Here is a 57,003-nt window from a genome sequence, read left to right as displayed (position 1 = left end):
CATCGAACTGACCCAGCGGCCCCGGTTCACGGTGGACCGCAACCTGCGGCTGGGGCTCGGCTGGCACCTGAGCAGGCTGCCCGGCGGCTCCACCATGACCTGGCACAACGGCGGCACCGGCGGGTTCAGCACCTGCGCCGCGTTCAGCCGGGAGAGCGGCGTGGCGGTGGTCATGATGGTGAACACCTTCAGCGAGGAGACCCCGACCGCCGCCCGCCCGGTCGACGCCCTCACCTTCCGACTGCTCGGCGAGCTCGGCGCGGCATGAGTACGACGAAGGGCGCCCGGTGGTTGACGGGCGCCCTTCGGGGTCGTGGGGGTCGTGGGGGGCGACCACGCCGGGTCGCCCGCCGGGGGTGTCGACGATGCCGTCATCTTTTCAGCGGACACGGGAGGCCGCGGCGGTCGTGACTCGGGTCGCACCTCACCAAGGCCAGGGAAAGGTATGAGGGCCGTTCGAGGTAGAAGCCCAGGGACACGTCGCTGCCTGCTGCCAGCCGATCGGCGGTGGAGGTGACGAGTCGGGTGAGGTGACGGACATCGCGCTGGGCCGGGGAGGCGAACCGTGGCGCGTACTCCGTCAACCGGTCGCTGAGCCAGGCGGCCCCTGCCCTCGGGTCTTGCCAGGTGCCACGGACCAGCGAGCGTGGTTTGACGAGCCAGTACGCCGTTTCCAGTGGCGGCAGATCCGATGTGGGGAACTCCGCGGCGACCTCGCGGTATCGCTGGAGCAGTTCCGGCCTGCTGCCTGCTGGGGGCGGTTCGGGGTGGGGCGGGCGGCGCAGTGCCTCCTGGTCGAAGCGGGCCTTCGGGCCGGTCCAGAGGTATCCGTGGTGGTGCACGGGTTGTCCCTGTTCGGGTTCGGTGTCGATGCGTGTGAGTCGGCCGGTCCTGGTCCTGGGCATGGCTGCCCGGACCAGGACCGGCTGTGGGAGGGGGTGGGGGGATGGCTCAGACGGACAGGCCGAAGCGCGCCGGGTCGATGCCGGCCACGGCCAGTTCCTCCGTGGTGAAGCGGAGCGGTTGTACGTCCGGGCGCTTGCTGTCGCCGAGGGCCCAGGCGCCGTCGCCGATCTTGGCCAGCGTTACGCACGACTCGCCGTCCGGGTGAGTGTTGCCGCCGCACGCCTTCACGAACGGGGTGTCGGAGAGGTCGAGGGAGTACAGGTCGTTTTCGTTCGGCATCGCTGCACCTTCCTGTTTCCTGTGGGGAGTCGGGCAACGGCGGTTGCTCTACAGCCTTCCGTGCACCCCGGAGGAGTGATCCCGGATCTCGGTGGCGTGGCGCGCGGCCCGCACGAGGTCACCGGCTTGCTTGCAAGCGAGGAGCTGCCGCCAGTTCGCGGCACATACCTTGCAATCGGGGGCCGGTGCGCAGTCCAAGAGCCATGCGTCGAAGCAGTTGGGCAGCTGTGCCGAAGGTTTGGACGGGTTCCGTACGGCGGTGGCCGACGGATGAGCTGTGCCCTGCCTCATGTTGGCGCTCCTCAGTGGTGCCGGCCATGCCTCGGGAGGCTGCGATGCCTCGCCGCGGGGTTGCTGTAGGTCAGGACGTTAAGGGTCTGGTGGTGACCATCACCAGTGATGTTCATGGATGTTCACACCTCTTTGCTGAGCCTGTTCGTGGCCGATTTTTCTCTTGATCCGGCGCCTTGCTGCGTTGACAATTGTGAACATCTGCGAACGTCCAGCATGCCGGAGGCAGCAATGGCATTACGATTCATCGGGATCGATCCGAACACTGAAACAGAGGAGAGTCCCACCGTTTGGATCGACGAGACCAGGAACGAAGTGGTCATCCAGGGATGGAAGCCGGACAGCGAACTCGAAGCGCAATGCGCCGCGTTCGAGGTGCCCGGCCACGCGGTGGGAATCCCGGACCATGAGGCAGTGGTTCGTGTCCCGGCCCGCATGGTGCCGATCTTGAGGGAGGCGTGCAATGCCGCAGAACGTGCCGAGCTTCACTGAACTCCTGGACGGTGCACAGCACTCGGCTGTCCATCTGGAGATGCGAGACGCATACGGAGTCGCCGGTGAGGCCGACAATTTCGGTCACTGGCAGCGGACGGGAGAACGGGACAACGACCCGGAGTCCCCGCACTGGGGCCCTTGGACAAGCCTCATCCGCCGAACGGTCGCTCGTGGCGTGGTCGTGCGCCGCGCCCGTATCGTGTCGGAGCCGGTCAGTGACTACATCCGCTACGAGCATGCGGGCACGCAGGTCAACATCGGTGCCGGCGAACAGGTGCGGTGGCTGCCGAGGCGGCAGGCATCCGACATCGCACTGCCCGGCAACGACTTCTGGCTCCTGGACGAACGGCTCATCCGCTGGAACCACTTCACCGGGGACGGCGCGTCCGGTGGAGGCGAGATCAGCGAGGATCCGGCCGCGGCGAAACTGTGCGCCGAGGCGTTCGAGGCGGTGTGGGCGCGAGCGACCCCACACGAGGACTACAGGATCAGCTAGCGCGCAAGGCGTACGGTCAGGTCGTGCCCAATTCCCCATCCTCCTCAGCGCAGGCCGCGCGTGAACGCGTCGCGCGGCGGTTGCGGGATCTGCGCGCGGATGCGGGTATCACCGGGAGTGAGCTGGCCGAGCGCTGCGGCTGGACCCACCCGAAGACCTCCCGTCTGGAAAACGCACGTACACCGCCCACTCCCGACGACATACGCCGCTGGTGCGCCGCGTGCGGTGCTGCGGACCAGGCCGCGGACATCATCGCCGAGTCCAGGGACGCCGAGTCGCAGTACAGCGAATGGCGGCGCAAGGCCCGCGGCGGCCTGAAGCGCCTTCAGAACAGCGTCGCGGAACTCCACCGTTCTACGGAACTGTTCCGCGTCTACTCACCCGCCCTGGTCCCCGGCTTTCTCCAGACCGAGGGGTATGCGCGCGCCGTGCTCTCTGCCAATGCCCGGTTGCTCGGCATCCCCGACGACTCCGCAGAGGCAGCGGTGGCACGCGTCGAGCGCTCGCGAATCATCCACGAACCGGGGCACCGTTTCGTCCTGCTGATCGAAGAGAGCGTTCTGCGGTACCGGTTGGGCGACGACGACGCGATGGCGGCGCAGCTCGGCTATCTGCTCACGGCTGGGGCCTTGCCGTCGGTGTCGCTGGGCATCATCCCCATTTCAACCCGTGAACGGGTCATGGGGCCAAAGGAGTTGTTCCACATATACGACGACACACTCGTCTCGGTGGAACTGATGTCGGCCCGTGTCCGCGTCACCCAGCCCTCCGAGATCGCGCTCTACCTAAAAGCATTCGAACAACTCCGGAGCATGGCTGTGTACGGAGCGGACGCCCGATCCCTGATCGTGAAGGCCATCGACGCGCTGGGCTGAGGAAGAGGGAAACCGTGATGAACGAGGGAAGCCAGCAGGTACGCCCCTGGCAGGAACGACTGGAAGCCGGGCATCGGCCTGTCCAGGAGGAGTGGGACTCCCTGGTCCGCGCCTCACAGAGCTTGCGAGCCTGGGAGCCCGACATCGTCCCCGGCCTGTTCCAGACGGCCGACTACGCGCGCTGCGTCTTCGAAAGTCTCGCAGAACTGAGGAACACCACCAGGGACACGGACGACGCGGTACGTGCGCGGATGAAGCGGCAGGAGTGGCTGCACCTGCCCGGCAAAGAGTTGCACCAGCTGATCTGGGAAGGGGCGCTGTGCGCCCGACTCGGTTCACCGGAGGTCATGGCGGGGCAACTGTACCGGATCCTTGCGGTGTTGGACCTCGACAGTGTCCGCCTCGGAGTGGTGCCGTTCGATGCCGTGCTCCGGTTGCCGGTCGGCAATGCCTTCACGATGGTGGAAGACCGTCTCGTCGTGATTGAGGACTGGTACGCCGAGCACTGGCTCGACGACGCGGATGCGATCGCTCTGCACCGACGGGTCTGGGAGATGCACGCCGCGTCTGCCGTGTACGGCTCGGAAGCCAGGCGCATCGTGGCCCGGGTACGACGAGACCTCGACGCCTGAGCGCAGCACGTACGGGCGTACCGGATCGTCCCCCGTGTGCCAGAGCGGAGTCTGGGGGCGGCGGGGCGGGCGCCGCCAGCAGGCTTCCTCGGGCGGGAAGGGAAGGTAGCGGCCGGCCGTGCGGTTGCGTCTGGACCAACGGCGCCAACGGGCGTCGTACGGGTTCGGGAGCCGCCATACCTACGGGTCCGGTGCGGGTGGTTCCGGTGGGAGGACCCAATCATCCAGCTCGGGGCGGCCGTTGGAGCGCGGCCGGGTGAGCAGGCGGGCGACGTAGTCATAAAAAGCCGGAACACTGCCGGCCCTCTCCGGCTCCTGGGTGAGCATGAACCGGGCCCACACGCACTTCGCGTACGGCTCCTGCCGGTACCGTTCCTAAGGACTGAGCGGGAGTGAGTCCTGTTGCCAGGACGCATGCTCAGCCGCGTGCCCCGAACGGTGCTGGGCACACTGGTCCCCCGCTTTCGCTCCGTATCCAGCGCCAGCGGATCGTGTCCGTGGTCCGGGAATACGGGGGCGGGCTCCCTCACGCCCCAGGGCCACCGGCCCGGCCTGGACGGTCCGATGCCCCACACGATCACTCCGGTCGTGTGGGGGCGGTGCCGTCCGTCGCCGGATCGGATGCCCCAGGGCGCGCCTTCCGATCGCCACCGCTGCCGCGTGGTGGCGAGTTGTCTTCCTGTTCTTGCCGGTGAGGGGTTTCTGCCAATGCTGGGCACCCCACCGGGAGGTGTAGGCCGGGTCGACGGCGACGACCGGGATGCCGAGTTCGGCGGCCATCGACGTCAGCCGGGCCCGCAGCCTGGCCACGGGCATGCCGGAGATCAGCTGGCGGAAGCGTTTGCGGCGCCCGTGCTTCTCCCGGGTCTTCTCCGCGGTGAAGTCCAGGTCCTCGACGGCGATGGCCAGGTTGTGGCGCTGGGCGAAGTGCAGCAGCCGGATCAGGGCGTGGCGGACCTGGGCGTCCCGGTGCTGGGCGGTGCCGGACAGGTCGTAGTCGAACCGGTGTGGGGCGCCGACCGGGTTGCCGTGGACGTCGAGCCGCCAGGCGGCCAGATGGTCGGCATTGGTGTCGACGCCGACGAGTCCGTCGGCCCGTGCCTGGGCCAGGGGCACGGTCTTGACCGGCGGGATCTGCCAGGAGGCGGTCAGGTACCAGCGGCCGCGCTGGACGTCCTCGTGGATGCGATAGGCCACAGCACGGTTCGCGGTGGTGCGGTCCGCCCACTCCTGGCCCCGGTGGTGGAAGACAACCCGGGCAGCGAGCACGTACCGACCGTGCTTGCTGTTGGCCAAGTGGGCGAGCGGCGCGGGCAGTTTGATGCTCGCCTCGCCCTCTGGCGTGACCCGGATCGTCTCGTTGCCGAACCGCTTCCCGGCCTCGCCGTCAGCCTGGAGGAACCGGCGCTCCGTTTCCCACCGACGGCGCCAGACCTCCTCGCTCGGCCTGGCCTGGTCGAGGTTGTGCCGGGTGTTCAGTAGCCGCTTGCCGCCCCGTACGACCCGCACCCGCCCGGCCTCGCGGTCCGCCTGCTCAGCCTGAAGACGGTCGGCCAGCACGTGCAGGCGGCGGGACTTGGCGTGCCACTCCTGCCGGGTGCGGTACCCGCCCGGCGCCCGTCTGGTCCCTGGCTCACCCACCGGCAGCGACAACCGGTGCGCGATCGTGCGCACACCGGCCTCAAGGCCCTTCACGTGCGCCGCCTGGGCGCGCCGGGCCAGCCCCCACTGATCGTGCGTGGCCTTCGTGATCGACCCGGCCCACCTCGAGGACGAATCCCCCGTCAGGGCCCGCTTACGCACCGCCCACGCGTCCGCATCGTGCAGGAGTCCGGCAGCACACCGGGCCCTGAGATCCCGCCCGGCCAGTGTGCCGAGATGGTCGCCGACCAGCCTGAGCACCTTCTCGTCCCGGGGCGTGAGGTGCTTGAGCCGGGCACGGACCGCGACGCCGGACGGACCGAGGGCGACAAACGGTGCTGCCACCTCACGCAGCCCGCCCATCCCCTCTCACCCCCAACCCAGTGCCGAAGATCCCCGTCACCACACCCAACGAGCATCTCCCAAATGGGTCACGCATTCGGGTCAAGAACTTCCGTTCCCCTGAATTCGTGCGCACCGCGGCCGCACTGCTCACTCACTCGTGCACACTCCAACGCGCTCAAACACGGTCGGTCATCAGCAGTTCCCAACCCCCAGGAGTCGGCCAGCCCCGCCACGAGCGTGAGTCCGCGTCCGCTCTCTTCGTCGGGGCCGGAGGCGTGGGGTTGGGGGAGTCTGTTCCGGTCGGGGTCGGCCACTTCCAGGACCAGCTCCGGGCCCAGGTGGGTGAGCGTGACCTTTACCTCGGCGTAGGAGACCCGGCAGTGGGTCACGGCGTTGGTGACGAGTTCGTTCGCCAACAAGGTGACGTCGTCGGCCAGTTCGTCCGTGACGCCCCAGTCCGCGAGGGCCTTGCGGATGTGTTGACGGGCGGTTGGTACGTGTCGCCTGTGCTTGGGGATGCGGAAGGTTTCGGTTGCGGGCATGGGGGTGCTGTACCTCCCTGAAGGAAGACACATCGTGACCGAGGTCGTAAGCCCCTTCTGGAAGTCGTCGTACTCGGGACAGGAGAACGCCTGCGTCGAGGTCGCCGAAACAGCCCCCGGCGGCCGAGCCGTCCGCGACAGCAAGCAGCAGGACGGCCCCCTCCTCACCGTCTCCCGCGACGGCTGGCAGGCCTTCATTCGGCAGTTCGGATAGTCGGGCAGGCGGCACGCGCCAGCAATTGCTTGTACCGTACAGGCGTAAGCTCGCCCCCATGGTTGAGCACCGCATGATCGACGTGAACGGCATCCGGCTGCACATCGCGGAGGAGGGCGAGGGCCCGCTCGTCGTGCTGCTGCACGGCTTTCCCGAGTCCTGGCATTCCTGGCGCCACCAGTTCGGCCCGCTGGCCGCCGCCGGGTTCCGGGTGGTCGCTCCCGATCAGCGGGGGTACGGCCTCAGTGATCACCCGGAGAGCGTGGACGCGTACAGCATCCTCCACCTCGTCGGGGACGTGATCGGGCTGATCCACGCCCTGGGTGAGGAGGAGGCGTTCGTCGTCGGACACGACTGGGGCGCACCGGTGGCCTGGCACACCGCGCTGCTGCGGCCCGACGTGGTGCGTGGCGTGGCGGGGCTGAGTGTGCCGCCGCCGTTCCGCGGGGAACGTCCGCCGCTCGCTGCCATGCAGGAGCAGTTCGGCGGGCGGTTCTACTGGAACTACTTCGAGCGGCCCGGGGTCGCCGACGCCGAGTTCGCCCTGGACACACGCACCGCCCTGCGCAAGCTGTTCTACTCCGCCTCCGGTGACGCCCCCGGCGCCGGACGCCCGGAGCAGGCCCTGGTGGCCGACCCGGAGCAGGGTTGGCTCGCCGGCATGACCGACCCCGAGGTGCTGCCGGACTGGCTCACCGAGGAGGACCTGGATGAGCTCACGGAGAGCTACGCCAAGGGGTTCACCGGCGCCCTGAACTGGTACCGCAACCTCGACCGCAACTGGGAGCTGACCGCCGCCTGGCATGGCGCGGTCGTAAGCGCGCCCGCGCTGTACATGTACGGCGACCGTGACCTGGTGCCGGCCTTTCCGGGTACGCCGGAACTCATCGCGAAGCTCCCGGAGTTGATGCCCAACCTGCGCGCCGAGCCGATCCTCCTGCCGGGCTGCGGCCACTGGACCCAGCAGGAGCGGCCCGAGGAAGTGAACGCCGCGCTGATCGAGTTCCTGGCGGGGCTGCGGGGGTGACCGGTGTAGGGCCGAGTGTGACCGCTTGGCTTGTTCTTTATGCTCCGGCTTCGAACGAGGCCCCGAAGATGATCGCCCGGACAGGCAATCGTCGGACGTGAAGAACAAGCTCAGTGAGTCGTGAGTGCCTCGTCAGTCAGGCCCAGGTGCCGTCGGAAGGCGTCGCGCCCCTGGTCCGTGAGCCGCACGACGCGGGAGCCTTCGGCCGGCACGAGCCAGGACTCCTGAACCGCGTGGTGGAATACGGCCGCGGCGACCGCGCCCGCCAGATGCAAGCGCCGCTCCGTCCAGTCCAGGCACGTGCGTACGTGTGGTGCCGTTTCCTGGGTGATGCCCGTGTCCGTGAGCCATGCGGCACCCGAGGGAGTAAGGACCGGGCCGGACTCCCAGTCCAGAAATCCCTGTTCGGTCATCGCGTCGGTGATCGCCACGGACAAGGAGCCGCCGAGATGGTCGTAGCAGATGCGGGCGAAGGCCACGGCACGGTGCTGGCGGGCGGCAACGAGTGAGCGGACCGGGACGAGCTGCTGCGGTGCCCGGGCGGCAAGGGCTTCGATCATCTCGGCGATGGCGGGGTCCGCCAGGCGCACATAGCGGTGCCGGCCCTTGCGCTCCTCGGCCAGCAGGCCGCCGGTCACCAGCCGGTTCAGGTGGCTGGTCGCTGTGGACCGTGCAATCCCCGCGAGCTGTGCCAGTTCCGTCGCTGTCCATGCGCGGCCGTCGAGCAGCGCGAGGCAGAAGGCGGCACGGGTGCGGTCGGCCAGCAGCGCCCCCAGGGCGGCGAGGTCCGGTTCCTTGGCGTAGATATCGGGGCTGAGCACAGCACCATTGTCGTCAGCCGATGCTTCGACGCTCATCGAAACGTCCTGCCCCTAGCGTCTTGAGGCATGACGACTGACGCCCACCGAGTGGTCCGGCCGAGCATCCTCTACTTCGGCACGCCCGTGGTCCTGCTGACCACCGAGAACGATGACGGCACGTTCAACCTTGCCCCGATCTCCTCCGCCTGGGCACTGGGACAGCACATCGTCCTGGGCCTGGGCAGTGAGAGCCAGACCGCGAGCAACCTCGCGGCGCGCTCCGAGCTGGTGATCAACGTTGCCTCGCCAGAGCTGTGGGAGCAGGTGGAGCGTTTGGCACCGCTCACCGGGGCCAACCCGGTGCCCGAGAGCAAGCGGGCGGTGTACCGATACGAGCCCGACAAGTTCGCCGCGTCCGGGCTCACCCCGGCCGATTCCCACATCGTGAAGCCGCCGCGGGTCGCCGAGTGCGCGATGCAGTTGGAGGCGCGGGCCCGTGCACTGACGCCGGGCGGAGCGGGTCTTTTCCTCAGCGTCGAGTGCGATGTGCTGCGCGTCCACGCCGACGAGCGCATCGTCGTGCCGGGCACGCACCACATCGACCCCGCTCTCTGGAGCCCGCTCATCTACAACTTCCGCCACTATCACGGTCTGGCACCGGAGGTCGGGTACGGCTTCCGCTCGGAAACGGTAAACACGACGACCCGTGCTGCATGACAGCCCCTCGGCGTCGGAACCGCATCCACCCCCAACCGGCCACCCGCTCCGCGTGGATCGACCGTGACGGCGAACTCCCCCTCACCGAAGGCACGTTGATCCGGCTCCAGGTCGACCACCTGCCTGGCGGCGGAGATCCGCGCCCCCGAGGCGGCGGACCGGTGGACGTGGCTGATCATCACCGCCCACACCCACCTCCGGCTCGCCAGGACGCTCGCCGAGGACCTTCGTCGCCCCTGGAAGAAGCCCGCCGAGCCGACCCGGCTTACCCCGGCCCGCGTCCGCCGGGGGGTGTCGGAACCTCCGCGCGCACTTGCCCTGCCCGGCCCGTGCGCCGAAACCCAACCGGCCCGGCCCCCGGCACCGGCACCGGCACCGGCACCGGCACCGGCACCGGACAAGCGTACGTATGACGAGGGGCGCCCGGCGAGTGCCGGGCGCCCCTCAACGGCGTACGTGTGTGATCAGAGCTTCTCGATCACGTAGTCGATGCACTTCGTCAGCGCCTCGATGTCAGCCGGGTCGATCGCCGGGAACATCGCCACGCGCAGCTGGTTGCGGCCGAGCTTGCGGTAGGGCTCGGTGTCGACGATGCCGTTGGCGCGGAGGGTCTTGGCGACGGCGGCGGCGTCGATCTCGTCCGAGAAGTCGATCGTGCCGATGACCTGGGAGCGCTTGGCCGGGTCCGTGACGAACGGGCTGGCGTACTTGATGTCCTCGGCCCAGCCGTACAGCGTGCGGGCGGAGGTGGCCGTGCGGCGGACTGCCCAGTCGAGGCCGCCCTGGCCGTTGATCCACTCCAGCTGCTGGTTCAGCAGGAAGAGGGTGGCGAGGGCCGGGGTGTTGTACGTCTGGTTCTTGCGGGAGTTGTCGATCGCCGTCGGGAGCGAGAAGAACTCCGGGACGTGGCGGCCGGACGCGTGGACGCGCTCGGCGCGCTCGATGGCGGCCGGGGAGAAGACGCCGATCCACAGGCCGCCGTCGGAGGCGAAGGACTTCTGCGGGGCGAAGTAGTACACGTCGGTCTCGGAGACGTCGACCGGGAGGCCGCCGGCGCCCGACGTCGCGTCTACCAGGACCAGGGAGCCCTCGTCCGCGCCGGCCACGCGCTTGATCGGCATGGCGACACCGGTCGAGGTCTCGTTGTGCGTGAAGGCGTAGACGTCGACGCCCGCCTCGGCCTCCGGCTGCGGGTGCGTGCCGGGGTCGGAGGCGATGACGGTGGGCTCGGCCAGCCAGGGGGCCAGCTTGGCGGCCTTCGCGAACTTCGAGCTGAACTCGCCGAAGTTCAGGTGCTGCGACTTGTTCTCGATCAGGCCGTGCGTCGCGACGTCCCAGAAGGCCGTCGAGCCTCCGTTGCCGAGGATGACCTCGTAGCCCTCGGGGAGTTGGAACAGCTCGCGGATGCCCTCACGCACCTGGCCGACCAGGTTCTTGACCGGGGCCTGGCGGTGGGAGGTGCCGAGGAGGGAGGCGCCGGTCGCGGCCAGCGCGTCCAGCGCTTCCGTCCGCACCTTGGAGGGGCCCGCGCCGAAACGTCCGTCGGCGGGCTTGATGTCAGCGGGAATCTGGATCTCAGCCACGGGGCGAGCGTAGCTGTTTCGGGAAACCTGGGTGAAACCTCGTCCGTCGGGTGAGACGGCGTTTCGGCTGGCGTCGGAGCCGGGGGCCGCCGCCCCCAGACCCCCGCTTCGGCCCTGAAGGGGCCTTGTCCTCAAACGCCGGACGGGCTGAGTTCGCCCTACGTCGGCTGGTTTGCTGGAGGGATGAAGGATCTCGAAGCCGCGCTGCGTACCGCCGTCCAGGGTGAGGTCCGGTTCGACGTCGCCGCCCGGGCGCTGGTCACCATGGACGCCTCCAACTACCGGCGTGTCCCACTGGGTGTGGTCGCACCACATGATGCCGAGGACGTGGCGGCCGTACTGGAGGTGTGCCGCGACCACATGGTGCCCGTCGTGGCCCGTGGTGGAGGCACATCCATCGCCGGTCAGGCCACCGGCACGGGCGTCGTCCTGGACTTCACCCGGCACATGAACAAGGTCGTGTCGCTGGACCCCGAGACCCGTACCGCCGTCGTCCAGCCCGGCCTCGTCCTCGACCGCCTCCAGGACGCCGCCGCCCCGCATGGTCTCCGCTTCGGCCCCGACCCCTCCACCCACAGCCGCTGCACGCTCGGCGGAATGATCGGCAACAACTCGTGCGGCTCGCACTCGGTGGCGTGGGGGACGACCGCGGACAGTGTGCGGGAGCTGGACGTGATCACCGCGCGGGGGGAGCGGCTGCGGCTCGGGCAGGAGTGGGCCGGTGCGCCGGACGGGCTGCGGGAGCTGGTGGAGGGGGAGCTCGCCCGGCTGCGGACCGGCTTTCCCGAGCTGCCCCGCCGTATCTCCGGATACGCGCTCGACGCCCTGCTGCCCGAGAACGGCGCCGATGTCGCCCGTTCCTTCTGCGGGAGCGAGGGCACCCTCGGGATCCTGACCGAGGCGGTCGTACGGCTGGTTCAGGCGCCACGCGCGCGTGCGCTCGCCGTGCTGGCGTACCCCGAGGAGAGCGCGGCGGCGGAGGCGGCCGCCGGGCTGCTGCCGTACGGGCCGCTCACGGTGGAGGGCATGGCGGCCGACCTGGTGCCCTCGCCGACCGCGCTGCCGGCGGGCGGCGCCTGGCTGTTCGTCGAGACGGGCGGGGAGTCCGAGAAGGAGGCACGCGCGCGTGCGGAGGCGATCGTGCGGGCCGCCGATGTCGTCGACGCCCTGGTCGTCACCGACCCGGCCGGGCAGCGGGCGCTGTGGCGCATCCGGGAGGACGCGAGCGGCACGGCCACCCGGATGCCCGACGGGAGCGAGGCCTGGCCCGGCTGGGAGGACTGCGCCGTGCCGCCGGAGCGCCTCGGGGGGTATCTGCGGGACTTCCGCGCGCTGCTGACCGCCCACGGGCTGCGCGGCACGCCGTACGGGCACTTCGGCGACGGCTGCATCCACGTCCGCATCGACTTCGACCTGCTCACATCGGCGGGCATCGGCCGCTTCCGGCGCTTCTCGGAGGAGCTCGCCGAGGTCGTCGTGGCACACGGCGGCTCGCTGTCCGGGGAACACGGGGACGGGCAGGCGCGGGCCGAGCTGCTCCCGAAGATGTACGGGGAGGAGCTGGTCGCACTCTTCGAGCGGGCGAAGGGGGTGTGGGACCCCGACGATCTGCTCAACCCGGGCATGCTGGTGCGCCCGGCTCCGCTCGACTCCCACCTCCGCTTCTCCGTCCTGCCCCGCGAGCCGGTCGACGTCGCCTTCGGATACCCGGCCGACGGCGGCGACTTCTCGGCGGCCGTACGGCGCTGCGTCGGGGTCGCCAAGTGCCGTACGACCTCGGCGAGCGGCTCCGGCGTCATGTGCCCGTCCTTCCGGGCCACCGGCGAGGAGGAGCACTCCACGCGCGGGCGTGCCCGGCTGCTGCACGAGATGCTCGCCGGGGAACTGGTGACCGACGGGTGGCGTTCGCCGGAGGTGAGAGACGCGCTGGATCTGTGCCTTGCCTGCAAGGGGTGCCGGTCCGACTGCCCGGTCGAGGTCGACATGGCCACGTACAAGGCGGAGTTCCTGCACCACCACTACGAGGGGCGGCGCCGCCCGGCCGCGCACCACAGCATGGGGCGGCTGCCGGAGTGGCTGCGGCTCGTGGCACGCACGCGTACCGCCTCGCCGGTCAACGCCCTCGCCGCCGTACCGCCCTTGGCGTGGGCGGCGAAACGGCTCGGCGGGATCGCGCCGGAGCGGGAGATTCCGCGGCTGGCGACGCGGACGTTCAGCCGGTGGTGGGAGCGACGGCGCGCGAAGCCGGTCGAGGGCCTGCGTGCGGGCGGTGAGCTGGTCATTCTGTGGCCGGACACCTTCACCGAGCACCTCTCGCCGTCCGTGGGGCAGGCGGCCGTACGTGTGCTTGAGGCGGCCGGGCTGCGGGTGGCACTGCCGCCCACAGTGCGTATGAAGGCTCCCTCGGGGGACGAGGGAGCCGATGGGGGAGTGGCGGTGGCCATGGACCCGGTTTCGCTGCTCCGGGGCCGGGGGCGGGTCTGCTGCGGGCTGACGTACGTCTCCACGGGGCAGCTCGACCGTGCCCGCGCGGTGCTGCGCCGCACGCTCGACCTGATGGAGCCGGTGCTGGCGACGGCCGCCCCGGTCGTCGTCCTGGAGCCGAGCTGCGCGGCGGCCCTCCGCTCGGACCTGCCGGAGCTGCTGCACGACGATCCACGGGCCCGCCGCCTGGCCGACCGTGTCCTGACCTTCGCGGAGGCCTTGGCGCGGCTCGCTCCCGACTGGGCGCCGCCCCGCGTGGACCGGCCGGCGGTCGGGCAGACGCACTGCCATCAGCATGCGGTGCTCGGCGACACAGCGGACCGCCGACTGCGCGCGGCCGCGGGGCTGAACGGGGAGCTGAGCGGGGGCTGCTGCGGCCTCGCGGGCAACTTCGGGTTCGAGAAGGGGCACTTCGAGGTGTCGGTGGCCTGTGCGGAGGAGCAGTTGCTGCCGGGGGTGCGGGCGGCGGTGGAGGGGGCCGTGGTGCTGGCCGACGGGTTCTCGTGCCGGACGCAGTTGGAGCAGCTGGCGGGGGTGCGGGGGCGGCATCTTGCGGAGGTGCTGGCGGAAGCACTGGGGGAAGGGCTGGGGGAAGGGCTGGGGGAAGAACTGGGGGAGCAGTGACGCACGAGCCGTGGCGGGTGGCCGTTCTCTCCGACACCCACGGGGTGCTGCCCGTCCTGGAGGCGGTGCTCGCCGAGCCGGAGGTGGCCGATGCCGAGTGCGTCGTGCTCACCGGGGACAGCACGGCCGGTCCTCTGCCCGCCGAGGTGCTCGACCTGCTGCGCGAGCAGGATGGGCGCGTGGGGGCGTTCGGGCGCCGGGACGGGCGGGAGACGGGGTCGTGAGCGGACCGGATCAGCCGTTCGGCCGAGCCCTGCCCGGTGCGCTGGGCCGGAGGCATCACCCAGCCCGCGAACCCGCGTCGACTGTGCTGGACTGGCCTCAGCCGTCCTGAGCCGCGCGCCACTAGGAGCCCTGACCGTGCCCCTGCCCCTCCGCGTCCAGACCATCACCCGCGCCGAACACCTGGCGTTCGTCGCGGCCCGTCCGTCCGCCAGCCATATGCAGGTGCCTTCCTGGGGCGAGGTGAAGCCCGACTGGCGGGCGGAGAGCCTGGGGTGGTTCGACGAGGAGCAGGGCGGGCGGCTGGTCGGGGCCGGGCTCGTGCTCCAGCGGCCGCTGCCGAAGCTGAAGAGGTACCTGGCGTATCTGCCGGAGGGGCCGCTGATCGACTGGTACGCGCCCGACCTCGCCGAGCGGTGGCTCGCGCCGATGCTCGCGTATCTCAAGGGCAGGGGAGCCTTCTCGGTGAAGATGGGCCCGCCCGTCGTCGTACGCCGCTGGAGCGCGGAGGCGGTGAAGGCCGCCATCGCCGATCCGGCCGCCCGGCGGCTGCGCGACGCCGAGCCGACGTCCTGCGATCAGCGTGCCCTCGACATCGCCGAAGCGTTGCGGGGCGCCGGCTGGCGGCAGGCCGAGCCGGGGGGCGAGGAGGGCTTCGCCGCGGGACAGCCGCGGTATGTCTGCCAAGTGCCCTTCGCCGGGCGGTCGTTGGGCGACCTCCAGCGCGGCCTCAACCAGCAGTGGCGGCGCAACATCAAGAAGGCCGACAAGGCGGGCGTGAAGGTGGTGCGGGGCGGGCCTGAGGATCTGCCCGTCTTCTACGACCTCTACGCCGAGACCGCCGAGCGGGACCGTTTCATCCCGCGCCCGCTGCCCTACTTCCAGCGCATGTGGGCCGCGCTCACCGCCGAACACCCCGACCGCATGCGGCTCTACCTCGCCCACCACGACGGCGAGACCCTCGCCGCCGCCACGATGCTGATGGTCGGCACACATGTGTGGTACTCCTACGGCGCCTCCACCAGCCGCAGGCGCGAGGTCCAGCCCAACAACGCCATGCAGTGGCGCATGATGACCGACGCCCACGCACTCGGCGCCGCCGTCTACGACTTCCGCGGCATCACCGACACGCTGGAGGAGTCCAACCATCTGCTGGGCCTGCTGCGGTTCAAGGTGGGGGCGGGGGGTGAGGCGGTGGAGTACCTGGGGGAGTGGGACTTCCCGCTGAACCGGCTGCTGCACAAGGCGCTGGATCTGTACATGGCGCGTCGGTAGTCCGGCTGGGCAAGGGCTGTTCGAGGTCTGCCCGTCCAAACTCTGGGACAGTCGTGTAATGGGTTCACACACCTGACGGGGTCTACTACCCTGGACCAGGTAGTACAGCACGATGAACGCAGTGCTGAACGGCGAACGCATGGAAACCCGCCCGCCCCGCCCTCCCCGTCCACCCGAGTCGAGCCCTGGAACGCCCGTGAGCATCCCCGACGCCGCTGCCACACCCGCACCGACCCGCGCCCGGGCCGTCTCCGAGCCGACGGCCGGCGGCCCGCGCCGCTGGGGTTCCCTCGGTCCAGTGGGTCTCGTGCTCGCCGGAGGGATCTCGGTGCAGTTCGGCGGCGCGCTCGCGGTCAGCCTGATGCCGCGGGCCGGTGCGCTCGGCGTGGTGGCGCTGCGGCTGCTGGTGGCGGCCGTCGTCCTGCTGCTGGTCTGCCGTCCCCGGCTGCGCGGCCACTCCCGTACCGACTGGGGCACGGTGATCGTCTTCGGTGTCACCATGGCGGCGATGAACGGCCTCTTCTACCAGTCGGTCGCCCGCATCCCGCTGGGTGCCGCGGTCACCCTGGAGGTGCTGGGCCCGCTCGCCCTCTCCGTCCTGTCGTCCCGCCGCGCGGTCAACTTCATCTGGGCCGGACTCGCCCTCGCCGGGGTCTTCCTCTTGGGCGGCGGAGGCTTCGACAGTCTGGACCCCCTGGGTGTCGCTTTTGCCCTGGGCGCCGGCGCCATGTGGGCGGCCTACATAATCTTCAGCGCCCGTACGGGTCGACGCTTCCCGCAGGCCGACGGGCTGGCGCTCGCCATGGCGGTGGGGGCCGTACTGTTCCTGCCCCTGGGCATCGCCGAATCGGGCACGAAGCTGCTCGATCCGGTGACCGTCGGACTGGGCGCGGCCGTCGCCGTCCTCTCCTCGGTCCTCCCCTACACCCTCGAACTCCTCGCCCTGCGCCGCCTGCCCGCAGCCACCTTCGCCATCCTGATGAGCCTCGAACCGGCCATCGCCGCAACGGCAGGCTTCCTCATCCTCGACCAGGCCCTCTCCGCCCCCCAGGCCCTGGCCATCGCCCTGGTCATCGCGGCGAGCATGGGGGCGGTGCGGACACAGGTGGGGCGCGGGAAGACGAAGCCCGTCGCCAACGGCTAGGGGGTGTTTCGAAAGTCCTGTGCGGCGCCCGCGGTGTCCGGTGCGTGCTCTCGGCGCGCCGGACGAAAGCCCTCGTACTGGACGTACTTGGGGTTTCGGCCGGTGTGGCGAGAGTGCGTGCCGGGCGCCGTGGGTGCTGTGCGGGACTCTCGAAACACCCCCTAGCGCCCGGCGGGCGACGTTCGGGCTCCAGTGCATCAGCCGAGCTCTAACGCATCAGCAGCCCCTGGACGGAAAGCCCATGGTTGACGCGCAGCCGGTGCAGCTCCCACAGGCCCACCGCGGTCACCGAGGCCGGGGCGCCGAGCACGAGCAGGATCCGGACCGGTACCGGGACGCCCGCGTAGGCGCCCGTGAACAGGTCGACCAGGGCCATCTCCCACACCATCGTCATGGCCAGCAGCGGCGGCAGCGTCTCGTGGATGTCGGCGGTGCGGAAGACATGGGTGAGCGCCAGGCCCACGCCCCAGAGGATGAAGGGCAGCACCCAGACGAAGACGACCGCGAGGACGACGACCGTGACGACGGTCATCGCCGGACCGGTCGCGAAACGGCCCTCGGCGAAGCCGGTGAGCACGATCACCGGGAACACGAACACCGCTGCCATGAGCGCCACGATCGCGCCGAAACACTTGGCTGAACGGCGCAGCAGCTCGCGCCGGGCGGCCTCCGGCACCAGGGCGAGCAGGATGCCGACGGCGACCGGGAACGTCACGGACAGCATCAGGACGCTGATCCAGGACTGGTCGGTGCGGTCGTCGACGACGTCCCCGATGGAGTCCGCGATCTTGTAGGTGACCGACATCCACGCCACCGAGGCCAGACCCACCAAGGTACGGATCTTCTGCATGCGGGCCACCGCGTGGTCCTGGACGATGCCCGGCCTGGACGGCTTGAACACCCTGCGCGCGGTGTGGATGGGCCCGATCCGCCGCCACAGCCGCATGAAGGGCCCGGGCGGCGCGGGCACCGGCGGGCCCGGGTGCGGCGGGTGCGGGTACGGCGGGCCCGGGTACGGGTGTGGCGGGTTGGGGTGTGGCACGTAGGGGTGCGGGCCGGGGGGCGGTTGGCCCCCGAACGGCGGGGCGGGCTGGGGCGGGTACGGACCCGGATGCGGCGGAAACTGCTGCTGCCGGTGTGGGTCGTAGGGCGGCTGCCCGCCCGGGTTCCAGTTGCTCATCCCTGTGTTTCCCCCGATGGGTGAGAGGCGCGTCGCGGATGCGACAGGCGCGGCGGCCGAGTGTATTGATCGCACGCCCCACCCACACCCACAACTTCCCTGAGGGCACCCTCCTCAATTAATGCAAGCATGCTTGCTTGTTTTCCTTGCCGCTGCCATGCTCCTCACCACGCCGTGCCAGAGGGGAGCGCACCGTGTCCGATCCGACGCCCGTGTTCGACGATCTGCGCGAGGAGAGTGAGGAACTCGACCGGCTGGTCGCCGAGTTGGACGCCGATCAGTGGGGGCGCGCGACTCCGGCGCCCGGCTGGACCGTCGCCCACCAGATCGCACACCTCGCCTGGACGGACCATTCGGCGCTGCTGGCGGTGACCGACGTGGACGCCTTCCACACGCTGGTGGAGAAGGCGCTGGTGACGCCGGGGTCGTTCGTCGATGAGGGGGCGGAGGAGGGGGCCGGTCTTCCCTCCGCCGAGCTGCTGGCGCGGTGGCGTGAAGGGCGGGCCGCGCTCGACACGGCGTTGCGCGAGGCGCCCCATGGGGTCCGCTTCCCTTGGTACGGCCCGCCCATGTCCGCCGTCTCCATGGCCACGGCCCGACTTATGGAGACCTGGGCGCATGGTCTGGACGTGGCCGATGCTCTGGGTGTGGTCCGCACACCCACCGATCGGCTGAGGCATGTGGTGTGGATCGGGGTACGGACGAGGGACTTCGCCTTCGGTGTGCACGGACTCCCCGTGCCGCTCGACGACTTCCGGGTCGAACTCGTCTCGCCCTCCGGTGAAGTGTGGACATACGGCCCCGAGGACGCCCCGCAGCGCGTGACCGGCCCGGCGCTGGACTTCTGTCTCCTGGTCACCCAGCGCGCCCACCGCTCCGATCTCGCCCTGCGCGCCGAAGGCCCCGACGCGGACCGCTGGTTCGACATCGCCCAGGTCTTCGCGGGACCGCCCGGCGAGGGCCGTACGCCGAAGAGGGCCGCACAGTGACGACCGCTCCGCGTCCGCTGCGCATAGGCAACGCCTCCGGCTTCTACGGCGACCGCTTCGACGCCATGCGCGAGATGCTCACCGGCGGCGAACTGGACGTCCTCACCGGCGACTACCTCGCCGAGCTGACCATGCTGATCCTCGGCCGGGACCGGCTGAAGGACCCGGACGCCGGATACGCCCGCACCTTTCTGCACCAGCTGGAGGAGTGCCTCGGGCTCGCCCACGAGCGGGGCGTCAGGATCGTCGCCAACGCCGGCGGGCTCAACCCGGCGGGACTCGCCGAGGCCGTGCGCAAGCTCGCGGACCGGCTCGGCATCCCCGTGCGCGTCGCCCATGTGGAGGGCGACGACCTCAAGGACCGGTATCCCGACAGCCTCGCCGCCCACGCCTACCTCGGCGGCTTCGGCATCGCGGCCTGTCTGCGCGAGGGCGCCGACGTGGTGGTGACCGGGCGGGTGACCGACGCGGCCCTGGTGACGGGGCCCGCGGCCGCGCACTACGGGTGGGGGCCCGGGGAGTACAACCGGCTCGCGGGTGCCGTCGTCGCCGGGCATGTGCTGGAGTGCGGGGCCCAGGCGACGGGCGGCAACTACGCGTTCTTCGACGAGGCCGGCACCACCCGCCCCGGCTTCCCGCTCGCCGAGCTCCACGAGGACGGCACCTGCGTCATCACCAAGCATCCCGGCACCGGCGGTCTGGTCGACGTCGGCACGGTGACGGCCCAGCTGCTGTACGAGACGGCGGGTGCCCGGTACGCGGGACCGGATGTCACCGCCCGGCTGGACACCGTACGACTCACCCAGGACGGCCCCGACCGGGTGCGGATCGACTGCGTACGGGGCGAGGCCCCGCCCCCGACCCTGAAGGCCGGCGTGAACCGCCTCGGTGGCTTCCGCAACGAGGTCGTCTTCGTCCTGACCGGGCTGGAGATCGAGGCCAAGGCCGCTCTCGTGCGGCGGCAGATGAGCGACACCTTCATCAAGTCACGGCCCGCCGAGGTGCGTTGGGACCTGGTGCGCACGGACCGGCCCGACGCCCCATCGGAGGAGACCGCGAGCGCGCTGCTCAGGCTGGTCGTACGGGACCCGGCCCAGGAGAAGGTCGGACGGGTGCTGAGCGGGGCGGCGGTGGAGCTGGCCCTCGCCAGCTATCCCGGCTTCCATGTGCTCGCGCCACCCGAAAAGGGCTCGCCCTATGGGGTCTTCGAGGGTGTGTACGTCCCCCATGGTTCCGTCGACCATATGGCCGTCCTCCATGACGGTCGACGACTCCCTGTGAAACCGGCCCACGACACCGCCGTACTCCACGACGTTCCGGAGCCGCCGCTGCCGGAGCCGCTGCCGGCCGGACCCACGCGACGCGCTCCCCTCGGTCTTGTCGCGGGGGCCCGCAGCGGGGACAAGGGCGGGAACGCCAACGTCGGTGTCTGGGTGCGGACGGACGACGCCTGGCGCTGGCTGGCGCACGAGCTCACCGTCGACCGGTTCCGGCAGCTGATCCCCGAGAGCCGGGAGCTCAAGGTCAGCCGGCACGTCCTGCCCAACCTCCGCGCCCTCAACTTCGTCGTCGAGGGCATCCTCGGCGAGGGCGTCGCCGCCCAGCACCGCTTCGACCCGCAGGCCAAGGCACTCGGCGAATGGCTGCGCAGCCGCCACCTCGACATCCCGGAGGTCCTCCTGTGACCGTCCTCGCCTCCTCCCTGGACCCGAAGAGCCCCGAACACGCGGCCAACCGCGAGGCCATGCTCACCAAGCTCGCCGAACTCGACGCCGAGCACGCCAAGGCCGTCGCGGGCGGCGGGGAGAAGTACGTCGCACGCCACCGGCGGCGCGGCAAGCTCCTCGCCCGTGAGCGCGTCGAGCTGCTCCTCGACCCCGACACGCCCTTCCTGGAGCTGTCGCCGCTGGCCGCCTGGGGCAGCGACCACACGGTCGGCGCCTCCCTCGTCACCGGCATCGGGGTCGTCGAGGGGGTGGAGTGCCTGATCACCGCCAACGACCCCACCGTGCGCGGGGGAGCGAGCAACCCGTGGTCGCTGAAGAAGGCCCTGCGGGCCAACGACATCGCCCTCGCCAACCGGCTGCCCGTCATCAACCTCGTCGAGTCGGGCGGTGCCGACCTGCCCTCCCAGAAGGAGATCTTCATCCCCGGAGGCGCCGTCTTCCGGGACCTGACACGGCTGTCGGCGGCCGGTATCCCCACCGTCGCGGTCGTGTTCGGCAACTCGACGGCCGGCGGAGCGTACGTCCCCGGCATGTCCGACCACGTGATCATGGTCAAGGAGCGTGCCAAGGTGTTCCTCGGCGGTCCGCCCCTGGTGAAGATGGCCACCGGCGAGGAGAGCGACGACGAGTCGCTGGGCGGCGCGGAGATGCACGCGCGCGTGTCGGGTCTCGCCGACTACTTCGCCGTCGACGAACCGGACGCCCTGCGCCAGGCACGCCGCGTGGTCGCCCGCCTCAACCACCGCAAGGCGTACGCCGATCCGGGCCCGGCCGCCCCGCCCGAGTACGACGAGGACGAACTCCTCGGTATCGTCCCCGGCGATCTGCGCACCCCCTTCGACCCGCGCGAGGTCGTCGCCCGCATCGTCGACGCCTCCGACTTCGACGAGTTCAAGCCGATGTACGGAACAAGCCTGGTGACGGGCTGGGCGGCCCTGCACGGCTATCCGGTCGGCGTGCTGGCGAACGCCCAAGGGGTTCTGTTCAGCGAGGAGTCCCAGAAGGCGGCCCAGTTCATCCAGCTCGCCAACCAGCGCGACATCCCCCTGCTGTTCCTGCACAACACCACCGGGTACATGGTCGGCAGCCGGTACGAGCAGGGCGGCATCATCAAGCACGGCGCGATGATGATCAACGCGGTCGGCAACAGCCGCGTGCCCCATCTCTCCGTCCTCATGGGAGCGTCGTACGGCGCCGGCCACTACGGCATGTGCGGGCGCGCCTACGACCCCCGCTTCCTCTTCGCCTGGCCCAGCGCCAAGTCGGCCGTCATGGGCCCCCAGCAGCTCGCCGGAGTGCTCTCGATCGTCGCCCGGCAGTCGGCGGCCGCCAAGGGACAGCCGTACGACGAGGACGGGGACGCCGCCCTGCGCGCCATGGTGGAGCAGCAGATCGAGTCGGAGTCGCTGCCCATGTTCCTGTCCGGGCGGCTCTACGACGACGGCGTCATAGATCCGCGCGACACCCGCACGGTCCTCGGTATGTGTCTGTCCGCCATCCACACGGCGCCTTACGAGGGCGCGCGCGGTGGCTTCGGCGTCTTCCGGATGTGAGGGATCACCAGTGATCACTTCTGTGCTCGTGGCCAACCGGGGCGAGATCGCGTGCCGAGTCTTCCGCACCTGCGGTGAGTTGGGAATCCGGACGGTCGCCGTGTACTCGGACGCCGACGCGAAGGCCCTCCACGCGCGCGTGGCCGACGCGGCGGTACGACTGCCGGGGGCGGCGCCCTCCGACACGTATCTGCGCGGCGACCTCATCGTGAAGGCGGCGCTCGCGTCCGGCGCGGACGCCGTGCACCCCGGCTACGGCTTCCTGTCCGAGAACGCCGACTTCGCCCGCGCGGTGCTCGACGCGGGCCTCGTCTGGATCGGCCCGCCTCCGGAGGCGATCGAGGCCATGGCGTCCAAGACGCGGGCGAAGGAGCTGATGGGCCTCGCGCCCCTGGGCGAGGTCGCCGACACCGATCTCCCCGTCCTGGTCAAGGCGGCCGCGGGTGGCGGCGGGCGCGGAATGCGTGTCGTGCGCCGGCTGGAGGAGCTGAACGCCGCCCTGGAAAGCGCGCGCACCGAGGCCGCGAGCGCCTTCGGTGACGGCGAGGTGTTCGTCGAGCCGTACGTCGAGAACGGCCGCCACGTCGAGGTACAGATCCTCGCCGACACCCACGGCACGGTGTGGGCGCTCGGCACCCGGGACTGCTCCCTCCAGCGCCGCCACCAGAAAGTGATCGAGGAGGCGCCGGCACCCGGACTCTCCGAGCAGCTCACGGACGAACTGCACGCGCTGGCCGTGCGCGCCGCCCGCGCCGTCGACTACGTCGGTGCCGGCACCGTCGAGTTCCTGGTGGCCGACGAGAAGGCGCACTTCCTGGAGATGAACACCCGCCTCCAGGTGGAACACCCGGTGACGGAAGCGGTCTTCGGCCTCGACCTGGTAGCGGAGCAGCTGAGCGTCGCCGAAGGCCGGGCCCTGCCCGCCGACCCGCCACGCGCGCGTGGCCACGCGATCGAAGCCCGCCTCTACGCCGAGGACCCGGCCCGCGACTGGGCCCCGCAGACCGGCACCCTGCACCGTTTCGCCGTCCCCGACGGCGTCCGCCTGGACACCGGCTTCACCGACGGCGACGAGATCGGCGTCCACTACGACCCGATGCTCGCCAAGCTCGTAGCGCACGCCCCCACGCGCGCGGCCGCGATCCGCAGACTCGCCGGCGCCCTGGAGCGTGCGACGATCCACGGCCCCCTCACCAACCGGGACCTCCTCGTCCGCTCCCTGCGCCACGAGGAGTTCACGTCCGCCCGCATGGACACCGGCTTCTACGACCGCCACCGCACCGACCTCACCGAGCCGACCCCCGACCCGTACGCCCCCCTGGCCGCCGCCCTCGCCGACGCCCACGGCCGCTCCCGCTTCGGCGGCTGGCGCAACGTTCCGTCACAGCCGCAGACCAAGCGGTACGCGGTGGCGGGCGAGGAGGTCGAGACCCGTTACCGGCACACGCGCCCGGGCGGCCTGGCGGCCGACGGGGTATGGGTCGTACACGCCGACGCACGTCTCGTTGTCCTCGAAGTGGACGGCGTACGAAGGAACTTCGAGGTCGCGAGGTACGGCGACGAGATCCACGTGAACACCACACGCCTCACCGCACTACCCCGTTTCCCCGCCCCGACGGCCCAGCACGCGCCGGGCTCCCTCCTGGCCCCCATGCCGGGGACGGTCGTCCGCGTCGCCGGAGGACTGGCCGTAGGAGCGGCTGTGCGGGCCGGACAGCCCCTGCTGTGGCTGGAGGCGATGAAGATGCAGCACAAGGTCGTGGCGCCGTCCACAGGCACGCTGAGCGCCTTGCATGCCGTACCTGGCCAGCAGGTAACGGTCGGTGCATTGCTGGCGGTAGTGCAAGAACCCTAGGGGCGCGGGGCTGTACCAATATGCGGCTCCGCCGCGTGAGCGCGAGCAACCACACACAACCCGCACCCGGGAAGGAGCCCCATGCCCACCACTCTCGAATCCGAGGAACACAAGGCCCTACGGTCCGCAGTGGCCGCCCTCGGCAACCGCCACGGCCGCACCTACGACCGCCAAGCCCTCTGGTCCGAGGCCGCCAAGCTCGGCTACCTCGGCGTCAACCTGCCGGAGGCACACGGCGGCGGAGGCGGCGGCATAGCCGAACTCTCCATAGTCCTCGAAGAACTCGGCGCCGCAGGCTGCCCCCTGCTCATGATGGTCGTCTCCCCGGCGATCTGCGGCACAGTCATCGCCCGCTTCGGCACAGAAGACCAGAAACGCGACTGGCTCCCCGCCCTCGCCGACGGCACCCGCACCATGGCCTTCGGCATCACCGAACCGGACGCCGGCTCCAACAGCCACCGCATCACGACCACGGCCCGCCGCGACCCGGACACCGGAGACTGGATCCTCACCGGCCGCAAGGTCTTCATCTCCGGCGTCGACATAGCCGACGCCACCCTCATAGTCGGCCGCACAGCGGACGCCCGCACCGGCAACCTCAAACCCTGCCTGTTCATCGTCCCGCGCGACGCCGAAGGCTTCACGCGCCGCCGGATCGACATGGAACTCAACGCCGCGGAGAAACAGTTCGAGCTGACCCTCGACGACGTACGGCTCCCCGCGGACGCGCTCGTCGGAGACGAGGACGCGGGCCTCCTCCAGCTCTTCGCCGGCCTCAACCCCGAACGCATCATGACGGCCGCCTTCGCGATCGGCATGGGCCGCTACGCGCTCGCCCGTGCCGTCGAGTACGCGCGCGACCGTACCGTCTGGAAGACCCCCATCGGCGCCCACCAGGCCATCGCGCACCCCCTCGCCCAGGCGCACATCGACCTCGAACTGGCCCGTCTGATGATGCAGAAGGCGGCCTGCCTGTACGACGCCGGAGACGACGTCGGCGCGGGGGAGGCCGCCAACATGGCCAAGTACGCGGCCGGGGAGGCCTGCGTGAAGGCCGTCGACCAGGCGGTGCACACCCTCGGCGGGAACGGACTCACGCGCGAGTTCGGGCTCGCCTCGCTGATAACCGCCGCGCGCGTGTCTCGTATTGCTCCGGTGAGCCGGGAGATGATTCTCAACTACGTCTCCCACCAGACCCTGGGCCTGCCCAAGTCGTACTGACCGGCATCCGCCCGGCACCGTGTCGCGAGGAGGAACCGTGTTCCGCAGCGAGTACGAAGACGTCCCGGCCGTAGAACTCCCCATCCACGAGGCCGTACTGGGCCGGGCCGCCGAGTTCGGGGACACACCCGCGCTCGTCGACGGCACGGACGGCACCACCCTCACCTACGAGCAGCTCGACCGCTTCCACCGGCGCGTCGCCGCCGCCCTCGCCGAGGCGGGCGTCCGCAAGGGCGACGTGCTCGCCCTGCACAGCCCGAACACGGTCGCCTTCCCGACGGCGTTCTACGCCGCCACGCGCGCGGGTGCCTCCGTCACCACCGTGCACCCGCTCGCCACGCCGGAGGAGTTCGCCAAGCAGCTGAAGGACTCGGCGGCCCGCTGGATCGTCACCGTCTCGCCGCTGCTGGAGGCGGCGCGCCGGGCCGCCGAACTCGCGGGCGGAGTCGAGGAGATCTTCGTGTGCGACAGCGCACCCGGGCATCGCTCGCTCATCGACATGCTGGCCTCCGCGGCCCTCGAACCGCAGGTCGACATCGACCCCGTGGCGGACGTCGCCGCCCTGCCGTACTCCTCCGGCACCACCGGCATCCCCAAGGGCGTGATGCTCACCCACCGCCAGATCGCCACCAACCTCGCCCAGCTCGAACCCGCGATATCGGCGGCCCCCGGCGACCGCATCCTCGCCGTGCTGCCCTTCTTTCACATCTACGGCCTGACGGCCCTGATGAACGCGCCCCTGAGGCAGGGCGCGACGGTCGTCGTCCTGCCCCGCTTCGACCTGGAGACCTTCCTCGCGGCCATCCAGAACCACCGCATCACCGGCCTGTACGTGGCCCCGCCGATCGTCCTCGCCCTCGCCAAGCACCCGCTGGTCGCGCAGTACGACCTGTCGTCGCTGAAGTACATCGTCAGCGCCGCGGCGCCGCTGGACGCCAAACTCGCGGCCGCCTGCTCGCAGCGCCTCGGCCTGCCGCCTGTGGGACAGGCGTACGGCATGACGGAGCTGTCCCCCGGCACCCACGTCGTCCCGCTGGCCGCCATGCGGGACGCCCCCGCCGGAACCGTCGGCAGGCTCATCGCCGGCACCGAGATGCGTGTCGTCTCCCTCGACGACCCCGACAAGGACCTCGGTATCGGAGAGTCCGGGGAGATCCTCATCCGCGGCCCCCAGGTCATGAAGGGCTATCTCGGACGCCCCGACGCCACCGCCGCGATGATCGACCCCGATGGCTGGCTGCACACGGGGGATGTGGGGCATGTCGACGCGAACGGCTGGCTGTTCGTCGTGGACCGCGTCAAGGAACTGATCAAGTACAAGGGCTTCCAGGTGGCCCCCGCCGAACTGGAGGCGCTCCTGCTCACCCACCCCGGCATCGCCGACGCGGCGGTCATCGGCGTCTGCAACGACGAGGGCAACGAGGTCCCGCACGCGTACGTGGTCCGCCAGCCCACCGCCACCGGCCTCTCCGAAGGAGAGGTCATGATGTACGTCGCCGAACGCGTCGCCCCCTACAAGCGCGTCCGTCAGGTCACCTTCATCGACGGCGTCCCGCGGGCCGCCTCCGGCAAGATCCTGCGCCGCGAACTGCGGGCACTCAGGGAGAACACATGACGCTGATCGGCCGCACGCGCGCCCGTGGCGTCGAGACCCTCACCCTCGACTCCCCGGGCAACCGCAACGCGCTCTCGGCCGCCCTCGTGGGTGAGCTGACCGACGCGCTGACGGACTGCGCCAAGGACGCCGACGTACGCGCGATCGTCCTCACCCACACCGGCAACACGTTCTGCGCGGGCGCCGACCTGCGCGACCCTCCGCCCCCGGACGGCCTGGTGGCGCTGCTCCGGCAGATCGTGGAACTGCCCAAACCGGTCGTCGCCCGGGTCACCGGCCATGTCCGTGCGGGCGGCCTCGGCCTGCTCGCGGCCTGTGACATCTCCGCCGCGTCCGCGCGGGCCGGCTTCGCCTTCACCGAGGTGCACATAGGCGTCGCCCCCGCGGTCATCTCGCTGCCCCTGCTGCCCCGTACGGACCCCCGCGCCCTGGCCCGCTACTACCTGACCGGGGAACGCTTCGGCGCCCCGGAGGCGGCCCGCATCGGCCTGCTGACGGTGGCGGGCGAGGACGTCGACGCGGCCCTGACGCCCGTCCTGGACGGCCTGCGCAGGGCCTCCCCGCGGGCCCTGGCCGAGACGAAGGCGCTGCTCACGGCTAAGGTGCTGGAGACCTTCGACCGGGACGCGGCCGACCTGACCGCGCTCTCGGCCCGGCTGTTCTCCTCCGCGCAGGCCCGCGAGGGGATGACGGCCTTCCTAGAAAGACGGGATCCGGAATGGGCGGTGTGAGCACAGTCGGCGACCGCGTGGACCGAGCGGACCGCGTGCCCAAACAGGACCGCAGCCGCGCCACCCGGCAGCGGCTCCTGGAGGCCGCCGTGGCCTGCCTCGCCGAACACGGCTGGGCGGGCTCCACGGTCTCCGTCGTCGCCGAACGCGCCGGCGTCTCCCGTGGTGCGGCCCAGCACCACTTCCCGACCCGCGAGGACCTCTTCACGGCGGCGGTGGAGTACGTCGCCGAGGAGCGCTCGACGGCACTGCGGGCCCTGTTCCCCGAGGGTGCGGCCGGGGACCGCGGGGTCGTGGTGTCGGCGCTGGTGGACCTCTACACCGGCCCGCTGTTCCGCGCGGCGCTGCATCTGTGGGTGGCCGCGTCGAACGAGGAGCAGCTGCGGCCACGGGTCACGGAGCTGGAGGCCCGCGTGGGCCGTGAGACCCACCGCATCGCGGTCGACCTGCTCGGCGCCGACGAGTCCCGGCCGGGCGCCCGCGAAACCGTCCAGGGACTGCTGGACATGGCCCGCGGCCTCGGGCTGGCCAACCTGCTCACGGACGACACGGCACGCCGGGACCGCGTGGTCGCGCAGTGGGCGGCGCTGCTGGACGAGGCGTTGGGCTGAGGGCGTTGTCAGTGGCGGGGTCTACGGTTCGGGCATGGGTGATCACTTCCAGACGATCGTCGACCTCCAGGCGGCCCCGCAGCAGGCGTCACAGCTCGCCGAGCGCGTCGTCGAGTGGCTGGTGGCCGAGGGCATCGTGCTGGCCGAGCGCACGGACTGCGTGCTCGGGCGGCCGCTCGGCCATCCTCCGGGCCCGAACTGGCAGCGGGCCGCCGCGCCGGACGACGCCGACTGGGACCCCTGGGACGGCCTGGCCGTGTACACCGGGCGCACCGTCTTCCACGGCGGGCAGGGCGGACCGGAGGCGGTGACCTGTCCGCGCTGTGGGGTCACCACCCGGCTGACCACCGACGGGTGGGATCTGATCGAGGACGTCTGGGCACCGCACAGGACTTTCAAAACACCCCCTAGCACGAGACCGGCACGGCCCAGGCCGACTGCCCCGCCTGCGCCGGCTCAGTCCCGCTGCCCGACTGGACCTGGGCCGACGACTGGTTCGCCTTCGCCCACCTCGGTTTCGAGTTCTGGAACTGGCCCCGGTTCACCGAGGAGTTCCGCACCCGGATGTCCGAGCTGCTGGACGGCCACCGTACGGCTTACGTGTGGGGCAAGCTCTGACCCGCGCGCCGTCGTCCCGCCGCCCCGTCAGTCGTCGTCCTCGCCGGGGCCGCCGTCATCGTCGTCCTGCTGCGCCTCGCGCTGTTTCTCCAGCTCCCGCTGAAGCTTCCGCTGCCGTTCGAGCTCCCGCTCGCGCTGCTTGCGCTGTTCGTCCGCCTGATCGTCCTGTGGGGCGCTCGTCTGCGCGGCCGGGGTCGGGGACGCCGTCGGGGAGGGGGCGGTCGTCCGGGGCGAGGTGGAGGCGCTCGTGCTGGTCGGGGCCTCGGACTTCGTACCCTCCGAGCCGGTCTTGTCGGGGGAGAACCACAGCATTCCGAGGAGCATCGCGACCATGAAGAGCGCCGCCGCGGCCGCCGTGAACACCACGCGGCTCCGGGACGGGAAGCTGGGTCTGGATCTCGCACCGGATCTGGATCCGGTGCCGGATCTGGACCGGGATCTGGATCGGGGCCCTGGGCCGGGGCCGGGTCTGTGTCCGGGACCGGCCGTGGACGCCGTTCCCTGGGCGGTGGGCAGCATGTACGTGGTCGGGTTGCTGGTCTCGCCCACCTGCTGTGACCGGGGGGCGGAAGCCGATGCGGCAGCCGGCCGACGGGCCGGTGACGTCGCGTCCGGCAGTGGCTCGGGACGCCCCTGCCAGGCGCCGTCGGCGAACCAGTCGGCGGCCTGCTGGGCGGCGGGCCGGTGCTCGGGCTCCTTGGCGAGCAGACCGAGGAGATAGCTCTCGAAGGCGGGCGGAAGCCCGGGGACGCCCAGTTCGCGGGGCGGCACGGGCACGGCGTCGAGGTGCTGGTGGAGGATGGCGACGGCGGTGTCGGCCTGGAAGGGCGGGCGGCCGGTGAGCAACTGGTAGAGCACACAGCCCAGCGCGTAGACGTCGGACGCCGGGCCCGCCGGCTTGCCCAGCGCACGCTCGGGGGCCAGGTAGAGGCTCGTGCCCACGATCTGCCCCGTAGCGGTCAGCGCGGCGCCGGGGTCGTCCATGAAGCGGGCGATCCCGAAGTCACCGATCTTGAGGGTGCCGTCGGCGTCCAGGAGCAGATTGCCGGGCTTGATGTCCCGGTGGACGATGCCCTGCCGGTGCGCGGCGGCCAGTCCAGCGGCGGCCTGGGCGGCGATCCGGGCCACGCGTTCGGCGGGCAGCGCGCCGGACCGGGCCAGCGTGACGGCGAGGCTGGGGCCCTCGACGAGCTCCATCACCAGGAAGAGCCGGTTGTCGTACTCGCCGAAGTCCCGGACCCCGACCACGTTCGGATGGGCGATCCGCGCCGCCGTCTGCGCCTCCAGCCGGAACCGGGACGTGGCGGTGGGGTCGGAGTCCTGGGGCAGCAGAAGCTTGACGGCCACATGCCGGGCGAGCGTCTCGTCGTAGGCCCGCCAGACCTCCCCCATACCCCCGCGCCCGATCGACTCGGCCAGCCGGTAGCGGCCCGCTATCAGCACCTGATCCCCATCCCTCATGCCGTGAGACGTCTCGATCGCCGCAGGCCGCAACTCACCACGTGGGGACGGGTGATGGTGGGATGCCGCAGCCGCCCCAGCATACTGGCGGAGTGGATCAGTCACGTTCCGTATGACGTCGGCACGGACGGGAGCCCGGTCGCCGAGCGGCATCACGCGGAGCTGTACGGCTCCGCGTGATGACCGGCCCGCCGGAGGGGCTTTCGAGGCTTCCGAGGACGCGGGGGGCTTTTGGGGTTCGGGGGATCAGTGCGCGATGTCGGCGTAGCCCTCGACCTCGCGCGGGTCGCGCGGGCCCGGGCCGATGTAGCGCGCGGACGGGCGCACGAGGCGGCCGGTGCGCTTCTGCTCCAGGATGTGCGCCGACCAGCCCGCCGTCCGGGCGCAGGTGAACATCGACGTGAACATGTGCGCCGGGACCTCCGCGAAGTCCAGCATGATCGCGGCCCAGAACTCCACGTTCGTGGCCAGGACCCGGTCCGGACGCCGATTGTGCAGCTCTTCCAGGGCTGCCTTCTCCAGGGCCTCGGCGACCTCGAAGCGGGGCGCGCCCAGCTCCCGGGCGGTGCGGCGCAGGACCCGGGCGCGCGGGTCCTCGGCGCGGTAGACGCGGTGGCCGAAGCCCATGAGGCGCTCGCCCCTGTCGAGGGTCTGCCTCACATACGCCTCGGCGTCACCGGTGCGCTCGATCTCCTCGATCATGTGCAGGACGCGGGAGGGGGCGCCGCCGTGCAGCGGGCCGGACATGGCTCCTACGGCGCCGGAGAGCGCGGCGGCAACGTCGGCGCCGGTGGAGGCGATGACGCGGGCCGTGAAGGTGGACGCGTTCATGCCGTGCTCGGCGGCGGACGTCCAGTACGCGTCGACGGCGGCCACGTGCTTGGGGTCGGGCTCGCCGCGCCAGCGGATCATGAAGCGCTCGACGACGGACTGGGCCTTGTCGATCTCGCGCTGCGGCACCATGGGCAGACCCTGGCCGCGCGCGGACTGGGCGACGTAGGACAGGGCCATGACGGCGGCCCGGGCCAGGTCCTCGCGGGCCTGCTCCTCACCGATGTCCAGCAGGGGTTTCAGGCCCCACACGGGGGCCAGCATGGCGAGCGCGGACTGGACGTCGACGCGGATGTCGCCGGAGTGCACGGGAATCGGGAAGGGCTCGGCGGGCGGCAGACCGGGCCGGAAGGCACCGTCGACGAGCAGCCCCCAGACGTTGCCGAACGAGACATGTCCGACCAGATCCTCGATGTCGACGCCCCGGTATCGCAGGGCGCCGCCCTCCTTGTCCGGTTCGGCGATCTCCGTCTCGAACGCGACGACTCCCTCGAGTCCGGGTACGAAGTCGGACATCAGGCGGCTCCTCGTGAGGTGTGCGACGGATGGGGTTGTGGGTGGAACGACCGCACGTCGGTCGACAGAGATGGGCGTACGCCGGTGGTTCCACGGTCACGGACTCGGATTCCGGGCCTTGCCGGTGGTCCGAGCCCCGGCGGACTCGCGGTCCGAGGCGTACCCGTGTGATGCCCCGTACAGACGACGGTCATCCAATCGAAACAGCAACAGCACGATATCCCCGAGTGCCACCCTTGGGGAGGTCTTGCGGCACTCAGTGCCATCCGGTGACGAAGGACACCGTCCCGGACGGCGCCCGCCGTATACGGCAAGATGACCGCGTGACCGACCGAGACTCCGTCCCCCTCGACCCCGCCGCGATGCGCAAGCAGTACCGGGCCGAGGGCCTCGCCGAGAACGACCTGGCCGCCACTCCCGTCGAACAGTTCGCGCGCTGGTTCAAGCAGGCCGCGGCGGAGGCCCACCTCTTCGAGCCGAACGCGATGATCGTCTCCACCGCGGACGCCGACGGCCGGCCCAGCTCCCGCACGGTCCTGCTGAAGCACTTCGACGAGCAGGGCTTCGTCTTCTACACCAACTACGACTCACGCAAGGCCCGCGACCTCGCCGAGAACCCGTATGTCTCCCTGCTCTTCCCCTGGCACGCGATGGCCCGCCAGGTCATCGTCACGGGCGTGGCGCGACGGACCGGGCGGGACGAGACGGCCGCGTACTTCCGCACCCGCCCGCACGGCTCCCAGCTCGGTGCCTGGGCCAGCGCCCAGTCCTCGCTCATCGCCACCCGCGCCGATCTCGACGCCTCGTACGCCGAACTGGACGCGCGCTATCCCGAGGGCGAGCAGGTGCCGGTTCCGCCGCACTGGGGCGGCTTCCGGGTGGCGCCGCAGACGGTGGAGTTCTGGCAGGGACGGGAGAACCGGCTGCACGACCGGCTGCGGTACGCGGCGGAGCAGGACGGGAGCTGGCGGGTCGAGCGGCTGAGTCCGTGAGGTCGGCACGCCTGCACCGAAAAGCAGACGACCCGCGAGCTCGGGTTCCTCCGCCGGGGCGGAGGAGCCGGCCGGACGTGCCGGCGAGCTCGCGGGTCGGGTGACTGCTGGGATTGGGCCGGCTGCACGCGTCCTTCACGTGCTGGTCCGGCACCGCACTGGGTGGGGTGACGGGCCGCTAGCCCGCAGCCACCTCACGCGTCCGGTATTCATACATCTGCCGAACCACCTCCCTTCTCGTGTGCCCACACACTAAGAAGCGGTTCGCCGCCCGATCAAGTGCTTTTTTCCTTGGACGGGATCCGCGCTGGTCACCTAGCGTTCTGTGCATGACAGACCTGCGAATTGTGCCGGCCGAAGGCGACGCCATGCTCCGGGAGTGGCGGCACGTCCACAACGTGATCGTGCCGCCGGACGAGCTGAGCCTGGACGAGGTGCGCGAGCGCAGTGGCCGGCATCAGCTGCGGAACGCCTATCTCGGGGACGTGCTCGTGGGCTGCTCGACCGTACGGCCGCCGCAGGCCGACGACGGCGTGGCGACTGTCATCGCGCGCGTGCTGCCCGAGTTCCGGGGGCGGGGGTTCGGTGCCGCGCTGTACGAGGACGGGCTCGCGCACGCGCGCGTGCTCGGCGCGCGGGAGATCCGGACCGTGATCCTGGCCGCCAACGAGGACGGGCTCCGGTTCGCCGAGAAGCGCGGGTTCGTGGAGGTCGACCGGTATGTGGCGCCGGAGGACGAGAACGAGGTGTGGCTGACGTTGCGATGGCCAGGCTTCGAGGTCAGCGGGGCATGAGGGTGCGGCGTGGCGCCTGCGGCCGGTTTCCCGGGATTTCCGCCGTACAACGATTCCTTCAATCTTGTGGGAACTCGGTGTGTGCTGCGTCACGTTCCAGTAGATGATGGCAAGTGAGCGAACCGACGCGTCGTACGTGCGGACGCAGCTTGGCAGGGGGTCCAGGTGAGTGCTTCCCGGCGTAGTGGGACCACCGACGAGCTGGGACCGGACGAACCCGAGCGGGACGGTCCGGAGGGTTCGGCGGGTGGCCCGGAGGGTTCCGCAGGCGGCTCCGATCTGCTGGCCGCCCTGCTGGACGGGATGGACGCCGCCCTGTGCGCCTTCGACGCGGACGGGGTCGTCACCCATTGGAACCGCGAGGCCGAGCGCATCCTCGGTTGGAGCGCGGACGAGGCGGTCGGGCGGCGCGGGTTCGCGGGGTGGGCGGTGCGCAAGGCCGACGCCGAGGAGGTCGAGGCGCGGCTGATGTCCGTCATGGACGCCCCCGGGCGGCAGGTGCACGAGTTCGCGCTGCTGACCAAGGACGGCGGGCGGGTGCTCGTACGGACGCAGTCGGCGGCCGTGCGCGGGCCGGACGGGAAGCCCGCCGGGGTGTACTGCGCCTTCAGCGAGGTGCACGCGCAGATCGATCTGGAGCGGTCGATCGCGCTGAGCGAGGCGCTGTTCGAGGACGCGTCGTGGGGTGTCGTGCTCGTGGACGCCGATCTGCGGCCGGCCGTGGTGAACGCCCATGCGGCGCGCGCGCTCGGTATCGGCCGTACGTCCGTGCTCGGGCGGCCGCTCGGGGATCTGCTCGCCCAAGGCGTCGAGGAACTGGAGAGCGCGCTCGCGCATGTGCTCGCGGAGGGCGCGCCGCCCGCACCCGCCGAGATCTGGGTGAGCGTACGGACGCCGGAGGGCGAGCGACGGCGGTGCTGGCGCTGCGGCTTCGTACGGCTGGCCTCGCCGCTCGCGGAGGAGCCGGTGCCGTTGGGCGTGGGCTGGCTCTTCCAGGACATGACCGAGGCCAAGCAGGCCGAGCAGGAGGCGGCGCTGCTGCGGTTCCGGACCAATCAGCTGCATCGGGCCGCGCGGGCCGCCGCGGAGTGCGACGACCCGGCGGACGCGGCGACCGTGCATCTCGACTTCGCGCTGGCCGGGTTCGCCGATCACGCACTGATCGACCGGGTCGCGGGTGGTGCGGTGGCGGATACGGACGCGGACGAGGAGGCCTCGGATCCGGTACGGCTCGTGCGGGTCGCCGTCACGCCCTCCGGTGCGCCCGGGCCGAGTCTGCTCGGTGGGGAGGCCGGGCTGCCAGTGCGGTACGCCGAGGGGCATCCGGCGTTGCAGTGCGTGGCGCGGGCCGGGTCGGTGCGGGCCGACGCGGGCAGCATGGCGGCGGAGCAGGCGCGTGCGTGGGCGGTCGGACGGCAGTGGCCCGCGGACGCCGTGCACGCGCTGTGCGCGGTGTTGCGCAGCCGGGGGCGGACGCTGGGGGTCGTGACGTTTCTGCGGGGCGCGGGGCGCAGTGCGTTCGAGCGGAGCGACGCGGTGTACGCGGAGGACGTGGCGGTGCGGATCGCCGCCGCGTTGGATCTGGCGGCGGTGCTGGGTCAGCGGCGGTAGAAGATCCTGTCGCCGTACTGTTCGAACACCCGGCTGTTCCAGTCGAGGCCGCCGTCGACGTTGCCGGAGCGCAGGAGCGGGGGCTCGATGCCGCGGGCGGCCAGGGAGGCGGCCGCGGTGGCCATGACGGCCTGGAGCAGCGCTGCCGTGACGACCGTGGAAGCGGGGGCGAAGGGGGCCGGGATCGTGTCGAGGGTGAGTTCCGCGTCGCCGATCGCGATCTTCGAGTCGAGGACGATGTCGCAGTGATCCTTGAGGTAAGTGCCGGAGACATGGCGGGACTTCGTCTCCGAGGCGTACGCCACTGAGGTCACGCCGATGACCTTCGCGCCCCGGGTGCGGGCGGTCATGGCCATCTCCACGGGGAGGGCGTTGCGCCCGGACAAGGAGATGATCAGCAGAGCGTCGCCGGCGCGGAGGGGGGAGCTGTCGAGGACGGCGCTTGCCAGGCCGTCGACGCGTTCGAGGGCGGAGCCGAGGGTGGCGGGCATGACGTCCACGCCCACTGCGCCGGGGACGGCGAGCAGGTTCATCAGGGCGAGGCCGCCCGCGCGGTAGACGATGTCCTGGGCGGCGAGGGAGGAGTGGCCGGCGCCGAAGGCGAAGAGGCGGCCGTCGGCGGCGACGGTGTCGGCGAGCAGGGTGCCGGCTGCCTCGATGTTCTCCGCTTCCTCGTCGCGGGCCCGCTGGAGGAGGGTGATCGCGGCGTCGAAGAACTGGTCGGCCGGCTTGCTGTCGCTCATGCGGGGCCCTCCGGGGGTGGGGGGTGGGGCGGCGTGGGGTGTGTTGCGGATCACCGTGCGGTCTGGACCAGTGTGGTGTCAATACGGGGGGAGGCCTGCGGCGGCCCTTTGGCCGGCGCCGTGCCGTGAGGGCTGGGAAATCGCTGGTTCTGGCGGCGCGGCACGGTTGTCAGTGGTATCCGGCAGAATTGAGGGCAGGGCCAGCGCACGCGCCGTGGAGCTGTCTCGCTTCCGGCTGAGCTAATCGCAGAGCTAATCGAGGGGCACGTATGTCCGGACTGATCGACACCACGGAGATGTATCTCCGCACCATCCTCGAGCTGGAGGAGGAAGGTGTGGTCCCCATGCGCGCCCGTATCGCCGAGCGGCTGGACCAGAGTGGGCCGACCGTCAGCCAGACGGTGGCGCGGATGGAGCGTGACGGGCTGGTGTCCGTGGCCTCCGACCGGCATCTGGAGCTCACGGACGAGGGCCGGCGGCTGGCCACGCGCGTCATGCGCAAGCACCGGCTGGCCGAGTGTCTGCTCGTCGACGTGATCGGGCTGGAGTGGGAGCAGGTGCACGCCGAGGCGTGTCGCTGGGAGCACGTGATGAGTGAGGCCGTGGAGCGGCGCGTGCTGGAGCTGCTGCGGCATCCGACCGAGTCGCCGTACGGCAATCCCATCCCGGGGTTGGAGGAGCTGGGCGAGAAGGACGGCGCCGATCCGTTCCTCGACGAGGGCATGGTGTCGCTGGCCGATCTGGACCCGGGTGTCGAGGGCAAGACGGTCGTGGTGCGGCGTATCGGGGAGCCGATCCAGACCGACGCCCAGCTGATGTACACGCTGCGTCGGGCGGGGGTGCAGCCCGGTTCGGTGGTGAGCGTGACCGAGTCCGCGGGTGGTGTGCTGGTCGGTAGTGGTGGTGAGGCGGCCGAGCTGGAGGCGGACGTCGCCTCGCATGTGTTCGTCGCCAAGCGCTGAGCTTCTTTTCCGTGTAACTCCCGGTGGGCGAGCGGGAGTTGTGGCGAACCGTCGATCTCGTCCATTCCAAGATTCAGTACGCCGAATCGCAGCGCTCCGCCGATTCGCGTGCCAGTCTGTCGCGTGAGGCATATGACCTGAGAGCTCTCGGCCGTGATCGACAGTGATGCGTCCGGCCGGGGAAGGGGCGGGCGGATGTGCCGTGGAAGTGGAGAGGGCCCCGGCGCCACATGGCGCCGGGGCCTGTCCTCCCCTGTGCTGACCCGGAGCCCCGAGCTCTCAGGGTCATTCCCCTCGGACCGGTTTCCCCGATCGGTCCGCCTCCCGGTGAAGATCTCCCCTCGGCGGCAGCGATCAATCCTTGAGGGGGGTCACTCGAATGAGGGGTGTTGGCCGCAGAGACCGCATTTTCGAATAGGAGTTCGATAGTCTGCGGGTGACGGATCATGCGGAACGTGCGCTTCAAGGGTGTGCGCATAAGATCACGTCAGACACACAGGACATGCACATCGTGTGCGAGGGCATCGTCGGCTCCTGCATCGCAGGTGACGGGCGGTGCTCGCGCGAGCGACGGCAGATACGGCAGGCACGGCAGGCAGGACACGGTTCACAGGACCGGCCGGCTCGAGCGGTCCGAGCGGAGCTAGGGGGGTGCCAGGACCTATGGCGCGGCGCATCGACGTGACCGGGACGGGCGGCGTACGTCTCGCGGCCTGGGAGTTCGGCGACCCTCCCAAGAACGACCCCGTAACAGAGCACGACGGCACGCTCGGCGTCCTCTTACTGCACGGCCTCATGGGCCGCGCCTCGCACTGGGCCTCCACCGCCCGCTGGCTCTCCGAGCGGCACCGCGCTGTCGCACTGGACCAGCGTGGCCATGGTCGTAGTGACAAGTCCTCGCAGGCCGACTTCACGCGCGAGGCCTACGTCGACGACGCCGAGGCCGCTCTCGAACAGCTCGGTCTCGCCCCCGCCCTCCTCATCGGCCACGCCATGGGAGCGCTGACCGCGTGGCAGCTCGCCGCCAGGCGGCCCGACCTGGTGCGCGGCGTGATCATCTGCGACATGCGGGCGTCCGCGCTCGGCTCGGCCTCGCAGCGCGAGTGGACGGACTGGTTCAAGTCCTGGCCCGTCCCCTTCGCCACGCTCGCCGATGTGCGCAAGTGGTTCGGTGAGGACGACCCCTGGGTGGAGCGGCCGAATGCCGCGCGCGGGGAGTTCTACGCCGAGGTGATGCACGAGTGCGAGGACGGGTGGCGGCCCGTCTTCGAGCCGGATCAGATGCTCCGGTCGCGGGAGACGTGGGTGCTCGACGCGCACTGGGAGGAACTGGCGCAGGTTCAGTGTCCCGCGTTGGTGGTGCGGGGGCTCGACGGGGAACTGGGGCGGGCCGAGGCGCAGGAGATGGTGCGGGTGCTGCCGCGCGGGGAGTACGCGGAGGTGGCTGACGCCGGTCACCTGGTGCATTACGACCAGCCGGAGGGGTGGCGCGCGGCGATCGAGCCGTTCCTGGACGCGGTGCGCTCCGCTGGGGAGGCCGGGCGCCTGTGAGCTCGGGGGCCTCTGTTTTGAGGGCGGCTGCGGGTTCGTTGTGGCTTGTCGCGCAGTTCCCCGCGCCCCTTGGGGGGGTGCAGGGCACCTGCGTTCTCAACTGACTCTCAGCCTTTGCTCACCGCCGTGAGGATCTCCGGTAGGCGGGACGCCGTTCGTGGGGCCGCCAGGTGCAGGCCCAGCAGCGTGAGCGCAGCACCGTATGCCGCGCCGCCCGGGAGCAGCAGCCAGGTCCAGCCATCGCCGCTCTCGCTGACGTTCAGCCAGATCGTCAGCGCGATGACGGGGGCGCAGAGGAGGGCTGCCGCGATCATTCCGCCGAAGATCGAGATCCAGGCCAGGCCCGTCTGGCCCGGGGCGACGTTCTTGTAACCCTCCTGCGGGATGGAGTACGGGAAGCGGGCCGAGGTCCAGGCGCCGGTCGCCAGCATGGCGCCGAGGAGGGCGAAGGAGAGGCCGAGTACCTCCGGGAGCTTGGGCCAGTCGCCGAGGAGGGCTGTGGTCAGAACGGTGACGAGGGCGGCGTAGGGGAGAGTGATCAGCAGGAGTGCCAGCGCTCGGCCGCGCAGCTCGACGTAGGCGTCCCGCCGGGACGAGATCGTCATCGCGACCATCCAGAAGGCAGAGGTGTCCTGCCCGAACTGGTTGTACATCTGGATGCCGAGCATCCCGGCCGCGAAGCAGGCGAAGTAGATCGAGCCGGTGCCCTGGAGGGCGTTGAACAGCGGCACGATCAGACCGATGGCGAGCGAGGTCACCCAGGCCGCCTTGGTCTTCGGGTCGCGCCAGGCGTAGCGCAGGCTGCGTTCCATGACGGTGCCGGTGCGGCCGGCCGGCAGGAGGCGGGCCGGGCCCGTCGAGTTGCGTTCGCGTACGGCGGCCTCGGTGGCCGTCTGGAGCGTGGAGCCGTCGGGTGACGTCATCAGCCGGGTGAGGTGGCGTGACCATACGGCGATCAGAGCGATCAACGCGGTTGCGGTCAGCGTGAGTTGGAGGACACCGATCCCGTAGGACCCCTCACTCACCGACCGCACCGCCCCGATCGCGGAAGCCGGCGGCACCCAGCGCAGCACGTCCGCCGCCGGATCGAGCGGGGTGAGACCTGATGAACCCAGGCGCTGCGCCCCGAAGTTCACGACCTGCGCGCCGAGCGCGATGACCAGCCCGCTCAGCACCGCCAGATCACGGCCCTTACGGCTGGTCAGCAGGCGGATGTTGGCCGCGGCGACGGCCCGCGCGAGCGCCACGCACACCAGCAGCGCCAGGACGACGGCGATGACGCCGACGACGTACGCCAACCCGCCGTGCGCGACCGCGATCACCGAACCGATGAACAGGCACAGCGTGAACAGGGGGCCGATGCCGACCAGCGAGGCCGCGAGCAGGGCCCGGACCAGGGGCCGGGGGCGCAGCGGCAGCATCACCAGCCGGGTCGGGTCCAGGGTCTCGTCCCCGCCGGGGAAGAACAGCGGCATCACGGCCCAGCCCAGCGCGAGCACCGCGACCAGGAACACGACCACGGTGTCGGCGTGCGCGTTGCCGCGCAGCATGATCAGGCCGAGGAGTTGCAGCGCGGCGAAGAGAAGCACCACGACCGCCGAGGCGATGTAGGCGGCCCGCCGGCCACCGGACTGCCGCAGCCCGTTCCTCAGCAGTGACAGCTTCAGCCGTACGACGACTCCGGTCACCCCCGTCACATCGGTGCTCATCGCGCTCCGCCGCCCAGCCAGTCCAGGTGCGTTCCCGCGTCGCGTCCGTGCGCGCCGACGAGTTCGAGGAACGCCTGTTGCAGCGAGGCCGCGTCACCGCGCACCTCGGCGAGGGTGCCGTGGGCACGGATGCGTCCGGCGGCCATGACGGCGACCCAGTCGCACAGCGACTCGACGAGCTCCATGACATGGGAGGAGAAGACGACGGTCGCGCCGGAGGCGGTGTAGCGCTCCAGGACGCCCCGGATGGTCTGGGCGGAGACGGGGTCGACGCCCTCGAACGGCTCGTCCAGGAACAGCACTTCGGGGTTGTGGAGGAGCGCGGCCGCGAGACCGATCTTCTTGCGCATGCCGGTCGAGTAGTCGACGACCAGCTTGTGCTGCGCCCCCGCCAGATCGAGTACGTCCAGCAACTGAGTGGCCCGCTTGTCGACCTCGGCACCGGGAAGCCCGCGCAACCGCCCCGAGTACGCGAGCAACTCCCGCCCGGAGAGCCGCTCGAAGAGCCGGAGCCCTTCGGGCAGCACCCCGATCCGCGCCTTCACTTCGACCGGGTCCCGCCAGACGTCGTGCCCGACGACCGAGACGGACCCGCCATCGGGCCTGAGCAGCCCGGTCACCATGGAGAGGGTCGTGGTCTTCCCCGCCCCGTTGGGTCCCACAAGTCCGATGAACTTCCCCGCGGGCAACTCCAGATCAATCCCGGCAACAGCAACCTGCTGCCCGAACCGCTTCCAGAGCCCACGCACACTTACGGCCGACGTCATGGAAGCCAACCTAAGGGGCGCGGGGCTGTATCGGGGCAGACGAGAAGGCGCTCCTAACGATCCCGCCCACACGCATACGCGAGCGGCGAGATCAACTCCTCCGCATCCGGCAGCCACCGGTTCGCCGGAGTCGGCCGACAGGCCCACTGCACAGCCCCCCGGGATCCGAACCGCGTAGGCGGCCCGGCAACCCACGCACCCTCCCCGAGCGCGACAAGATCCAGCGACCCCACCGACCACCCCAGCTTGCGCACCAGATCGGGCACCTTCACCGACGCACCCGGCAACACGAAGAAGTGCATCCGACGATCAGGCGTCAACGTCACCGGCCCCAGCGTCAGCTCCATCCGCTCCATCCGGGCCAGCGCGAGAAACCCGGCCGTCTCCGGGACGGAGATCGCGTCGAAGGTGCGCCCCGTCGGCAGCAGGATCGACGCGTTCGGCTGCTTCTGCCACATCCGGCGTGCGACCGTCGCGCTGCCGGTCGCCTGGGTCTCCCAGTCGGGGCGCGCGGGGTGCGCGCCGGGCGCGGGGCACCCGGTGTCACCGCAGGAGCAGAGCTGTGCGCCGTCGACGGCTTCCAGCCAGGTCCCGGGGAACACGTCCCAGTGACGCTCCTCGGCATAGCGAACGGCGGTCTCCAGCAGCGTTTCGCCGCGCTGCTTCGGAATCTGTGCGGCTTCGGTGGCCGGGATCGTCTCTTCCACGCTGAACACAACTCCCGCACCCACCTGTAGTTACGGGCGTAGCGAGCGCGGGGGAGGAGCATTGATTCCTCATCTGGGGCGCATGGGTGCATGGGTGGGGGCGCGCGGGAGGATCCGTGGTCGGAGCTGGGTAGCCCACTGTGGGGTCGGCTTCCGCCTTTACCCCGGCAATCCTCGCAAGCCTCGCATTTTCGGTATGACGACGGGGCATTGATCTTCACGGCCGGAAACCTGTGGTGCACAGCCAGTGCCCCGCGCCGGATTCCGGCGGTGAAAGACACGTCAACTCGGTGCGTGGGCAGGCACCGCAGCCACAGGGGGTACGCCATGGCCGCAAGGCCTCTCGTCGCGCGACAGCCGAACGAACGGCTTCAGGCGCTCATCCAGGAAGCGGGCTGCTCGAACGCCGGGCTGGCCCGCCGGGTCAACATGTGCGGCGCCGAGCACGGCCTCGATCTGCGCTACGACAAGACGTCGGTGGCGCGTTGGCTGCGGGGACAGCAGCCGAGGGGGCGGGCGCCGGCGATCATCGCGGAGGCGCTCGGCCGCAAGCTGGGCCGTACGGTCACGATCGACGAGATCGGCATGGCCAACGGCAAGAACCTCGCGTCGGGCGTCGGTCTTCAGTTCTCGCCGACTGTACTGGGGGCCATCGAGCAGGTCTGCGAGCTGTGGCGCAGTGACGTGGGGCGCCGGGACTTCCTGTCCGGTTCCTCCGTCGCCGCGTCCGCGCTGGTCGAGCCCAGCCGCGACTGGCTGATCTCGTCGCCGGACTCACAGGTGTCGCGCTCGGCCGGGCCCCGGGTGGGGCAGTCCGACGTGGCGGCCGTGCGCGCGATGACGCAGGCGCTCGTCGACCTTGATCACCAGTACGGCAGCGGGCATGTGCGCCCGGTCGTCGTGCACTACCTGAACAGCGTCGTCTCCGGGCTGCTGGCCGGGTCGTACCGGGAGGCGGTCGGGCGGGAACTCTTCGCCGCCGTCGCGCGGTTGACCGAGCTCGCCGGGTACATGGCCGTCGACACCGGCCAACCGGGGCTCGCCCAGCGGTACTACATCCAGGCGCTGCGGCTCGCGCAGGCCGCGGGAGACCGCGGGTACGGCGGATATGTGCTGGCCGCCTCCATGAGCCACCTCGCCGCGCAGCTCGGGAACCCGCGTGAGATCGCGCAGTTGGCGCGGGCCGCGCAGGAGGGGGCGCGGGGGCGCGTGACCCCGCGCGCGGAGTCAATGTTCTACGCGGCCGAGGCGCGAGGGCATGCCTTGATGGGCGACGCACGGGCCGCCCAGGTGGCGTCCGGGCGGGCCGTGACCGCGCTGGAGGCCGCGGACGTGGAGTCCGGGGACGATCCGGCCTGGATCGCCCACTTCGACGAGGCCTATCTCGCCGACGAGTTGGCGCACTGCCACCGTGACCTCGGCCAGGCCGAGGCGGCGGCGCGGCGCGCGGAGGAGTCGCTGGCCGGGCTCCCGGAGACGAAGGCGCGGCGCCGGGCGATCGGCTATGTGCTGCTCGCCACAGCACAGGTGCAGCAGCGCGAGATCGAACAGGCCTGCCACACCGGGCTGAAGGCCGTGGAGCTGCTGGAGACCCTGCGGTCCAACCGGGGCGCCGAGTACCTGGACGACTTCCAGCAGCGGCTGGAGCCGTTCCGGGAGGAGCCGGTGGTAAGGGAGTTCGGGGCACGGCTGGATCTCCAGGCGGCGGCGTGAAACCAGGGGGTACGAGGGTGTGAACGGCAGGGAAATGAAGGCGCCGGTGGGGAAAGGGGGCATATATAGCGGACGGGGGACCGGGATTGTTACTGCGGTCACAGCGATGCAGGTCACGTCCTGCGCTGCGTAGCACGCGGATCGGCGGACCCGGTAGCGTGAGCCGACGATTCACAAGGTCCCCCATTAGTAGGAGTCCCGGTGACGCAGAGTGGACGGGGCGAGGAGCCCTCGGCGCGACCCGCGCGCGAAGGCATCGTGCTGCCCTCCGACGGCAGTGAGCCGTTGCTGCCGGGCATGACCGGCGGACAGGGCGGCCAGGCGGCGCCGGTGCCGCCCGCCCCGCCGACCACGCCCCCGCCCTCGGCACCGCCCGGCGGCCAGTCCTGGGGCACCCCCTGGGGACCCGAGCAGACCCCACAGGCGCCGCCCTCGCCGCAACCGCCGGCGGCGCCGGTCCAGTCCTGGGGAACGCCGCCCGGGCACTCCTGGGGCGGGCAGGAACCGCCGCAGCCGTATCAGGGCGGGCAGGCCGGTGGCTCGCCGTCGCCGGCCCCGTGGGGCGCGGCGCCGGACGCCGGGGGAGCGCCGTCCCAGCCGTTGCCGCCGGAGGGCGTGTCGTACGGCGGGGGAGCGCAGGGTGCGCCCCAGGGGACGCCGACGTACGGCCATGGCGCCGCCCCGGACGCCGGGGCGCCCATGCCGGCGCAGCAGCAACCTGCGCCGCAGCAGTACCAGCAGCATCAATCCCACCATCAACCCCAGCACCAGCAGCCTCAGCCGCAGCCGCCGCACGGTCAGGGCGGTGCCCCCTCGGCGCCGTTGCCCCCTGCCGGCGGGCAGGGCTACGGCCCTCCTGGCTTCGGTGGTGCGCTGCCGCCGGCCCAGCAGGGCGGTCCGGCCGCGCACGGCGCCCCCAACGCGCCTCTGCCGCACGCTGGTGCGGGTGCCGGCGGTTTCGGGGGCCCGTTGCCCCCGGCCGGGGAAGGCGCCACTCAGTACATACCGCCGGTCGGTGCCGCACCCGCGGGCGCGGACGAGCAGGCCACCCGCTACATACCGCCCGTCGCCGCGCCGACTGCGCCCGCCGCGGGCGAGGGGGCGACGCAGTACCTCCCGCCGGTCGGGCCCGGTGCGCTGCCGCCCGAGGCGGCCGGTGAGAGCACGCAGATCCTGGGGCGGGCCCGGCAGGGCGGCGCGGCCGGTCCGCAGGGCGGTGCGATGCCGGTGCCTCCCGGGTCCGACGCCGACGCCACCCAGTACATCCCGCCCGTGACCGGGCAGCCGGGCGGGGCGGCGCAGCCGGGGCCGGGGCGGCAGCCGCTCTCCGACTTCGACAACCTCTTCCGCAGCGAGCCGGGCGGTGAGCCCCCGGCCGCCGCCACCCAGCAGCTGCCGCGCTTCCAGCAGCCGCAACCGCAGCCGCAGGGTTCGCGCGAGACGGGCTACTTCCCGCCCGGACCGCACGGGCAGCCCGGCCCCCACGGGGCGAACGCCGACGACATCGGCGAGGGAGGTCGCGGGGGCCGTCGTACGGGATCGCGGGTGCCGCTCATGGCCGCCGTCGGCGTCGGCATCGCCGTCCTAGGTATCGGCGCGGGCGCGATGCTCGCCGGTGGGGGCGAGGACGACCAGAAGGGCAGCGACGACAACACGCCGGTCTCCGCCACGGCTCCGGCGACCGAGGATTCCCCGTCGCCGTCCGAGGACCCGGCCGAGCAGCAGGCGATCGCCCTGGACAAGCTGCTGGCGGACAGCGGCGACAGCCGTACCGCCGTGATCAACGCGGTGGCCGCCGTGAAGTCCTGCGGCAATCTCGCGCAGGCCGCCACCGATCTGCGGGGCGCGGCCAAGCAGCGCAACCAGCTGGTCACCGACCTGTCCAAGCTCTCCGTCGACCAGCTCCCGAGCCACACCGAGCTGACCAGCGCGCTGACCAAGGCGTGGCAGGCGTCGGCGTCCGCCGACAACCACTACGCGGCGTGGGCGGACCAGGTGGCGGCCAAGAAGGGGCAGCTCTGCAAGAAGGGCCAGGCCCGTTCCACCGGGCAGACCCAGGCCGGCAACCGGGCCAGCGGCACGGCCAGCGAGCAGAAGAAATCGGCCGCGCAGCTGTGGAACACCATCGCCAGGAAGTACGGGCTGACCGAGCGCCAGCCGACCCAGCTGTAGGTCGGCGAGGACCGGGGCGCCGGGCGGTCAGTTCAGCTCGGCGCTTTGCAGTGTCCTCGTCACGTCGATGAAGCTCTTGCGGGCCGCCACCAGCCTGCCCTCGCGTACGACCTGGAGGCTCACCTTCCGGTTGACCAGCCGGGGGTAGCCCACCGAGGCGAGGACGTCCTGGAACTTCCACTGGAGGGTCGGCGTGAGCCCGCCCGTGGGGACCTTCAGGCCCTTGTTCAGGGCGCCGCGCACGGAGTCGGCGGTCACGGCGTCGTCGCCCAGCGACTCGACGACCTTCTTGAAGACCGTGTAGGCGATCCACGTGGTCTGCACGCCGGCGTCCGCGGGGTCGATGCGGTTGTCGCCGAAGGCCTGCTCGCTGATCACCTTCTTCATCGGGTCCCAGCGCGCGTCGCTCGCGACGGGGTACCAGCCGGTGATGTACGAGCCCTCGTACGGGCTGGACGCCCCGCCGTTCGCGTTGATCACGGTCTGGTCGACGCTGCCGAGGACGGTGGCGGTGCGGACGTCGGTGTAGTCCTCGCGGGAGCGCCGGAAGGAGTCCATGAAGGTGGTGGTGCGGTCGCCGAGGGCGGGCACCACGCAGCCCGGGTCGCTGAGGTCGGTGGTGGAGTACCGCAGCGCCCGCTCGGACTGGCTGCCGTACTCGGTGGCGTCCTCATCGGCCAGCTGGTCGCCCGCGGCAGGGTGCCCGCCCGCACGGAGGCCGGAGTTGAGCAGCGGCGGCAGCTCGTCGCCCGCGATGCTGTCGGGGCGTACCAGGGCGACGGGGCCGCAGGTGCGGGCCAGTTCCCGGCCGAGGCCGGCCAGGAGGGTGGGCTGGCCGCCGTTGACGGGGTAGGAGAGCGGGCTGGTGAACTCGGCGTTGGTGATGCCGTAGCCGCCTATGTACGGGATGCCGGCGCCCTCCAGCGAGGGCAGGAAGGTGTCGCCGTACTGGCTGTAGGAGCCGAGGACCGCGACGACGTTCTCCTCGATCGCGCGGTCGGCACAGGCGGCGGCGGCCACGCTGTCGTTGTGGTCGTTGCAGGTGAGGACCTTGAGCTTGCGGCCGCCGAGGCCGCCGTGTTCGTTGACCCAGCGCGCGTACGCCTGCGCGAGGGCGGGCATACCGGGCTTGTTGGTCGCCTTGGTGTTCTCCGGCGCCCAGGTCATCACGGTGATCGTGTCATCCCCGGAACCCCCCGTGGTACCGGGGACGACACCGCATCCGGCTGCCAGCGACGCACACGCCACCAACGCCGCCGCAGTGCGTGCGGAGGCTCGGACGGGCCGGTTGGTGATCGTGGGGAGGACGGTGCTGCGGATGCGTCGCCTGCCGGTCATGGATACGCACGATTCCGCCACACCGCTAACCCTGGCGTGACCCGTGGTTATGGTTCGGTGACAGCAAGGTGAATTGAGGGGGTCGGTGAGGCGCCCGTGAGGGGGAACGTACGATCGATGACCGTGCAAGGTTCGGATAGCTCTTCCCGTCGCGGCCGTCGCTCCTCCACCATGGGCGGCATGCCACTCAACGACATGCCGTGGTGGCGCTGGCGCAGCAATGTGCGCTCCGCGCTGCACATGCTCTCCGATCCGGTGTTCCAGCGGGACGTCTGGCTGGCCGGCGTCGACGGGTACGGCGACGTCACCGACGCCGTCTACCGCCTCGTCGAGGACACCTGGCTGGACAACTGGTCCGCCGAGAAGTACGTCGGGACGATCTTCCGTGACTCGCAGGAGGCGGCGCTCGTCGACACCGCCGTGCTGCGCGTGCTGCGGATCATGCACCAGGTCGGCCCGGACGCGCAGGTCGCCGCCTACCTGGAGAACCAGGGGTGGCCGGAGGCGGTGCGGGCGGCGCGGGACGCGCATGTCCGGATGTCCACGGCCGACGGAGAGGACCCGGACGCTCCGCCGCGCACGCTCGAAGTGCTGGCGATCATGACGCGGTCCGCGTAACGGGACGACTGTCCGCCGGGCGGGTCGGATATGGGACCCTGTCCTGCATGAACCAGCAGTCCACCCGAGCCGCGGTCCCCGCCGACCAGTACGTCCTCACCCTGTCCTGCCCCGACAAGCAGGGCATCGTGCACGCCGTGTCGAGCTACCTCTTCATGACCGGCTGCAACATCGAGGACAGCCAGCAGTTCGGTGACCACGACACGGGACTGTTCTTCATGCGCGTCCACTTCTCGGCGGAGGCGCCGGTCACGGTGGACAAGCTGCGGGCGAGCTTCGCGGCGATCGGGGACTCCTTCCAGATGGACTGGCAGATCCATCGAGCCGAGGAGAAGATGCGGGTCGTGCTGATGGTCAGCAAGTTCGGGCACTGCCTGAACGACCTGTTGTTCCGCGCCAGGATCGGCGCGCTTCCTGTGGAGATCGCCGCCGTGGTCTCCAACCACACCGACTTCGCCGAGCTTGTGGGGTCGTACAACATCCCGTTCCACCACATCCCGGTGACCAAGGACAACAAGCCCGAGGCCGAGGCGCGGCTGCTGGAGATCGTGCGGGAGCAGGGCGTGGAGCTGGTCGTGCTCGCCCGGTACATGCAGGTGCTCTCCGACGATCTGTGCAAGGCGCTCAGCGGGCGGATCATCAACATCCACCACTCCTTCCTGCCGAGCTTCAAGGGTGCGAAGCCGTATCACCAGGCGCACACGCGCGGTGTGAAGCTGATCGGTGCGACGGCGCACTATGTGACCGCCGACCTCGACGAGGGGCCGATCATCGAGCAGGAGGTCGAGCGGGTGGGGCATGACGTCACGCCGGACCAGCTCGTCGCGATCGGGCGCGATGTGGAGTGCCAGGCGTTGGCCCGGGCGGTCAAGTGGCATGCCGAGCGGAGGATTCTGCTGAACGGGCGGCGGACGGTCGTTTTCGCCTAGGAGCTCGGGGGTTCTGGTTCGAGGGCGGCTGCGGGTAGTCGTTGGCTGGTCGCGCAGTTCCCCGCGCCCCTTAAGTACGTGCAGTGGACGTCCCTTCAGGGGCGCGAGCAACCACAAACCACCCGCAGTCGCCCCCGAACCAGAACCCCCGAGCTCCTCCAGGGGCGCGGGGCTGCATCAATCTGCGGCTCCGCCGCGTGGGCGCGACCAGCCCCCTCGCACCCGCAGCCGCCCATGAACCCCAACCCACCCCTACATCCGGCTCAAGCTCGCCGCAGCCAACAGCACATCCCGGATCGCCGTACGGTCACCGACCTGCCCCGCCGCAGCCTCCGCAGGAGACACATGGCCCGCGGCCAGTCGGCAGAACTCCGTGCCGTCCAGCGCCACATGGGCCACCTCATGCTCGGCGGAGCCCACCGCCGCCGGGGAGTCCAGCGGGATCAGCCACTCCCCGCCACCCGAGCCCTCGATCTCCAGCCGGAGACTACGGCCGGGCTCTCCCGCAGGGACGAGGTGGCGACCCGGTGGCGGCGCCGCCAGCCCCGCGCGGCGGCGGGCCGACAGCACCGTGGGCAGCAGGCGGGCCGCCAGGCCGACCATCTGGTGCAGGTTGCTGCCGGACGGCGGCTCGTACGGGTAGTCCACCGCCTCGGCGATGTCCTCGGCGTGCACCCAGCACTCGAAGGCGCGGTCCAGCATCGCGTCGCGCAGCGGCAGCTCGAAGTCGCCGTACGGGACGGCCAGTCCGCCCGTGCCGCCCCCGCCGCCCGTGAAGGACACCGTGCGGACCAGGGCGTGGGTCTGCTCCCGCCAGGGCGCGCGGACGGCGCGGGTCGGCGGGAAGTGCGAGGCACGCCAGTACGCGTCCGTGCGCGCGGCCGGGGTCGGCCGGTCCGCGGCCACGTCGCCCATCGGGTCCTCCAGGCCCAGCGCGACGGCCACCAGCCCGTCGACCGTCAGCAGATGCGCGATGACCCCGGCGACGGTCGTACGACGGCTGGTCGGCTCGTCCTTCTCGAACCACCGCAGCCGCACGGGCGCGTGCCACTCGGCGTCCCCGAAGTCCTGGAGCAGGGCGTCGAGGCGGGCCGTCTCGGCGTCGTACGGCCTCGCCCACTCGGGCACCGGAATGCGCGGTGGGCGCCGCTTGAGGCAGCCCTCCAGGACGCGGGCGCGCAGGGCGGGGTCCAGGTCGAGGCTCTCGGCGGGGTGCAGCAGGCCGACGGCCTCGCGCAGCCGTCGCGCCTCGTCCGCGCAGGAACCGCAGTCGCCGAGGTGCTCCTCGACGGCCGCCGTCTCCTCCGGTGAGCAGGCGGCCAGCGCCCACGCGCCGAGAAGCGCCTTCAGGACGCGGTGTTCGAGGACGAGAGGTGCCGCCGGGCGCGGCGCCTGGTCGCCGAGGTCAGCCAGGGCGGGCAGCGGGTGTCCGGTGTCCTCGACGGAGGCGCGGGGGAGCGGTATGCGGGGCGGCTGGTCCGGAGTCGGCTCCGGGGCGGGGCGCCCGTCGTCGCCGTCGCGGCAGCTCATGCCGTCGGCTCCGTGGGCGGTGTCCCCGAAGCCGTTCTCCCCGTTCTTCCCGTTCTTCCCGTTCTTCCCGTTCTTCCCGTTGTCCCCGGTCTCCTTGGCCTCCCTGGTCTCGTGGGTCTCCTTGCTCTCTTCATGGCCCTCGTCCGGGTCCTTGCCCGGGAACCACTCCGCCTCGTTCACGCCGCGCCCCCGTATCCCGGCGGTGCCCCCGGGGCGGCTCCGGCGTCATGGGCGGTGGAGAGCAGTTGGAGGCCCAGGCGGAGGCGGCGGCGGGCCTCGTCCTCGGTGACGCCGAGGTCGGCGGCGGTCTGGCGGTAGTCGCGGCGCTGGAAGTAGGCCAGCTCCAGGGCGGCGCGCAGGGGGACGGGCATGGACTGCACGATGTAGTCGGCGCGGGCGGCGACCGAGGCGTGCCGTACCTTGCGCTCCAGTTCCTCGGTGGAGCCCTGGCCGCCGGCCCGGGCGAGGGCGGCGGTCTCGGTGGCGCGCAGCCGCTGCACGGCGAGGCGGTGGGTCAGCGTGGCGACCCAGGTGCGCAGCGGGCCCTGCCTGGGGTCGTAGCTGTCCGGGTGCTCCCAGACGTGGGCGAAGACGTCGCGGGTGATGTGGTCGGCGGCGCGCTCGTCGCCCAGCACGGTGTGGGCCAGGCCGTGGACGAGCGAGGCGAAGCGGTCGTAGAGCTCGCCGAGGGCGGCCGCCTCGCCGCGGGCGAGCCGCTGCTGCATCTTGCGGTCCCAGCGGGGCGGTGCGTCCTTCTTCGCCATAAGGCCCCCCTCACCGGTCCGTCCTGTCCAGCGTGCGTCCTCCGTCCCCTCGAATGTAGTCGGCACGTCTGACAGCGCACGCCCCTTTGTCGCAATGTGCGCCCCTTGTCGAGCCATGGCTGGTGACACACCTCGCTCTCGTGGTAGAGGGCCTCACGCTCGGATCACTCACGGACCTGGCTCGGCCCGCATCCGGGCGGCTACCCGGCCACCATCTGATCAGACTCGATCGAACAGGATCGAATGCGATTGAAACAAGCCTTTTCTGATCGGTCACCGTTTTCTGGCGGGTGTTTCAGGGAACAGCCGCTGGGCAGCCGCGCTGCAAGGAAGCGTAGGTGTCGCTTCCGGTTCGGCGAGCGAGGGGCGTGGTGGTGACGTTGAAAGTGACCGGCGGCGAGCGAGGCGACTGGGCTGTGCTCCAGGTGTCGGGCGAGCTGGATCTGGTGACCTCGCCGGTGATGCGTCAGCACATCCATGACGTGGTGGCCGAGGGACGCCACAGCCTCGTCCTCGACCTGTCCGAGGTCCTGTTCTGCGACTCCAGCGGCGTCGGCGTGCTCATCGCCGCCCGCCGGCTGATCCGCTCCTGCCAGGGCAGCCTGCGCCTGATACTCCCGGCGCAGGGCGCGGCGGACGGGTCGCACGTCAACCGCGTCCTCGGGGCGCTGGGAGTACGCAGGCTCTTCGAGGTCTACCCGGACGTCACGGCGGCGGTCGCGGACGACGCCCGTCCGCTGTCCGCCTGAACAGGCGCGATCACCGTCGGTAGTGCCACACAGTTGTCCCGGAATTCCCCCGGTCCTGGTACAACCGCCGCTTTCCCGCGCCCGGACGCCCCCCGGCGTCGTACGCTCCGAGGGAGGCCGAGAGCCTCGCATTCCACGTGACGTAAGGCGGCCCGATAAGACATGGTCAGCAGCGAGTACGAGCGCAGGAGCGCCGCCCGGTTCGCCACCTTCGACCAGGACGGCAACGGCTATATCGACCGGGAGGACTTCAGCGCGGCGGCCAAGGCGCTGCTCGCGGAGTTCGGCATCGCCGCCCGGTCCGACAAGGGCCAGGCGCTGTACGGCGGCGCAGAGGCGTTCTGGCAGGGCATGGCCGGAATCGCGGACCGGGACGGTGACCAGCGCATCACCCGCGAGGAGTTCGTCAACGGCGCGGTCAAGCGGCTGCGGGACAACCCGGACCGGTTCGCCGAGATCGCCCGCCCCTTCCTGCACGCCGCCCTCGACCTGGCCGACTCCGACGGTGACGGAGCCGCCACGGTGGCCGACACCGTGCGTGTGCTCGGCTGCCTCGGCGTCCAGCCGGACGTCGCCCGGGCGGCCGCCGCCACGCTGGACACGGACGGCAACGGCAAGGTGGCGGAGGACGAGATCATCACCGCGTTCGCCCGCTACTTCACCGTCCCCGAGTGATCCCCATGGCACTTCACCGTCCCCGAGTGATCCCCACGGCGTGATCCCCACGGCCCCTACGCCTCCGAGAAGCGCTCCCTGAGCTTGTACTTCAGCACCTTCCGCAGGGTGTCGTTGCGCGGAAGGGCGTCCACCACCTCCAGCTGCTCCGGCAGCTTGTGCGTGGACAGTCCTTCCCCGCGCAGATACGCCGTCAGCGTCTCCAGCGTCAGCGGCCCGGCGCCCTCCGGCTGCTCGACGACCGCGCAGACCCGTTCCCCGCGCTCGGCGTCCGGCAGGCCGATCACGGCCACGTCCCCCACCCCGGGGTGCCGGTGCAGCAGATCCTCGATCTCCTTCGCCGAGATGTTCTCGCCCTTGCGGATGATCACGTCCTTGAGGCGCCCGGTGAGCACCAGATGCCCGCTGTCGGTGAGGTGCCCGAGGTCGCCGGTCCGCAGAAACCCGTCCTCGTCGAAGGCCGCCGCCGTCTGCGCCGGGTCCAGATAGCCCTGGCACACCGCCTCCCCGCGCAGCCGGACCTCTCCCTCGACGATCCGTATCTCCATCTCCCGCGGCGGCCGTCCCTCCGTCGTAGCCAGGTTCTGCGCGGTGTCGTCCGGCGCCCCCATCGTGATCATCGGCACCTCGGTCATGCCGTATCCATGGGTGAGCTGCACCCCCATCTCGCGCACCACGGCGTGATACAGCTCCGGCGGCTTCGGCGCCCCGCCGCCGGCCAGCAGCCGCAGCGAGGGAACCGCCTTCGCCCCGTCCGGCTGCCTGCGCTGCTCGTTCAGGAACATCGAGTAGAACGCCGTCGACCCGCCTGCGATCGTCACACCGTGCCGGCGATACCCCTCCAGCGCCTCCGGCAGCGCGAACTGCTCGAACATCACCGCGGGGAAGCCGTACAGCAGCACCATCACCATGTAGTCCGGGCCGCCTATGTGCGCGTACGGGAAGGCGATCGACCCGATGTCCTCGGCGGTCGGACGCAGAGCGTGCGCCAGGCAGGAGCCGCCCGCGATCAGCGAGCGGTCCGTGTGCAGCACGCCCTTGGGGTCGGACGTCGTCCCCGAGGTCCAGTAGATCCAGCGCACCGAGGTGCCCTCGGCGGGCGGTGGGGGCAGGACCGAGGGATCGCCGTCGGGCAGGGCGTCGTACGCCTCGAAGATCCCCTTCGCGCCCAGCCGTCGCGCCATCCCGGTGTGGTCGAAGCCCCGCCACACGCCCGGCACCGCGAAGAACTCCGCCTTCGACTCCCGCAGCGCGAACCCGACTTCGCGGTCCCGGTAGAACGGGATGACCGGCGACTGCACGGCGCCCAGGCGGGCCAGCGCGAAGGACAGCAGGGCCGTCTCGAAGCGGGTGGGCAGCTGCCAGGCGACGACCGTGCCGGGGCGTACGCCCATGTCGTACAGGCCCGCCGCCACGCGCTCGGCACGCGCGCGTAGGTCGCCGAAGGACAGGGCGCGGTCGTCCTGGAGGAGAGCGGGGCGGTCGGGGGTGCGGTCGGCGCGGCCGGCGACCAGGTCCCAGAGGGTGCGTGCGGAACTCAGGGCGTGTGCGGTGTCGTTCATGACAGCCCCCTGCATCGGCCGAACAATGGCTGACGGTCCGTCAGATCGTGGGCAGAGCGTAGGGCTCGCCGCCTTGTCGGTCCAGGGGTGCGGGACTTAGCCTTCCCGCAGAGTGATATATGACGGCGCGTCAGATATGGAGTGGCCGCACATGGACCTCGCCCACACACCGGAAGAGGAGGAGTTCCGGGCGCGGCTGCGCGCGTGGCTGGGCCAGGTGCTGCCCACGCTCCCGCCGAAGCCGTCCCCGGACGACTGGCCAGGACGCCGCGCCTACGACCTCGGCTGGCAGCGGATGCTCTACGACGCCGGATACGGGGAGGTCCACTGGGACGCCTCACCGACCACCCGCCTGATCTTCCTGGAGGAGACCGAGAAGGCGGGCGCGCCCTATGTGGGCGCGGGCTTCGTCGGGCTGCTGCACGCGGGGCCGACCATCGCGGCCGAGGGCACCGCCGAGCAGCGCGAGCGCTGGCTGCCGCCGATCCTGCGCGGGGACCAGGTCTGGTGCCAGGGCTTCAGCGAACCGGACGCCGGATCCGACCTCGCGGCCCTGCGCACGCGCGCGCGTAGGGACGGCGACGACTACGTGGTGACCGGGTCCAAGATCTGGACCTCCCATGCCGAAGTGGCCGACTGGTGCGAACTGTTGGTCCGCACCGACCCCGACGCGCCCAAACACCGCGGGATCAGCTGGCTGGCCATGCCCATGGACGCACCGGGCGTCACCGTACGGCCGCTGAAGACCCTCGCCGGGTCGACCGAGTTCGCCGAGGTGTTCCTCGACGAGGTGCGGGTGCCGGTCGCCAACCGGGTCGGGGACGAGAACGACGGCTGGCGCGTGACCATGGTGACCCTGTCCTTCGAGCGCGGCACGGCCTTCGTGGGCGAGGTCGTCGCATGCCGGCGCGCGCTGCGCGAACTCGCCGTCGAGGCGCGCAAGAACGGACGCTGGGACGACCCCGTGCTCCGACGCCGGCTGGGACGCCTGAATGCGCAGTTCAAGGCGCTGTGGCGACTGACGCAGTGGAACGTGAGCGAGGCGGAACTGAGCGGAGGGGTGCCCGGTGTCGGGGGTTCGGTTTTCAAACTGAGGTATTCGCACGCCCGTCAGGAGCTCTACGACGCCGCAGCCGACGTCCTGGGACCACAGGCGCTGGACCTCGACCGGCCGTGGGTGCTCGACCGGCTGTCCTCGCTGTCGTACACCATCGCCGCCGGCACCTCGCAGATCCAGCGGAACATCGTGGCCGAGCGGATCCTCGGGCTGCCGAAGGGGCGGTGACGGATGCGATTCCAACTGACCGAGGACCAGGTGGCGTTGCGCGATGGCGTGCGGGAGATGCTGGCGCGGCGCTTCGGCCCGGATGCGCTCAGGGCCGCCGTCGAGGAGCCGGGCCGCCTGGACCGGGCCCTGTGGCGGGAGCTCGGTGCGGCCGGGTTCTTCGCGCTACGGCTGCCGGAGGCGGGGGGCGGTGTCGGACTCGGGCTGCCCGAGGCGGTGTTGGCCTTCGAGGAGGCCGGGCGGGCACTGCTGCCCGGGCCTCTGGTGGCCACGCACCTCGCGGCGGGAGCGGTACCCGGCGCGGCCACCGGGGAGACGGTCGTGACGGCCGTCGGCAACGGGCTGGTGGAGTGGCTCGCGCAGGCCGACGTCGTACGGGGGGACGGAGGCGCGGTGGGTGCCGTACCGCTGCGGTCGGTCGACCCGCTGACGCCGCTGCACCGGGTTCCCGCGGGGATGGGCATGGCGCCCGTAGCCGTACTCCTCACCGCGGCCGAACAGTTGGGCAGCGCCACACGCGCGTGCGAGCTGGCCGTGCAACACGCCCGGACGCGTGAGCAGTTCGGGCGACCGATCGGGGCCTTCCAGGCCGTGCAGCATCTGTGCGCGGAGATGCTGGTGCGGACGGAGACGGCCCGTGCCGCCGTCTACGCGGCTGCCGTCACGGCCGACCCGGCCGACATCGACACCGCACGACTGCTCGCCGACGAGGCCGCCGTGCGCGGCGCCCGCGACTGCCTTCAGGTGCACGGCGGCATGGGGTTCACCTGGGAGTTCGAGGTCCATCTGCATCTGAAGCGGGCGTGGGTACGGACGCACCGTGCGGGACCTGCTACGGAGAGTGAGGAAAATCTCGCCGCCGAACTTCTCGCCGATCCGGCCTGAAGGCCTCTGGTCTGCGGTGTCGCCGACGGTCCCGGCGTGGATGTCGCGGATTGTGGCATACCGGAACTACGGAGCGTTGATATCGGGTTGTGTCCTACGCGTGACTCGTCACGGCCTGGAGTCGGCCGTCCGCTCCGGTACCTTGTGTGAGATGCGAGTGGTTCCGAGCACGAGCCATCCCGGAGTTGCCCTTGAGGCGGCTCCGGATCCGGCGGTGCGCGCCGCTGTTCGCAGGGCGGGAGGGCGTTCTGCCCCCGCCTGTTCGACTCCCCACGACAAGCGTCGCACAGTATGCCGCAGGGGTACTCCTTCGCGCTGGAATATGCCCGAAGCGCTTGTTGGGGTGACTGTACGTCAACCATGCTGTCAGCTAAGGGATTCACGTTCCGTGACCCTGGCTTTGGCCATTGTTCTGGCCATGAAAAGAATGGCTAGGATCGTGGCCCTCGTGAGGCGCGGGGTTATGTGTCCGCCGGTTCGGATGGTGTGAGCGGTGCAGGTGCTTCAAGTGCAGCTGGAGATCCGGCCCGACCCCGCTGAGGTGGGGCGAGCCCGGCGGTGGGCACGCTCGCGGCTCGCCGGGTCGGGGATACAGGCCGATGAGCCGCTCGCCGAGACGCTGATCCTGCTCGTCTCCGAACTGGTCACCAACGCCGTGGTGCACACCGGTTGTCCGGCCGTGCTGCGGCTCTCCCTGCCGGGCGCGGCCCAGGACTGTGCCACCGTACGGCTCGAGGTGGCCGACCGCAGCGGGCGGGCGCCGGTGCCCCGATGCGTCGACGGTGACGCGACCGGCGGCCGCGGACTCGCCCTCGTCGACGGTCTCGCGGACCGGTGGGGCTGGAGCACCGAGGGTGCCGGCAAGCGGATCTGGTGCGAACTGGACCGTGACACGGAGTCGGCGACGTCCGCTTCCGCCTGCGGGAGCAGGGTGTCGGCGTACGAGGGGCTCGCGTACGAAGCGGTGTGACGGGTGCACGGGGGCGCCGATGTGTGTGAAGCGGTGTGGCCGGCGCGCGGCGTGACCATTCCGCCGGATCCGGTGCACGGTTGCAGGGAACGCTGCACCTCTCGGTTCCGAGGGTCGTCGGTGCGCCTGGGCATGCTTCCGTGCGCGGCCTTCTGTAAATAGGGCGTAAGTAACAAATCCCCGACTTGGTGTTGACGCCGCGTGTCCGGTTGATCACGCTTGTGGTCAGCGATTCGCCGCGAGGGGACGACGAGGGCTTCGGTGACGGAAGCCCTTGCCGAGTGTGGGTCGTGATTCGGCGTCGGTTCTCCGAGGGCCAGGAGGGCCGGGGCGGGTACGCCGGAGTCGGATGGCGGCGCGCGGTGCCGTGCTCGGGGCGGATGGGGGCACCCCCTGCTCGGGCGGTAGCCGGGAGTGGGGAAGTCGCGCCGCCAGCCGACCTCGCGGGAGAGTCCGAGAGTTCAGAGGGCTGGACGG

Annotated in this window: 50 protein-coding genes and 2 pseudogenes (1 of these 52 cut by a window edge); 35 read left to right on the top strand and 17 right to left on the bottom strand. The window is 71.1% G+C overall.

Annotated elements, in window-relative coordinates:
• On the top strand, positions 1–268 hold the 3' end of the coding sequence (locus tag KUM44_RS05940; protein WP_217206670.1) for a serine hydrolase. The gene continues 833 nt to the left of window position 1, outside the view; only the last 268 of its 1,101 coding nucleotides appear in the window; its start codon lies beyond the left edge, outside the window; the stop codon is at positions 266–268.
• A gap of 103 nt (positions 269–371) precedes the next feature.
• Here KUM44_RS05940 and KUM44_RS05935 read toward each other — a convergent pair whose 3' ends face one another.
• Positions 372–842: a hypothetical protein gene (locus KUM44_RS05935; protein WP_217206669.1), complete on the bottom strand. Its 471-nt coding sequence runs from the start codon at positions 840–842 to the stop codon at positions 372–374.
• 109 nt (positions 843–951) lie between these two features.
• The gene (locus tag KUM44_RS05930; protein ID WP_217206668.1) at positions 952–1,185 is read right to left on the bottom strand and encodes a DUF397 domain-containing protein; all 234 of its coding nucleotides are present in this window, start codon (positions 1,183–1,185) and stop codon (positions 952–954) included.
• A gap of 522 nt (positions 1,186–1,707) precedes the next feature.
• Between KUM44_RS05930 and KUM44_RS05925 the strand changes: the two genes are divergently transcribed.
• From KUM44_RS05925 to KUM44_RS05910, 4 genes are read left to right on the top strand one after another with little or no spacing between them, the layout of a single operon-like run.
• Positions 1,708–1,968, top strand: a complete 261-nt coding sequence (locus tag KUM44_RS05925) for a hypothetical protein (RefSeq protein ID WP_217206769.1) — start codon at positions 1,708–1,710, stop codon at positions 1,966–1,968.
• Positions 1,940–2,467, top strand: coding sequence for a DUF6879 family protein (locus KUM44_RS05920; protein WP_217206667.1), 528 nt, complete (start codon positions 1,940–1,942; stop codon positions 2,465–2,467). The genes KUM44_RS05925 and KUM44_RS05920 overlap by 29 nt, the downstream gene beginning before the upstream one ends.
• Positions 2,468–2,490: 23 nt before the next feature.
• Positions 2,491–3,342, top strand: coding sequence for a helix-turn-helix transcriptional regulator (locus KUM44_RS05915; RefSeq protein ID WP_217206666.1), 852 nt, complete (start codon positions 2,491–2,493; stop codon positions 3,340–3,342).
• Positions 3,343–3,359: 17 nt separating this feature from the next.
• Positions 3,360–3,974, top strand: coding sequence for a DUF5753 domain-containing protein (locus KUM44_RS05910; protein ID WP_254389076.1), 615 nt, complete (start codon positions 3,360–3,362; stop codon positions 3,972–3,974).
• 375 nt (positions 3,975–4,349) lie between these two features.
• Here the strand turns inward: KUM44_RS05910 and KUM44_RS05905 are convergent, their stop codons facing one another.
• Entirely contained in the window at positions 4,350–5,978 is a 1,629-nt protein-coding gene (locus KUM44_RS05905; protein WP_254389075.1) for an IS200/IS605 family accessory protein TnpB-related protein, read from the bottom strand.
• Positions 5,979–6,046: 68 nt separating this feature from the next.
• Positions 6,047–6,502, bottom strand: a complete 456-nt coding sequence (locus tag KUM44_RS05900; protein WP_217206665.1) for an ATP-binding protein — start codon at positions 6,500–6,502, stop codon at positions 6,047–6,049.
• 34 nt (positions 6,503–6,536) lie between these two features.
• On the opposite strand from KUM44_RS05900, the gene KUM44_RS05895 reads away from it, so the two are divergent.
• Both KUM44_RS05895 and KUM44_RS05890 read left to right on the top strand, forming a co-directional pair.
• Entirely contained in the window at positions 6,537–6,716 is a 180-nt protein-coding gene (locus KUM44_RS05895; protein WP_217206664.1) for a DUF397 domain-containing protein, read from the top strand.
• Between the two features lie 58 nt (positions 6,717–6,774).
• A complete protein-coding gene (locus tag KUM44_RS05890; protein ID WP_217206663.1) occupies positions 6,775–7,743 on the top strand; it encodes an alpha/beta fold hydrolase in 969 nt (322 codons plus the stop codon).
• Between the two features lie 110 nt (positions 7,744–7,853).
• Here the strand turns inward: KUM44_RS05890 and KUM44_RS05885 are convergent, their stop codons facing one another.
• Positions 7,854–8,564: an ArsR/SmtB family transcription factor gene (locus KUM44_RS05885; RefSeq protein WP_374202015.1), complete on the bottom strand. Its 711-nt coding sequence runs from the start codon at positions 8,562–8,564 to the stop codon at positions 7,854–7,856.
• Between the two features lie 66 nt (positions 8,565–8,630).
• Between KUM44_RS05885 and KUM44_RS05880 the strand changes: the two genes are divergently transcribed.
• Positions 8,631–9,260: a flavin reductase family protein gene (locus KUM44_RS05880; protein WP_217206661.1), complete on the top strand. Its 630-nt coding sequence runs from the start codon at positions 8,631–8,633 to the stop codon at positions 9,258–9,260.
• A 17-nt stretch (positions 9,261–9,277) separates the two neighbouring features.
• Positions 9,278–9,618 (top strand): annotated as a pseudogene (locus KUM44_RS45100) (transposase); the annotation flags it as partial.
• Positions 9,619–9,724: 106 nt separating this feature from the next.
• On the opposite strand, the gene serC reads toward KUM44_RS45100, so the two are convergent.
• Entirely contained in the window at positions 9,725–10,843 is a 1,119-nt protein-coding gene (serC, locus tag KUM44_RS05875; RefSeq protein WP_217206660.1) for a phosphoserine transaminase, read from the bottom strand.
• Between the two features lie 183 nt (positions 10,844–11,026).
• Between serC and KUM44_RS05870 the strand changes: the two genes are divergently transcribed.
• From KUM44_RS05870 to KUM44_RS05855, 4 genes and pseudogenes are all read left to right on the top strand, one after another.
• The gene (locus KUM44_RS05870) at positions 11,027–13,951 is read left to right on the top strand and encodes an FAD-binding and (Fe-S)-binding domain-containing protein (protein ID WP_217206659.1); all 2,925 of its coding nucleotides are present in this window, start codon (positions 11,027–11,029) and stop codon (positions 13,949–13,951) included.
• Positions 13,948–14,133: pseudogene (locus tag KUM44_RS47110) on the top strand (metallophosphoesterase); the annotation flags it as partial. The gene KUM44_RS05870 and the pseudogene KUM44_RS47110, both read left to right, overlap by 4 nt.
• Positions 14,134–14,317: 184 nt before the next feature.
• On the top strand, positions 14,318–15,448 hold the full coding sequence (locus KUM44_RS05860) for a peptidoglycan bridge formation glycyltransferase FemA/FemB family protein (RefSeq protein ID WP_217206767.1): 1,131 nt from the start codon (positions 14,318–14,320) through the stop codon (positions 15,446–15,448).
• A gap of 196 nt (positions 15,449–15,644) precedes the next feature.
• On the top strand, positions 15,645–16,592 hold the full coding sequence (locus KUM44_RS05855) for a DMT family transporter (RefSeq protein WP_217206658.1): 948 nt from the start codon (positions 15,645–15,647) through the stop codon (positions 16,590–16,592).
• Between the two features lie 208 nt (positions 16,593–16,800).
• On the opposite strand, the gene KUM44_RS05850 is transcribed toward KUM44_RS05855, so the two are convergent.
• Entirely contained in the window at positions 16,801–17,562 is a 762-nt protein-coding gene (locus KUM44_RS05850; RefSeq protein ID WP_308402497.1) for a hypothetical protein, read from the bottom strand.
• Between the two features lie 404 nt (positions 17,563–17,966).
• On the opposite strand from KUM44_RS05850, the gene KUM44_RS05845 reads away from it, so the two are divergent.
• From KUM44_RS05845 to KUM44_RS05810, 8 genes are all read left to right on the top strand, one after another.
• Positions 17,967–18,761 (top strand): TIGR03084 family metal-binding protein, encoded by a 795-nt coding sequence (locus tag KUM44_RS05845; RefSeq protein ID WP_217206657.1) that lies wholly within the window; start codon positions 17,967–17,969, stop codon positions 18,759–18,761.
• The gene (locus KUM44_RS05840) at positions 18,758–20,446 is read left to right on the top strand and encodes an acyclic terpene utilization AtuA family protein (protein WP_217206656.1); all 1,689 of its coding nucleotides are present in this window, start codon (positions 18,758–18,760) and stop codon (positions 20,444–20,446) included. Before KUM44_RS05845 ends, KUM44_RS05840 begins: the two co-directional genes overlap by 4 nt.
• Positions 20,443–22,041 carry an acyl-CoA carboxylase subunit beta gene (locus KUM44_RS05835; protein WP_217206655.1) on the top strand — a complete coding sequence of 533 codons (1,599 nt, stop codon included), beginning with the start codon at positions 20,443–20,445 and terminating at the stop codon, positions 22,039–22,041. Before KUM44_RS05840 ends, KUM44_RS05835 begins: the two co-directional genes overlap by 4 nt.
• A gap of 10 nt (positions 22,042–22,051) precedes the next feature.
• Positions 22,052–23,896: a biotin carboxylase N-terminal domain-containing protein gene (locus KUM44_RS05830; RefSeq protein WP_217206654.1), complete on the top strand. Its 1,845-nt coding sequence runs from the start codon at positions 22,052–22,054 to the stop codon at positions 23,894–23,896.
• Between the two features lie 81 nt (positions 23,897–23,977).
• On the top strand, positions 23,978–25,117 hold the full coding sequence (locus KUM44_RS05825; protein WP_217206653.1) for an acyl-CoA dehydrogenase family protein: 1,140 nt from the start codon (positions 23,978–23,980) through the stop codon (positions 25,115–25,117).
• A gap of 37 nt (positions 25,118–25,154) precedes the next feature.
• Entirely contained in the window at positions 25,155–26,732 is a 1,578-nt protein-coding gene (locus KUM44_RS05820) for a 4-coumarate--CoA ligase family protein (protein WP_217206652.1), read from the top strand.
• Positions 26,729–27,463 carry an enoyl-CoA hydratase family protein gene (locus tag KUM44_RS05815; protein ID WP_217206651.1) on the top strand — a complete coding sequence of 245 codons (735 nt, stop codon included), beginning with the start codon at positions 26,729–26,731 and terminating at the stop codon, positions 27,461–27,463. Before KUM44_RS05820 ends, KUM44_RS05815 begins: the two co-directional genes overlap by 4 nt.
• Positions 27,451–28,074 carry a TetR/AcrR family transcriptional regulator gene (locus KUM44_RS05810; RefSeq protein ID WP_217206650.1) on the top strand — a complete coding sequence of 208 codons (624 nt, stop codon included), beginning with the start codon at positions 27,451–27,453 and terminating at the stop codon, positions 28,072–28,074. Before KUM44_RS05815 ends, KUM44_RS05810 begins: the two co-directional genes overlap by 13 nt.
• Before the next feature lie 645 nt (positions 28,075–28,719).
• Here the strand turns inward: KUM44_RS05810 and KUM44_RS05805 are convergent.
• Positions 28,720–30,135, bottom strand: coding sequence for a serine/threonine-protein kinase (locus KUM44_RS05805; protein WP_217206765.1), 1,416 nt, complete (start codon positions 30,133–30,135; stop codon positions 28,720–28,722).
• Between the two features lie 264 nt (positions 30,136–30,399).
• Complete coding sequence (locus tag KUM44_RS05800) at positions 30,400–31,500, bottom strand: citrate synthase 2 (RefSeq protein ID WP_217206649.1); 1,101 nt, start codon at positions 31,498–31,500, stop codon at positions 30,400–30,402.
• Positions 31,501–31,823: 323 nt separating this feature from the next.
• On the opposite strand from KUM44_RS05800, the gene pdxH reads away from it, so the two are divergent.
• The 3 genes from pdxH to KUM44_RS05785 all read left to right on the top strand — a co-directional run bounded on the left by pdxH (position 31,824) and on the right by KUM44_RS05785 (position 34,897).
• Positions 31,824–32,492, top strand: coding sequence for a pyridoxamine 5'-phosphate oxidase (gene pdxH, locus KUM44_RS05795; protein WP_217206648.1), 669 nt, complete (start codon positions 31,824–31,826; stop codon positions 32,490–32,492).
• A 329-nt stretch (positions 32,493–32,821) separates the two neighbouring features.
• The gene (locus tag KUM44_RS05790; protein ID WP_217206647.1) at positions 32,822–33,286 is read left to right on the top strand and encodes a GNAT family N-acetyltransferase; all 465 of its coding nucleotides are present in this window, start codon (positions 32,822–32,824) and stop codon (positions 33,284–33,286) included.
• Between the two features lie 165 nt (positions 33,287–33,451).
• Complete coding sequence (locus KUM44_RS05785) at positions 33,452–34,897, top strand: PAS domain-containing protein (RefSeq protein WP_217206646.1); 1,446 nt, start codon at positions 33,452–33,454, stop codon at positions 34,895–34,897.
• Here KUM44_RS05785 and KUM44_RS05780 read toward each other — a convergent pair.
• Positions 34,885–35,640, bottom strand: a complete 756-nt coding sequence (locus tag KUM44_RS05780; protein ID WP_217206645.1) for an SIS domain-containing protein — start codon at positions 35,638–35,640, stop codon at positions 34,885–34,887. The two genes, KUM44_RS05785 and KUM44_RS05780, sit on opposite strands and share 13 nt — an antisense overlap.
• A 269-nt stretch (positions 35,641–35,909) precedes the next feature.
• Between KUM44_RS05780 and KUM44_RS05775 the strand changes: the two genes are divergently transcribed.
• Complete coding sequence (locus tag KUM44_RS05775; protein ID WP_004000347.1) at positions 35,910–36,602, top strand: metal-dependent transcriptional regulator; 693 nt, start codon at positions 35,910–35,912, stop codon at positions 36,600–36,602.
• 663 nt (positions 36,603–37,265) lie between these two features.
• Positions 37,266–38,153, top strand: coding sequence for an alpha/beta fold hydrolase (locus KUM44_RS05770; RefSeq protein ID WP_217206644.1), 888 nt, complete (start codon positions 37,266–37,268; stop codon positions 38,151–38,153).
• Positions 38,154–38,260: 107 nt separating this feature from the next.
• Here the strand turns inward: KUM44_RS05770 and KUM44_RS05765 are convergent, their stop codons facing one another.
• The 3 genes from KUM44_RS05765 to KUM44_RS05755 are packed head-to-tail and all read right to left on the bottom strand — an operon-like array spanning position 38,261 to position 41,345.
• The gene (locus tag KUM44_RS05765; protein ID WP_217206643.1) at positions 38,261–39,862 is read right to left on the bottom strand and encodes a transporter; all 1,602 of its coding nucleotides are present in this window, start codon (positions 39,860–39,862) and stop codon (positions 38,261–38,263) included.
• Positions 39,859–40,629 carry an ABC transporter ATP-binding protein gene (locus KUM44_RS05760; protein WP_217206642.1) on the bottom strand — a complete coding sequence of 257 codons (771 nt, stop codon included), beginning with the start codon at positions 40,627–40,629 and terminating at the stop codon, positions 39,859–39,861. Before KUM44_RS05760 ends, KUM44_RS05765 begins: the two co-directional genes overlap by 4 nt.
• A gap of 53 nt (positions 40,630–40,682) precedes the next feature.
• Positions 40,683–41,345 carry a bifunctional DNA primase/polymerase gene (locus KUM44_RS05755; protein WP_217206641.1) on the bottom strand — a complete coding sequence of 221 codons (663 nt, stop codon included), beginning with the start codon at positions 41,343–41,345 and terminating at the stop codon, positions 40,683–40,685.
• A 318-nt stretch (positions 41,346–41,663) separates the two neighbouring features.
• Between KUM44_RS05755 and KUM44_RS05750 the strand changes: the two genes are divergently transcribed.
• Together KUM44_RS05750 and KUM44_RS05745 are read left to right on the top strand one after the other, a co-directional pair.
• The gene (locus KUM44_RS05750; protein WP_217206640.1) at positions 41,664–43,049 is read left to right on the top strand and encodes a transcriptional regulator; all 1,386 of its coding nucleotides are present in this window, start codon (positions 41,664–41,666) and stop codon (positions 43,047–43,049) included.
• 201 nt (positions 43,050–43,250) lie between these two features.
• Positions 43,251–45,221 carry a hypothetical protein gene (locus KUM44_RS05745; RefSeq protein WP_217206639.1) on the top strand — a complete coding sequence of 657 codons (1,971 nt, stop codon included), beginning with the start codon at positions 43,251–43,253 and terminating at the stop codon, positions 45,219–45,221.
• 27 nt (positions 45,222–45,248) lie between these two features.
• On the opposite strand, the gene KUM44_RS05740 is transcribed toward KUM44_RS05745, so the two are convergent.
• Positions 45,249–46,559, bottom strand: a complete 1,311-nt coding sequence (locus KUM44_RS05740) for an ABC transporter substrate-binding protein (protein ID WP_217206638.1) — start codon at positions 46,557–46,559, stop codon at positions 45,249–45,251.
• A gap of 117 nt (positions 46,560–46,676) precedes the next feature.
• Here KUM44_RS05740 and KUM44_RS05735 point away from each other — a divergent pair, with 117 nt between their 5' ends.
• Positions 46,677–47,177: a hypothetical protein gene (locus tag KUM44_RS05735; RefSeq protein WP_217206637.1), complete on the top strand. Its 501-nt coding sequence runs from the start codon at positions 46,677–46,679 to the stop codon at positions 47,175–47,177.
• Between the two features lie 47 nt (positions 47,178–47,224).
• Complete coding sequence (gene purU / locus KUM44_RS05730; RefSeq protein WP_217206636.1) at positions 47,225–48,106, top strand: formyltetrahydrofolate deformylase; 882 nt, start codon at positions 47,225–47,227, stop codon at positions 48,104–48,106.
• A 252-nt stretch (positions 48,107–48,358) separates the two neighbouring features.
• Here purU and KUM44_RS05725 read toward each other — a convergent pair whose 3' ends face one another.
• Both KUM44_RS05725 and KUM44_RS05720 read right to left on the bottom strand, forming a co-directional pair.
• Positions 48,359–49,636 (bottom strand): zf-HC2 domain-containing protein, encoded by a 1,278-nt coding sequence (locus KUM44_RS05725; RefSeq protein WP_217206764.1) that lies wholly within the window; start codon positions 49,634–49,636, stop codon positions 48,359–48,361.
• Between the two features lie 176 nt (positions 49,637–49,812).
• On the bottom strand, positions 49,813–50,400 hold the full coding sequence (locus KUM44_RS05720) for a sigma-70 family RNA polymerase sigma factor (RefSeq protein WP_217206635.1): 588 nt from the start codon (positions 50,398–50,400) through the stop codon (positions 49,813–49,815).
• A gap of 368 nt (positions 50,401–50,768) precedes the next feature.
• Here KUM44_RS05720 and KUM44_RS05715 point away from each other — a divergent pair, with 368 nt between their 5' ends.
• Both KUM44_RS05715 and KUM44_RS05710 read left to right on the top strand, forming a co-directional pair.
• Positions 50,769–51,149, top strand: a complete 381-nt coding sequence (locus KUM44_RS05715; RefSeq protein ID WP_062722412.1) for an STAS domain-containing protein — start codon at positions 50,769–50,771, stop codon at positions 51,147–51,149.
• 162 nt (positions 51,150–51,311) lie between these two features.
• On the top strand, positions 51,312–51,824 hold the full coding sequence (locus KUM44_RS05710; protein ID WP_217206634.1) for an EF-hand domain-containing protein: 513 nt from the start codon (positions 51,312–51,314) through the stop codon (positions 51,822–51,824).
• A 56-nt stretch (positions 51,825–51,880) separates the two neighbouring features.
• Here the strand turns inward: KUM44_RS05710 and KUM44_RS05705 are convergent, their stop codons facing one another.
• Positions 51,881–53,386 carry a class I adenylate-forming enzyme family protein gene (locus tag KUM44_RS05705; protein ID WP_217206633.1) on the bottom strand — a complete coding sequence of 502 codons (1,506 nt, stop codon included), beginning with the start codon at positions 53,384–53,386 and terminating at the stop codon, positions 51,881–51,883.
• Positions 53,387–53,537: 151 nt separating this feature from the next.
• Between KUM44_RS05705 and KUM44_RS05700 the strand changes: the two genes are divergently transcribed.
• From KUM44_RS05700 to KUM44_RS05690, 3 genes are all read left to right on the top strand, one after another.
• Complete coding sequence (locus tag KUM44_RS05700; protein ID WP_217206632.1) at positions 53,538–54,671, top strand: acyl-CoA dehydrogenase family protein; 1,134 nt, start codon at positions 53,538–53,540, stop codon at positions 54,669–54,671.
• A 3-nt stretch (positions 54,672–54,674) separates the two neighbouring features.
• Positions 54,675–55,556 (top strand): acyl-CoA dehydrogenase family protein, encoded by an 882-nt coding sequence (locus tag KUM44_RS05695; RefSeq protein ID WP_217206631.1) that lies wholly within the window; start codon positions 54,675–54,677, stop codon positions 55,554–55,556.
• 508 nt (positions 55,557–56,064) lie between these two features.
• Positions 56,065–56,526, top strand: coding sequence for an ATP-binding protein (locus tag KUM44_RS05690; protein ID WP_217206763.1), 462 nt, complete (start codon positions 56,065–56,067; stop codon positions 56,524–56,526).
• Positions 56,527–57,003 lie beyond the last annotated feature (477 nt).

Source organism: Streptomyces sp. AC550_RSS872 (genome assembly GCF_019049285.1).
Classification (GTDB): Bacteria; Actinomycetota; Actinomycetes; order Streptomycetales; family Streptomycetaceae; genus Streptomyces.
The sequence above is the reverse complement of the archived record's forward strand: the minus strand, read 5'-3'. Positions and strand labels throughout refer to the sequence as shown.

Bases quoted from the DNA above. Each gene is read 5' to 3' on its own strand.
- KUM44_RS05695 (WP_217206631.1), top strand. From the start codon at position 54,675: ATGCGATTCCAACTGACCGAGGACCAGGTGGCGTTGCGCGATGGCGTG.
- KUM44_RS05770 (WP_217206644.1), top strand. From the start codon at position 37,266: ATGGCGCGGCGCATCGACGTGACCGGGACGGGCGGCGTACGTCTCGCG.
- KUM44_RS05780 (WP_217206645.1), bottom strand. From the start codon at position 35,640: ATGAGCGACAGCAAGCCGGCCGACCAGTTCTTCGACGCCGCGATCACC.
- KUM44_RS05910 (WP_254389076.1), top strand. From the start codon at position 3,360: ATGAACGAGGGAAGCCAGCAGGTACGCCCCTGGCAGGAACGACTGGAA.
- KUM44_RS05700 (WP_217206632.1), top strand. From the start codon at position 53,538: ATGGACCTCGCCCACACACCGGAAGAGGAGGAGTTCCGGGCGCGGCTG.
- KUM44_RS05900 (WP_217206665.1), bottom strand. From the start codon at position 6,502: ATGCCCGCAACCGAAACCTTCCGCATCCCCAAGCACAGGCGACACGTA.
- KUM44_RS05705 (WP_217206633.1), bottom strand. From the start codon at position 53,386: ATGAACGACACCGCACACGCCCTGAGTTCCGCACGCACCCTCTGGGAC.
- KUM44_RS05765 (WP_217206643.1), bottom strand. From the start codon at position 39,862: ATGAGCACCGATGTGACGGGGGTGACCGGAGTCGTCGTACGGCTGAAG.
- KUM44_RS05735 (WP_217206637.1), top strand. From the start codon at position 46,677: ATGACCGTGCAAGGTTCGGATAGCTCTTCCCGTCGCGGCCGTCGCTCC.
- KUM44_RS05800 (WP_217206649.1), bottom strand. From the start codon at position 31,500: ATGTCCGACTTCGTACCCGGACTCGAGGGAGTCGTCGCGTTCGAGACG.
- purU (WP_217206636.1), top strand. From the start codon at position 47,225: ATGAACCAGCAGTCCACCCGAGCCGCGGTCCCCGCCGACCAGTACGTC.
- KUM44_RS05760 (WP_217206642.1), bottom strand. From the start codon at position 40,629: ATGACGTCGGCCGTAAGTGTGCGTGGGCTCTGGAAGCGGTTCGGGCAG.
- KUM44_RS05710 (WP_217206634.1), top strand. From the start codon at position 51,312: ATGGTCAGCAGCGAGTACGAGCGCAGGAGCGCCGCCCGGTTCGCCACC.
- KUM44_RS05925 (WP_217206769.1), top strand. From the start codon at position 1,708: ATGGCATTACGATTCATCGGGATCGATCCGAACACTGAAACAGAGGAG.
- KUM44_RS05815 (WP_217206651.1), top strand. From the start codon at position 26,729: ATGACGCTGATCGGCCGCACGCGCGCCCGTGGCGTCGAGACCCTCACC.
- KUM44_RS05725 (WP_217206764.1), bottom strand. From the start codon at position 49,636: ATGAGCTGCCGCGACGGCGACGACGGGCGCCCCGCCCCGGAGCCGACT.
- KUM44_RS05905 (WP_254389075.1), bottom strand. From the start codon at position 5,978: ATGGGCGGGCTGCGTGAGGTGGCAGCACCGTTTGTCGCCCTCGGTCCG.
- KUM44_RS05740 (WP_217206638.1), bottom strand. From the start codon at position 46,559: ATGACCGGCAGGCGACGCATCCGCAGCACCGTCCTCCCCACGATCACC.
- KUM44_RS05790 (WP_217206647.1), top strand. From the start codon at position 32,822: ATGACAGACCTGCGAATTGTGCCGGCCGAAGGCGACGCCATGCTCCGG.
- KUM44_RS05825 (WP_217206653.1), top strand. From the start codon at position 23,978: ATGCCCACCACTCTCGAATCCGAGGAACACAAGGCCCTACGGTCCGCA.
- KUM44_RS05720 (WP_217206635.1), bottom strand. From the start codon at position 50,400: ATGGCGAAGAAGGACGCACCGCCCCGCTGGGACCGCAAGATGCAGCAG.
- KUM44_RS05775 (WP_004000347.1), top strand. From the start codon at position 35,910: ATGTCCGGACTGATCGACACCACGGAGATGTATCTCCGCACCATCCTC.
- KUM44_RS05750 (WP_217206640.1), top strand. From the start codon at position 41,664: ATGGCCGCAAGGCCTCTCGTCGCGCGACAGCCGAACGAACGGCTTCAG.
- KUM44_RS05890 (WP_217206663.1), top strand. From the start codon at position 6,775: ATGGTTGAGCACCGCATGATCGACGTGAACGGCATCCGGCTGCACATC.
- KUM44_RS05930 (WP_217206668.1), bottom strand. From the start codon at position 1,185: ATGCCGAACGAAAACGACCTGTACTCCCTCGACCTCTCCGACACCCCG.
- KUM44_RS05810 (WP_217206650.1), top strand. From the start codon at position 27,451: ATGGGCGGTGTGAGCACAGTCGGCGACCGCGTGGACCGAGCGGACCGC.
- KUM44_RS05870 (WP_217206659.1), top strand. From the start codon at position 11,027: ATGAAGGATCTCGAAGCCGCGCTGCGTACCGCCGTCCAGGGTGAGGTC.
- KUM44_RS05880 (WP_217206661.1), top strand. From the start codon at position 8,631: ATGACGACTGACGCCCACCGAGTGGTCCGGCCGAGCATCCTCTACTTC.
- KUM44_RS05920 (WP_217206667.1), top strand. From the start codon at position 1,940: ATGCCGCAGAACGTGCCGAGCTTCACTGAACTCCTGGACGGTGCACAG.